General features: G+C 65.0%; 60 protein-coding genes, 1 other RNA gene and 1 riboswitch (2 of these 62 cut by a window edge). Of the genes, 38 read left to right on the forward strand and 23 right to left on the reverse strand.

Going from position 1 to position 53,219, the window contains the following annotated elements; translation table 11 throughout:
• An RNA gene (gene rnpB, locus YU9_RS44565) (RNase P RNA component class A) lies at positions 1 to 254 on the forward strand; it begins 228 nt to the left of the window's first position.
• Positions 255 to 582: 328 nt separating this feature from the next.
• Here rnpB and YU9_RS0109440 read toward each other — a convergent pair.
• Positions 583 to 1,041 (reverse strand): DUF983 domain-containing protein, encoded by a 459-nt coding sequence (locus tag YU9_RS0109440; protein WP_198028220.1) that lies wholly within the window; start codon positions 1,039 to 1,041, stop codon positions 583 to 585.
• A 49-nt stretch (positions 1,042 to 1,090) separates the two neighbouring features.
• On the opposite strand from YU9_RS0109440, the gene YU9_RS0109445 reads away from it, so the two are divergent.
• A complete protein-coding gene (locus tag YU9_RS0109445) occupies positions 1,091 to 1,726 on the forward strand; it encodes a GntR family transcriptional regulator (RefSeq protein WP_027572589.1) in 636 nt (211 codons plus the stop codon).
• Positions 1,727 to 2,062: 336 nt separating this feature from the next.
• Here YU9_RS0109445 and YU9_RS0109455 read toward each other — a convergent pair whose 3' ends face one another.
• On the reverse strand, positions 2,063 to 2,323 hold the full coding sequence (locus YU9_RS0109455) for a hypothetical protein (RefSeq protein WP_027572590.1): 261 nt from the start codon (positions 2,321 to 2,323) through the stop codon (positions 2,063 to 2,065).
• Positions 2,324 to 2,539: 216 nt separating this feature from the next.
• Here YU9_RS0109455 and YU9_RS0109460 point away from each other — a divergent pair, with 216 nt between their 5' ends.
• On the forward strand, positions 2,540 to 3,283 hold the full coding sequence (locus YU9_RS0109460; RefSeq protein WP_027572591.1) for a sulfite exporter TauE/SafE family protein: 744 nt from the start codon (positions 2,540 to 2,542) through the stop codon (positions 3,281 to 3,283).
• Positions 3,284 to 3,332: 49 nt separating this feature from the next.
• Here YU9_RS0109460 and YU9_RS0109465 read toward each other — a convergent pair whose 3' ends face one another.
• The 4 genes from YU9_RS0109465 to YU9_RS0109480 all read right to left on the reverse strand — a co-directional run bounded on the left by YU9_RS0109465 (position 3,333) and on the right by YU9_RS0109480 (position 10,196).
• On the reverse strand, positions 3,333 to 4,739 hold the full coding sequence (locus YU9_RS0109465; RefSeq protein WP_027572592.1) for an MATE family efflux transporter: 1,407 nt from the start codon (positions 4,737 to 4,739) through the stop codon (positions 3,333 to 3,335).
• A gap of 56 nt (positions 4,740 to 4,795) precedes the next feature.
• The gene (locus YU9_RS0109470) at positions 4,796 to 6,595 is read right to left on the reverse strand and encodes an ABC transporter ATP-binding protein (protein WP_027572593.1); all 1,800 of its coding nucleotides are present in this window, start codon (positions 6,593 to 6,595) and stop codon (positions 4,796 to 4,798) included.
• Positions 6,596 to 7,094: 499 nt separating this feature from the next.
• Positions 7,095 to 8,681, reverse strand: a complete 1,587-nt coding sequence (locus YU9_RS0109475) for a DHA2 family efflux MFS transporter permease subunit (RefSeq protein ID WP_027572594.1) — start codon at positions 8,679 to 8,681, stop codon at positions 7,095 to 7,097.
• A 204-nt stretch (positions 8,682 to 8,885) separates the two neighbouring features.
• Positions 8,886 to 10,196, reverse strand: a complete 1,311-nt coding sequence (locus tag YU9_RS0109480; protein WP_027572595.1) for an HlyD family secretion protein — start codon at positions 10,194 to 10,196, stop codon at positions 8,886 to 8,888.
• Positions 10,197 to 10,391: 195 nt separating this feature from the next.
• Between YU9_RS0109480 and YU9_RS0109485 the strand changes: the two genes are divergently transcribed.
• Together YU9_RS0109485 and YU9_RS0109490 are read left to right on the forward strand one after the other, a co-directional pair.
• Entirely contained in the window at positions 10,392 to 11,027 is a 636-nt protein-coding gene (locus YU9_RS0109485) for a TetR/AcrR family transcriptional regulator (RefSeq protein WP_027572596.1), read from the forward strand.
• Positions 11,028 to 11,070: 43 nt separating this feature from the next.
• Positions 11,071 to 11,400, forward strand: a complete 330-nt coding sequence (locus tag YU9_RS0109490) for a DUF6665 family protein (protein WP_027572597.1) — start codon at positions 11,071 to 11,073, stop codon at positions 11,398 to 11,400.
• A gap of 87 nt (positions 11,401 to 11,487) precedes the next feature.
• On the opposite strand, the gene YU9_RS0109495 is transcribed toward YU9_RS0109490, so the two are convergent.
• Complete coding sequence (locus YU9_RS0109495) at positions 11,488 to 12,687, reverse strand: extensin family protein (protein WP_027572598.1); 1,200 nt, start codon at positions 12,685 to 12,687, stop codon at positions 11,488 to 11,490.
• 147 nt (positions 12,688 to 12,834) lie between these two features.
• Between YU9_RS0109495 and YU9_RS50750 the strand changes: the two genes are divergently transcribed.
• The 3 genes from YU9_RS50750 to YU9_RS0109515 all read left to right on the forward strand — a co-directional run bounded on the left by YU9_RS50750 (position 12,835) and on the right by YU9_RS0109515 (position 15,862).
• Entirely contained in the window at positions 12,835 to 12,960 is a 126-nt protein-coding gene (locus YU9_RS50750; RefSeq protein WP_256375870.1) for a hypothetical protein, read from the forward strand.
• 364 nt (positions 12,961 to 13,324) lie between these two features.
• Positions 13,325 to 14,107, forward strand: a complete 783-nt coding sequence (locus YU9_RS0109505) for a DUF2147 domain-containing protein (RefSeq protein WP_027572599.1) — start codon at positions 13,325 to 13,327, stop codon at positions 14,105 to 14,107.
• 363 nt (positions 14,108 to 14,470) lie between these two features.
• Positions 14,471 to 15,862, forward strand: coding sequence for a FecR domain-containing protein (locus YU9_RS0109515; RefSeq protein ID WP_027572601.1), 1,392 nt, complete (start codon positions 14,471 to 14,473; stop codon positions 15,860 to 15,862).
• A gap of 223 nt (positions 15,863 to 16,085) precedes the next feature.
• Here YU9_RS0109515 and YU9_RS0109520 read toward each other — a convergent pair whose 3' ends face one another.
• Together YU9_RS0109520 and asd are read right to left on the reverse strand one after the other, a co-directional pair.
• A complete protein-coding gene (locus YU9_RS0109520; RefSeq protein WP_027572602.1) occupies positions 16,086 to 16,649 on the reverse strand; it encodes an NUDIX hydrolase in 564 nt (187 codons plus the stop codon).
• Between the two features lie 67 nt (positions 16,650 to 16,716).
• Positions 16,717 to 17,580, reverse strand: a complete 864-nt coding sequence (gene asd / locus YU9_RS0109525; RefSeq protein ID WP_027572603.1) for an archaetidylserine decarboxylase — start codon at positions 17,578 to 17,580, stop codon at positions 16,717 to 16,719.
• A gap of 35 nt (positions 17,581 to 17,615) precedes the next feature.
• Between asd and YU9_RS0109530 the strand changes: the two genes are divergently transcribed.
• Positions 17,616 to 19,280 carry an aminotransferase class III-fold pyridoxal phosphate-dependent enzyme gene (locus YU9_RS0109530; RefSeq protein ID WP_027572604.1) on the forward strand — a complete coding sequence of 555 codons (1,665 nt, stop codon included), beginning with the start codon at positions 17,616 to 17,618 and terminating at the stop codon, positions 19,278 to 19,280.
• A gap of 221 nt (positions 19,281 to 19,501) precedes the next feature.
• On the opposite strand, the gene YU9_RS0109535 is transcribed toward YU9_RS0109530, so the two are convergent.
• The 3 genes from YU9_RS0109535 to YU9_RS0109545 form a co-directional block, all read right to left on the reverse strand.
• Positions 19,502 to 20,161, reverse strand: coding sequence for a hypothetical protein (locus YU9_RS0109535; protein ID WP_027572605.1), 660 nt, complete (start codon positions 20,159 to 20,161; stop codon positions 19,502 to 19,504).
• A gap of 125 nt (positions 20,162 to 20,286) precedes the next feature.
• Positions 20,287 to 20,976, reverse strand: a complete 690-nt coding sequence (locus YU9_RS0109540; RefSeq protein WP_027572606.1) for a methyltransferase domain-containing protein — start codon at positions 20,974 to 20,976, stop codon at positions 20,287 to 20,289.
• A 33-nt stretch (positions 20,977 to 21,009) separates the two neighbouring features.
• Positions 21,010 to 22,062 carry a glycosyltransferase family 1 protein gene (locus YU9_RS0109545; protein ID WP_027572607.1) on the reverse strand — a complete coding sequence of 351 codons (1,053 nt, stop codon included), beginning with the start codon at positions 22,060 to 22,062 and terminating at the stop codon, positions 21,010 to 21,012.
• 273 nt (positions 22,063 to 22,335) lie between these two features.
• Between YU9_RS0109545 and YU9_RS0109550 the strand changes: the two genes are divergently transcribed.
• Complete coding sequence (locus tag YU9_RS0109550) at positions 22,336 to 23,061, forward strand: L,D-transpeptidase (RefSeq protein ID WP_027572608.1); 726 nt, start codon at positions 22,336 to 22,338, stop codon at positions 23,059 to 23,061.
• Between the two features lie 112 nt (positions 23,062 to 23,173).
• The gene (locus tag YU9_RS0109555) at positions 23,174 to 23,587 is read left to right on the forward strand and encodes a cytochrome c family protein (RefSeq protein WP_036017209.1); all 414 of its coding nucleotides are present in this window, start codon (positions 23,174 to 23,176) and stop codon (positions 23,585 to 23,587) included.
• 221 nt (positions 23,588 to 23,808) lie between these two features.
• Here the strand turns inward: YU9_RS0109555 and YU9_RS0109560 are convergent, their stop codons facing one another.
• The gene (locus YU9_RS0109560) at positions 23,809 to 24,087 is read right to left on the reverse strand and encodes a hypothetical protein (protein ID WP_027572610.1); all 279 of its coding nucleotides are present in this window, start codon (positions 24,085 to 24,087) and stop codon (positions 23,809 to 23,811) included.
• A complete protein-coding gene (locus tag YU9_RS0109565) occupies positions 24,084 to 24,878 on the reverse strand; it encodes a thioredoxin family protein (protein ID WP_027572611.1) in 795 nt (264 codons plus the stop codon). Before YU9_RS0109565 ends, YU9_RS0109560 begins: the two co-directional genes overlap by 4 nt.
• 150 nt (positions 24,879 to 25,028) lie before the next feature.
• Here YU9_RS0109565 and YU9_RS0109570 point away from each other — a divergent pair, with 150 nt between their 5' ends.
• The 7 genes from YU9_RS0109570 to YU9_RS0109600 all read left to right on the forward strand — a co-directional run bounded on the left by YU9_RS0109570 (position 25,029) and on the right by YU9_RS0109600 (position 33,548).
• Positions 25,029 to 26,249, forward strand: coding sequence for a hypothetical protein (locus YU9_RS0109570; protein WP_027572612.1), 1,221 nt, complete (start codon positions 25,029 to 25,031; stop codon positions 26,247 to 26,249).
• Between the two features lie 29 nt (positions 26,250 to 26,278).
• Positions 26,279 to 26,917, forward strand: coding sequence for a DUF5074 domain-containing protein (locus YU9_RS0109575; protein ID WP_027572613.1), 639 nt, complete (start codon positions 26,279 to 26,281; stop codon positions 26,915 to 26,917).
• Between the two features lie 140 nt (positions 26,918 to 27,057).
• The gene (locus YU9_RS0109580) at positions 27,058 to 28,629 is read left to right on the forward strand and encodes a DUF4403 family protein (RefSeq protein WP_027572614.1); all 1,572 of its coding nucleotides are present in this window, start codon (positions 27,058 to 27,060) and stop codon (positions 28,627 to 28,629) included.
• A 356-nt stretch (positions 28,630 to 28,985) separates the two neighbouring features.
• Entirely contained in the window at positions 28,986 to 30,095 is a 1,110-nt protein-coding gene (locus YU9_RS0109585) for an ABC transporter ATP-binding protein (protein ID WP_027572615.1), read from the forward strand.
• A gap of 66 nt (positions 30,096 to 30,161) precedes the next feature.
• Positions 30,162 to 31,211 (forward strand): ABC transporter substrate-binding protein, encoded by a 1,050-nt coding sequence (locus tag YU9_RS0109590; RefSeq protein ID WP_027572616.1) that lies wholly within the window; start codon positions 30,162 to 30,164, stop codon positions 31,209 to 31,211.
• 247 nt (positions 31,212 to 31,458) lie between these two features.
• Positions 31,459 to 32,721: an ABC transporter permease gene (locus YU9_RS0109595; protein ID WP_027572617.1), complete on the forward strand. Its 1,263-nt coding sequence runs from the start codon at positions 31,459 to 31,461 to the stop codon at positions 32,719 to 32,721.
• Positions 32,718 to 33,548, forward strand: coding sequence for an ABC transporter permease (locus YU9_RS0109600; protein WP_027572618.1), 831 nt, complete (start codon positions 32,718 to 32,720; stop codon positions 33,546 to 33,548). Before YU9_RS0109595 ends, YU9_RS0109600 begins: the two co-directional genes overlap by 4 nt.
• A gap of 94 nt (positions 33,549 to 33,642) precedes the next feature.
• Here YU9_RS0109600 and YU9_RS0109605 read toward each other — a convergent pair whose 3' ends face one another.
• A complete protein-coding gene (locus YU9_RS0109605) occupies positions 33,643 to 34,161 on the reverse strand; it encodes a PRC-barrel domain-containing protein (protein WP_036017201.1) in 519 nt (172 codons plus the stop codon).
• Between the two features lie 317 nt (positions 34,162 to 34,478).
• Complete coding sequence (locus YU9_RS51025; protein WP_027572620.1) at positions 34,479 to 34,871, reverse strand: hypothetical protein; 393 nt, start codon at positions 34,869 to 34,871, stop codon at positions 34,479 to 34,481.
• A 5-nt stretch (positions 34,872 to 34,876) separates the two neighbouring features.
• On the opposite strand from YU9_RS51025, the gene YU9_RS41210 reads away from it, so the two are divergent.
• Entirely contained in the window at positions 34,877 to 35,272 is a 396-nt protein-coding gene (locus YU9_RS41210; RefSeq protein ID WP_371259132.1) for an ATP-binding protein, read from the forward strand.
• Between the two features lie 8 nt (positions 35,273 to 35,280).
• Here the strand turns inward: YU9_RS41210 and YU9_RS0109620 are convergent, their stop codons facing one another.
• Positions 35,281 to 35,496 (reverse strand): hypothetical protein, encoded by a 216-nt coding sequence (locus tag YU9_RS0109620; RefSeq protein ID WP_027572622.1) that lies wholly within the window; start codon positions 35,494 to 35,496, stop codon positions 35,281 to 35,283.
• Between the two features lie 233 nt (positions 35,497 to 35,729).
• Between YU9_RS0109620 and YU9_RS0109625 the strand changes: the two genes are divergently transcribed.
• The 6 genes from YU9_RS0109625 (at position 35,730) to thiC (ending at position 41,416) form a co-directional block, all read left to right on the forward strand.
• A complete protein-coding gene (locus tag YU9_RS0109625; protein WP_027572623.1) occupies positions 35,730 to 36,278 on the forward strand; it encodes a lytic transglycosylase domain-containing protein in 549 nt (182 codons plus the stop codon).
• Positions 36,279 to 36,469: 191 nt separating this feature from the next.
• Positions 36,470 to 36,598, forward strand: a riboswitch (TPP riboswitch).
• On the forward strand, positions 36,586 to 37,596 hold the full coding sequence (locus YU9_RS0109630) for an FAD-dependent oxidoreductase (protein ID WP_027572624.1): 1,011 nt from the start codon (positions 36,586 to 36,588) through the stop codon (positions 37,594 to 37,596). Its footprint overlaps the riboswitch before it by 13 nt.
• Positions 37,587 to 37,784: a sulfur carrier protein ThiS gene (gene thiS, locus YU9_RS0109635; protein WP_027572625.1), complete on the forward strand. Its 198-nt coding sequence runs from the start codon at positions 37,587 to 37,589 to the stop codon at positions 37,782 to 37,784. The genes YU9_RS0109630 and thiS overlap by 10 nt, the downstream gene beginning before the upstream one ends.
• Positions 37,785 to 37,959: 175 nt before the next feature.
• Positions 37,960 to 38,742 carry a thiazole synthase gene (locus tag YU9_RS0109640; protein ID WP_027572626.1) on the forward strand — a complete coding sequence of 261 codons (783 nt, stop codon included), beginning with the start codon at positions 37,960 to 37,962 and terminating at the stop codon, positions 38,740 to 38,742.
• Positions 38,729 to 39,337, forward strand: coding sequence for a thiamine phosphate synthase (locus YU9_RS0109645; protein WP_027572627.1), 609 nt, complete (start codon positions 38,729 to 38,731; stop codon positions 39,335 to 39,337). The genes YU9_RS0109640 and YU9_RS0109645 overlap by 14 nt, the downstream gene beginning before the upstream one ends.
• A gap of 180 nt (positions 39,338 to 39,517) precedes the next feature.
• A complete protein-coding gene (gene thiC, locus YU9_RS0109650; RefSeq protein ID WP_027572628.1) occupies positions 39,518 to 41,416 on the forward strand; it encodes a phosphomethylpyrimidine synthase ThiC in 1,899 nt (632 codons plus the stop codon).
• A 92-nt stretch (positions 41,417 to 41,508) separates the two neighbouring features.
• Here thiC and YU9_RS0109655 read toward each other — a convergent pair whose 3' ends face one another.
• Positions 41,509 to 41,994 (reverse strand): DUF4262 domain-containing protein, encoded by a 486-nt coding sequence (locus tag YU9_RS0109655; RefSeq protein WP_198028221.1) that lies wholly within the window; start codon positions 41,992 to 41,994, stop codon positions 41,509 to 41,511.
• Positions 41,995 to 42,091: 97 nt separating this feature from the next.
• Between YU9_RS0109655 and YU9_RS0109660 the strand changes: the two genes are divergently transcribed.
• From YU9_RS0109660 to YU9_RS0109675, 4 genes are all read left to right on the forward strand, one after another.
• Positions 42,092 to 42,610, forward strand: a complete 519-nt coding sequence (locus YU9_RS0109660; protein ID WP_027572630.1) for a uracil-DNA glycosylase family protein — start codon at positions 42,092 to 42,094, stop codon at positions 42,608 to 42,610.
• Between the two features lie 234 nt (positions 42,611 to 42,844).
• Positions 42,845 to 43,495 carry a glutathione S-transferase family protein gene (locus tag YU9_RS0109665; protein ID WP_027572631.1) on the forward strand — a complete coding sequence of 217 codons (651 nt, stop codon included), beginning with the start codon at positions 42,845 to 42,847 and terminating at the stop codon, positions 43,493 to 43,495.
• Between the two features lie 87 nt (positions 43,496 to 43,582).
• Complete coding sequence (locus tag YU9_RS0109670) at positions 43,583 to 43,975, forward strand: hypothetical protein (protein ID WP_027572632.1); 393 nt, start codon at positions 43,583 to 43,585, stop codon at positions 43,973 to 43,975.
• A gap of 11 nt (positions 43,976 to 43,986) precedes the next feature.
• Positions 43,987 to 44,679 (forward strand): glutathione S-transferase family protein, encoded by a 693-nt coding sequence (locus YU9_RS0109675; protein ID WP_027572633.1) that lies wholly within the window; start codon positions 43,987 to 43,989, stop codon positions 44,677 to 44,679.
• Positions 44,680 to 44,769: 90 nt separating this feature from the next.
• Here the strand turns inward: YU9_RS0109675 and YU9_RS0109680 are convergent, their stop codons facing one another.
• Entirely contained in the window at positions 44,770 to 45,204 is a 435-nt protein-coding gene (locus YU9_RS0109680) for a hypothetical protein (RefSeq protein ID WP_027572634.1), read from the reverse strand.
• A gap of 581 nt (positions 45,205 to 45,785) precedes the next feature.
• On the opposite strand from YU9_RS0109680, the gene YU9_RS0109685 reads away from it, so the two are divergent.
• The 3 genes from YU9_RS0109685 to YU9_RS0109695 all read left to right on the forward strand — a co-directional run bounded on the left by YU9_RS0109685 (position 45,786) and on the right by YU9_RS0109695 (position 47,067).
• A complete protein-coding gene (locus YU9_RS0109685; protein ID WP_027572635.1) occupies positions 45,786 to 46,169 on the forward strand; it encodes a RidA family protein in 384 nt (127 codons plus the stop codon).
• A gap of 144 nt (positions 46,170 to 46,313) precedes the next feature.
• Positions 46,314 to 46,574, forward strand: coding sequence for a hypothetical protein (locus tag YU9_RS48920; protein ID WP_027572636.1), 261 nt, complete (start codon positions 46,314 to 46,316; stop codon positions 46,572 to 46,574).
• 241 nt (positions 46,575 to 46,815) lie between these two features.
• Positions 46,816 to 47,067 carry a hypothetical protein gene (locus tag YU9_RS0109695; RefSeq protein ID WP_027572637.1) on the forward strand — a complete coding sequence of 84 codons (252 nt, stop codon included), beginning with the start codon at positions 46,816 to 46,818 and terminating at the stop codon, positions 47,065 to 47,067.
• 90 nt (positions 47,068 to 47,157) lie between these two features.
• Here YU9_RS0109695 and YU9_RS0109700 read toward each other — a convergent pair whose 3' ends face one another.
• Entirely contained in the window at positions 47,158 to 47,643 is a 486-nt protein-coding gene (locus YU9_RS0109700) for a molecular chaperone DnaJ (RefSeq protein ID WP_027572638.1), read from the reverse strand.
• Between the two features lie 111 nt (positions 47,644 to 47,754).
• On the opposite strand from YU9_RS0109700, the gene YU9_RS0109705 reads away from it, so the two are divergent.
• From YU9_RS0109705 to YU9_RS41215, 3 genes are all read left to right on the forward strand, one after another.
• The gene (locus YU9_RS0109705; RefSeq protein WP_027572639.1) at positions 47,755 to 48,522 is read left to right on the forward strand and encodes an SDR family NAD(P)-dependent oxidoreductase; all 768 of its coding nucleotides are present in this window, start codon (positions 47,755 to 47,757) and stop codon (positions 48,520 to 48,522) included.
• 402 nt (positions 48,523 to 48,924) lie between these two features.
• Positions 48,925 to 49,173 carry a helix-turn-helix domain-containing protein gene (locus tag YU9_RS0109710; protein WP_027572640.1) on the forward strand — a complete coding sequence of 83 codons (249 nt, stop codon included), beginning with the start codon at positions 48,925 to 48,927 and terminating at the stop codon, positions 49,171 to 49,173.
• 121 nt (positions 49,174 to 49,294) lie between these two features.
• Positions 49,295 to 49,804, forward strand: coding sequence for a collagen-like protein (locus YU9_RS41215; RefSeq protein ID WP_036017203.1), 510 nt, complete (start codon positions 49,295 to 49,297; stop codon positions 49,802 to 49,804).
• Positions 49,805 to 49,813: 9 nt separating this feature from the next.
• Here the strand turns inward: YU9_RS41215 and YU9_RS0109720 are convergent, their stop codons facing one another.
• Positions 49,814 to 50,029: a hypothetical protein gene (locus tag YU9_RS0109720; RefSeq protein WP_027572641.1), complete on the reverse strand. Its 216-nt coding sequence runs from the start codon at positions 50,027 to 50,029 to the stop codon at positions 49,814 to 49,816.
• Between the two features lie 94 nt (positions 50,030 to 50,123).
• On the reverse strand, positions 50,124 to 50,393 hold the full coding sequence (locus YU9_RS0109725; RefSeq protein ID WP_027572642.1) for a DUF2277 domain-containing protein: 270 nt from the start codon (positions 50,391 to 50,393) through the stop codon (positions 50,124 to 50,126).
• 126 nt (positions 50,394 to 50,519) lie between these two features.
• Between YU9_RS0109725 and YU9_RS0109730 the strand changes: the two genes are divergently transcribed.
• The 3 genes from YU9_RS0109730 to YU9_RS0109740 all read left to right on the forward strand — a co-directional run bounded on the left by YU9_RS0109730 (position 50,520) and on the right by YU9_RS0109740 (position 52,844).
• Positions 50,520 to 51,596 carry an alpha/beta fold hydrolase gene (locus YU9_RS0109730; RefSeq protein WP_027572643.1) on the forward strand — a complete coding sequence of 359 codons (1,077 nt, stop codon included), beginning with the start codon at positions 50,520 to 50,522 and terminating at the stop codon, positions 51,594 to 51,596.
• A gap of 162 nt (positions 51,597 to 51,758) precedes the next feature.
• Positions 51,759 to 52,112: a hypothetical protein gene (locus YU9_RS0109735; protein ID WP_027572644.1), complete on the forward strand. Its 354-nt coding sequence runs from the start codon at positions 51,759 to 51,761 to the stop codon at positions 52,110 to 52,112.
• A 129-nt stretch (positions 52,113 to 52,241) separates the two neighbouring features.
• Positions 52,242 to 52,844 (forward strand): MSMEG_1061 family FMN-dependent PPOX-type flavoprotein, encoded by a 603-nt coding sequence (locus tag YU9_RS0109740; RefSeq protein WP_027572645.1) that lies wholly within the window; start codon positions 52,242 to 52,244, stop codon positions 52,842 to 52,844.
• Positions 52,845 to 52,975: 131 nt separating this feature from the next.
• On the opposite strand, the gene bfr is transcribed toward YU9_RS0109740, so the two are convergent.
• Positions 52,976 to 53,219, reverse strand: the 3' portion of a protein-coding gene (gene bfr / locus YU9_RS0109745) for a bacterioferritin (RefSeq protein ID WP_027572646.1). It continues 245 nt past the right edge of the window; 244 of the gene's 489 nt are visible here — the last part of the coding sequence; its start codon lies beyond the right edge, outside the window; the stop codon is at positions 52,976 to 52,978.

The following is a 53,219-nucleotide window of genomic DNA, read 5'->3' on the forward strand; positions in this document are numbered from 1 at the left end:
GGTGCGGTAAGAGCGCACCGCGGTTCCGGCAACGGAGCCGGCATGGCAAACCCCACCGGGAGCAAAACCGAATAGGGACGGCTTAAGCGGGCTGTTCGCGTAAGCGATAACACCGCGGGGCGATGTCAGGCCCGCCGTCCGGGTAGGTTGCTCGAGGCCATGTGCAAACATGGTTCCAGAGGAATGGCCGTCACGTATCGTTCGCGCAAGCGGACGGTGCCCTACAGAACCCGGCTTACAGGCCGGCTGATATTCTAAAGCGTTTTCGAGCGAATTGGGTTTCCGGTTCGCGTGAAGAAAACGCGTCTTGCTAAGGAAGCAACGAGGGGTTCGATGCTAGCGCATCGGACCCCTCACCATTTTTGCCGAGCCGCAACCATTCAAATGGTGTCATTCCGGGGCTCGCGAAGCGAGAACCTGGAATCTATCGGGCGGCAGAGACTGAGGAGAAATGGATTCCGGGTTCGTGCTGCGCACGCCCCGGAATGACGAGCGTGGGTGTGGCCGTCGGCGTTTCCATCGTTCTTGTTTGACGCGATGGAGTGTAGCGGCCGGATGCGCGATGTAAGCGCCGCGCTCGGTTCAGGCCGCGCGCGTGTCCGGCTTCACCAGTACCGCCGCAAGCTCGCCGGCCTCGCGCCGCAGCTTGCTCGCCTCGAAGCCGTGCATGCCGAGCTGCCATTGCAGCCCGACGATGGCGCCCTTGGTTGGTTGCAACAGCGCGAGCGCGGCGAACAGCGTCACCGGCAGCCACAGCGCGAGCTGCAGCCACACCGGCGGTGCGTAGGCGGTCTCGATCGCGAGGATCGCCGGCACCACGAGATGGCCGACCACGACCATCACGAGGTAGGCGGGAAAGTCGTCGGCGCGCTGGTGAAACAGCTCCTCGCCGCAATGATCGCAAGCGTCAGAGACTTTCAGGAAGCGGCCGAACATGTGCCCTTCCCCGCAATTGGGACATTTGCCGCTGAAGCCGCGCCACATCGCCTTTGCCAAAGAGACCATCGCCATGACCACACCTCTTCCATTCCAATGATCCATACAATAATATCTTGCATCCATACATTCAAAGGATATGGGCCTAAATTGCATGGACTGGACGCCTACAATCTCGGAGCTCTCCGGCCCCCGCTATCAGCGCATCGTCGAGGCCATGGAGGCCAATATTGCCGCAGGGAGGTTGGTGCGCGGTCAGCAGTTGCCGACGCAGCGGGCGCTCGCAAAAGCGCTCGGCATCGACCTCACCACAGTGACGCGCGCCTACACCGAAGCACAGCGCCGCGGTATCATGGAAGCCCGGGTCGGACAGGGCTCGTTCGTGTCGGAGACCAGCGCGCGCCGCGCCGTCGACCTGCCGCATCCGGTTGCGATCGACCTCTCGATGAACGTGCCGCCGCATCCGCTGGAAGCGCAGCTCGATGAGCGCATCATCGCCGGAATGGAAGCCATTCGCGCCCAATCGGGCCTGACGGCGTATCTCAACTATCAGCCGCCCGGCGGCAGCGCGCACGAGCGCGAGGTCGCGGCGCGCTGGATGCGCGCACCCTGGCCAAGCCGGCCGCCCATCATCTCTGGCTACGGTTGCCCGAGAGTCGCCCCGATGTCCCAGCGCATCTGCTGCGGAATGGACTCGCGATCGTGGCAGGCGATGCCTTCACCGTGGATGGAACATCGCCACATGCGGCACGCGTCTCGCTGGGCGCGGCGCGCAACAGATCGGAATTGACGGAAGCGCTGCGTATCCTGATGGGCGCGCTGCAGAAGCCCGCCGACACCAGGCAGATCGTCTAAAGCATGATGAGATTAGGTTTGATGCAGCAATGAAGGAGGTGCGCTCCCTCGCCCGCTTGCGGGAGAGGATTGAGGAGAGGGTATCTCCGCAATGGGACAGTCCCCAAGAGGAGAAAGCCCTCACCCGGCGCTTCGCATAGCCGAGGCTTTGCCTCGGCGTCTCTTGAAATGACGGCCGCCGAAGGCGGCCTATGCCTCTCCCGCAAGCGGGAGAGGTGAACGAGCCGCCGCGGGAATCGATTCAACCGAAAGCCATTCCGCTTTAGACTCTCTATTGATGATGACGACGGTGGCGTGGGCGAACGACTGGCGCAACGGCTGTCGGATAAGCCGCATAGGCCTCACTGGGCGCCACTGTCTCGCCACGGGCCGCGCGCCCTGCGGGAGTGAGCTGGCCGCCGTTCAGCACATCGCGGTCGGGATGCGCGGCCTGATAGGCTGCAGGCTCGGAAAACTGCGCTTGCGCCAATGTCGGGGTCAGGGCGGCGGCCGATAACAGCGCGGCCGCAACGGCAATGTTCATGCGGGTCATGATCATGCTCCATCATCTCATCAGGGACGGTGCGGCGTGACGCCCGGCAGGCCCCAAGGTCAAAGTACGAGCGTCATGTAGGCGCGTCTTCCGCGAATGCCCGCCCTCCGGGATCACGCTTGCGTGCGGTTTTGAAATTGACCTCGACGGCCGCGGCTGTGCTATGCGGGCAGTGGCGATCAACAGTTCGGGATCGCACATTGCAAGGACAGTCTGTTGGAAACGACCACCTACGCGCTGCTGCTGCTCGGTGCATTGGCCGGGGGCTTTGTCTCGGGCCTTGCCGGATTCGGCACCGCGCTGATGGCGCTCGGGATCTGGCTCTATGTCCTGCCGCCCTCGCTCGCGGTGCCGCTGGTGCTGATCTGTTCGGTGATCGCGCAGACCTCGACACTGCCGTCGATGTGGAAGAGTTTTGATCTCTCGCTGGTCTGGCCGTTCCTGATCGGAGGACTCATCGGCGTGCCGCTCGGGACCATGATGGTCGCATCGGCCGATCCAAACGTGTTCAAGCTGAGTGTCGGTGTGCTGATCCTGATCTTTTCGAGCGCACTGTACCTCAACAAGAGGCCGCTCGCCGTCAAGTTCGGCGGCCGGATCGCCGACGGCGCGATCGGCTTTGCCGGCGGCATTCTCGGCGGCCTCGCCGGACTGTCCGGGCCGCTGCCGATCCTGTGGGCGAACATCCGCGGCTGGAACAAGCACGAGCGGCGCGGCATCTTCCAGCTCTTCAATTTCACGGTGCTCGCCACCGCGCTGGTGCTGCAGACGGCATCGGGCCTCGTCGGGTTCAAGGTGGTCTGGCTCGCAGCTGTCGCCTTTCCCGGCACACTGATCGGTGCCTGGGCCGGGGCGCGCGTCTATCACGCGCTGAACGACAAGCACTTTGGCGATGTCGTGCTCGGCCTCTTGTTCCTGTCGGGCCTCACACTCGTCTGGAACAGCATTGGCGCGCATTAGCCCACGGCGCCGCCGATTGGCGGGAGCCGTGGGAAGGAAGTCACTGTCGCTACGCCGGCGCACGCGCGGGAGGCGTGACCGGCTCGGAGGCAACCTGCTCCGCGACCTTTTCCTTCGATGGCAACGCGAAGCGTTTCCTGAACTCGCGGCGCAGCAGCCACAGGCTCAAGCCCGCCTGCAACGTGGTCGCCGCGACCGAGAGGTACCAGACGTACTCCATGCGAAAGTCCGGCCGCGTCGAGAGCCAGATCGCCGGCAGGGAGTAGGTGAACACGCGCGTCGCCGAGCTCAGCAGCACCGGCTTGGTGTTGCCCAGGGCCTGGAACATGCTCGAGCAGGTGAAGATCAGCCCCTGCGCCACCATGTTGAGCGAGATGATCCGCAGGAACAGATAGGCGATCTCCATGGTCTCGCGGTCGTTCGAGAATCCGGCAAGCAGCAGCTCGGGCTTCACCTGCGCAAGGATCATGAAGCCGGCCATCACGATCGTGACGATCAAAGCGGCTTTGACGAAAGTTTCCCGCACGCGCCCAGCGTTGGCAGCGCCGACGTTCTGGCCGGCGATCGGCCCAGCCGCCAGCCCGACCGCAAGCGCAGGCATGTTGATCAGGCCGAGCACGCGCTGCCCGATGCCGAAGCCTGCCTGCGCCGCCGCACCGAAATCGCGCAGCACGTAATAGACCACTGCCATGAAGATGAACATCATTGCGAACTCGCCGCCGGCCGGCAGGCCGACATTGAGGATCCGCTTCAGATGGCGCGGCTGTGGACGCCACTGCGCCGGATTGAAGGCGACGTAGCGCTCGACCTTTCGGAAATAGACAAGCAGCATCAGGGCGCCGATCGCAACCGCGATCGAACTCGCCAGCCCGGCGCCGGCCACCCCGAGCGCATGGCCAGTGCCCCAGCCCGTGATCAGGACCGGCGCCAGCGCGATATTGATGGCCACGGCAAGCGCCTGCACCAGCATGGAGGGACGTACGATACCAGTGGCGCGCAGCGCAGATCCCATCACCTGGGTCGCGAACTGCAGCGCGAGCGCCGGCATGAACCACAGCAGATAAGTGGTCCCAGCCTCGATCGTGGCTTGATCCGCGGCGATCGAACGCATGTAGGCGCGCGACAGCGCGGCACCTGCGACCAGGGTCAACAGGCCAAACAGCGCCGACAGCGCGATCGCCTGGTTGAAGATCAGGTTGGCATCCGGCCGGTCCTTGCGTCCGACGGCATGCGCGATCAGCGCCACCGTTCCGACGCCGAGCACCTGCATCAGCCCGTTGACGAGAAAGCCGGCATTGCCGGCCGCGGCGACCCCCGCGACGGCGGCATCGCCCAGGCCCGACACGAAGTACAGATCGACCAGCTGGCAGACCATGATCGAGATCATGCCCGCCATGATGGGAGGAGCCATGGCCAGGATGTGGCTCACGATGGAGCCGTTCGTCAGATCCTTCATCTCATTCCATCCTCGGGCAGCGTGACAACGGGACGTTCGCCCCGCTGCCGCGTGCCTCACTCCGCTGCTGCGATATGGCCGAGCTCCACCACCTGGCGCTCGAACAGGCCGCGATAGATGCCGTCTGGCTTGCGCGCGAGCAGAGCATGCGTGCCTTGCTCGACGATCTCGCCGCGGTCGAACACCAGGATGCGATCGAGGCTCTTCACCGTCGACAGCCGATGTGCGATCACGATCGACGTGCGGCCCTTCATCAGCCGCTCCATCGCCTCCTGGATCAGCGCCTCCGATTCCGAATCGAGGCTCGAGGTCGCCTCGTCCAGGATCAGCACCGGCGCATCAGCCAGGAACGCACGCCCCAGCGCCACGCGCTGCCGCTCGCCGCCCGAGAGCTTGACCCCGCGCTCGCCGACCAGCGTGCCGTAGCCCTTCGGCAGGCGCAGGATGAAATCGTGCGCATTGGCGAGCCGCGCCGCCTGCTCGATCGCATCAAGGCTGGCGCCGGGCCGGCCATAGGCGATGTTCTCGGCAAGCGAGCGGTGAAACAGGATCGGCTCCTGCTGCACGATCGCGATCTGGCTGCGCAGCGATTGCTGCGTGGCGAGCGCGATGTCCTGCCCGTCGATCAGCACGCGGCCGCCGGTGACGTCGTAGAGCCGCTGCACCAGCTTGACGAAGGTGGTCTTGCCGGAGCCGGAGCGGCCGACGAGGCCGACCCGCTCGCCGGCACGGATCTTGACCGACAAGCCGTCATACAGCGGCGCGCGATGGCCGCCATAATGGAAGGTGACGTCGTCGAACACGATCTCGCCGCCTTCGATCGCGATCGGCCGCGCATTGGCCGCATCGGCAATGCCGATCGGCTCGTCATGGATCGCCACCAGCTCCTCCATATCGTTGACCGAGCGCTGGAGGTTGTTGATGTGCATGCCGACGTCACGCAGATAGGCATGGATGACGTAGTAGCTCGTCAGCACATAGGTGACGTCGCCGGGCGAGGCGTGCCCGTACATCCACAGCAGCACCGAGCCGCCGATCACGGAGCCCCGCAGGCACAGCAGCAGCGACAGCTGCGCCATGGCGGTGTAGTTGTAGCGAAACCAGGTCCGCCGCACGCGCACCCGCCAACGGCTGATGACGCGGGCAAGCCGCGCGTCTTCGCGCAGCTCCGCGCCGAAGGATTTCACCACCGCATTGCAGGTCAGCGCGTCCGCCAGCGTGCCGCCGACCTTGGTATCCCAGGCATTGGAGACGCGCGCGGCCGGCGCGATGTAGCGGGTCGAGAACAGCACCGTCATCGTGACATAGGCCAGCGCGCCGAGCGCGATCACTACGCCGAGCGAGGCCCAGTGCACGCCGAGCAGGATCATCGAGCCGATCAGAACGACAAACGAGGGCAAAAGCGCCAAAAGCAGCGTGTCGTTGAGCAGGTCGAGCGCCCACATGCCGCGGGTGATCTTGCGCACCGTGGAGCCGGCAAAAGAGTTCGCATGCCAATCGGTCGAGAAACGCTGCACGCGCGTGAACGCGTCCTGCGCGACGTCCGACATGATCTTCAGTGTGAACGGCACGATCGCCTGCAGCCCTGCGAGCCGCAGCACCATCGAGGCCGCGCCCAGCGCCACGATGGCGCCGAACGCGACCAGCGCCGCGTGGCGCGCATCGGGATCTGACGGCCCGCGGGTCAGCGCATCGATCAGATGTCCGGAGAAGACCGGCATGAACAGGTCGGCGACCGTTGCGCCCAACAGGCCGCCGGCCACCATGAGCCCGCGTCCCGGCTGCTTCAGCCAGTGCTTGAACACGAAGGGCAGAACCACGCGAATCGCGGCGGGCTTTTTTGACAAAGCGGTCATGGCATCATCCGGCCGCTTCGCGCGGGCCGGCTCCATCGATCGACGCAAGCCGGCCGCGAGGGGCCGAATCGGCGTCACGTAAAACTGAATTTGACTTGGGAAGCGAAGCGATCGGGACGCCTGGCCAAAACCTAGGCCCAATCGAAGCTGGCGGAAGAGGCCTCTAACAGGCCGAGTACGTGCCGAGCCAGAGCATCATCGAGCGCGGGCGTACGATCTGCGAATGCGACGAAATCATGCAAATCCCTCCCGGTTCGATTGAATGAGGTGCGCTTTATAGATGTGTCGCCAGCCAATTGCAACGGGGCTCGCGCGAGATCACGCACGAGTGTTGCAATTTGGTGCGCGATGCCGCCACCCACTCCGCCGTCATTCCCCGCGAAAGCGGGGAATCCAGTACGCCGCGGCAGGTGTGGTGAGAGCGAGCTCTCCAATATCAGCCTCTGGGATACTGGATCGCCCGGTCAAGCCGGGCGATGACACCGAATGTGTGGCTGGCCTAATGCGCGTCGCCGCCAGCGCCGAACGGCGAAGCCGGCTTGTTCAGCAGCGCGACCAGCAGGCTGAGGCCGAGATAGAACAGCGTCAGCATGAGGAAGGCGTCGCCAAAACTCATCACCACGGCCTGGCGATGCACGAGCTGGGAGAGCTGCTTCATCGCCATCAGCGTGGAATCGCCGAGACCCTGGAACTTCTGCATGAACATGTTCAGGGTTTCGGTCGCGGTCGCATTGCCCCAGGTCACGCGCTCCTGCAGGCGGGTGATGTGCAGGTCGGTGCGGTCGTTGAGCACGGTGTTGATGACGGCAAGGCCGACCGCGCCGCCGAGATTGCGCATCAGGTTGAACAGGCCGCTCGCGTTCTTCACCCGGTCTGGCGCCAGCGTGCCGAGCGCGATGTTGTTGGTCGGCACCATCGCGAACATCATGCCGATCCCGCGCAGGATCTGCGGCACCAGCAGCTCGTAGAAATCATAGTCGCGGGTGATCCAGGTCATCTGGTAGGAGCCGATCGCGAACACGATGAGACCGAACGCGATCATGTAGCGCATGTCGAGCTTGGCCATGAGCCGGCCGACCAGCGGCGCGACCAGGAACATGGTGATGCCGGAGACGAACATGGTCTCTCCGATCATCAGCGCGCTATAGCCGCGCACTTCGGCGAGATAGCGCGGATAGATGTAGGTCAGGCCATAGAGGCCGATGCCAATGCAGAATTGCAGGGTGCATCCGACGGCGAAATTGCGATCGGAGAAGGTGCGCAAATTGACGATCGGCTCGGCCGCCGTGAACACGCGCCAGAAGAAGGCGATCGCCGAGATCGCGCAGATCCAGGCGCAGATCGCCACCGAGGTGTCCTGCATCCATTCATATTGCGGACCTTCCTCCAGCACATATTCCAGCGTGCCGAGGAAGCCGGCCATGAACAACAGGCCCCACCAGTCGAAGCGGTCGAGCAGCTCGAAATGCGGCTCGTCGAAATCGACCAGCGCCAGCACGCCCAGGGTGATGCCGATGCCGGGCACGACGTTGATGAAGAACAGCCAGTTCCACGACATCAGGTCGGTGATGTAGCCGCCGACCGTCGGCCCGATGGTCGGAGCCAGCGTCGCGACGAGACCGATGATGGGGCCGACGATGTGGAATTTCGTGCGCGGGAACACGGTGTAAGCCGAGGCGAACACCGTCGGGATCATGCCGGCGCCGAGAAAGCCCTGCAGCGCGCGCCAGAGGATCATCTCCTCGATCGTCGTGGCGAAGCCGCAGAGCAGGCTCGAGAAGGTGAAGCCGGCCGCGGAGATCGCGAACAACAGACGCGTGCCGAAGGCGCGCGACAGGAATCCAGAGAGCGGGATCGCGATCACCTCGGCAATCAGATAGGCGGTCTGGACCCAGGAGACCTCGCTGGAGCTCGCCGACAGCCCGGCCTGGATTTCGCTTAAAGAGGCCGAGACGATCTGGATGTCCAGGATCGACATGAACATCCCGAACACCATGATGATGAAGGCAAACAGCCGCTTCGGCGCGATGCGCTCCGAAGCGGGATTCGCCATCATGGCAGGCGAAGCGGTGGTGGCGTTGGCCATGGTGTCAGCTCGGATTGGAGCGGGCTCTTCTTACCTCTCCCGCTTGCGGGAGAGGTCGACGCGCTCGAAGAGCGCGGCGGGTGAGGGCTTTCTCCTCTTGGAGAGTCTCCCTAGAGGAAACACCCTCTCCCCAGCCCTCTCCCGCAAGCGGGAGAGGGAGCGCACCTGCGTTGGAAGCTGCGGTGCGGCTCATATCACCACACCCTACTGCGGATGAATCGCGGTGGGATCGTCGAGATCGACCTCGCTGTCGGCGTCGGTGGCGCCCTTGTTGGTGTCGACGGTCGCGTAGACCGACATGCCGGCGCGGAGCAGGTTCTGCCTGGCCACCGATTTGGGCACGCGGATGCGGACCGGCACGCGCTGCACGATCTTGGTGAAATTGCCTGTGGCGTTGTCCGGCGGCAGCAGCGTGAACACCGAGCCCGCGCCCGCCGCGATGCTGTCGACCACGCCGGAGAACTTGCGCATGCCGTAGGCATCGACCTTGATCGTCACCGGCTGGCCGGGGCGGATGCGCTTGAGCTGCGTCTCCTTGAAGTTGGCGTCGATATAGACGTCGTCCAGCGGCACGATATTGCCGAGGCGCTGGCCGACCGCGACGAAGTCGCCGGTGTTGACCAGCCGATTGGAGAACGTGCCGTTCACCGGCGCGCGCACCGCGGTGAAGCCGAGGTCGCGCTCGGCCTTGGCGAGCGTGGTCTTGAGCTCGGCGAGCTGAGCCTGCGCTTCGGCCTGCTGCGCCCTGGCGACATCGACATTGCTCACTGCAACGTCGTAGGCGGCTTGCGCGGCCTTGACCGCGGCGGCGCCTTGATCGCGTCCGGCTTCCGAGCTCTCGAAGGTGGCGCGCGAGGCAAAGCCCTTGCTGCTCAGCGCCTGCTGGCGCTCATAATCGAGGTCGGCGCGCTTGAGGCCGGCTTCCGCGGAGACGAGCTGCGCCTTGGCCTGCGCGACCTGGCTGTCGAGGGCTGCGACCTGGCGGCCGATGCGATCGATGGTGGCCTGCTGGGTCGCGATCTTGGTCGCGGCGGCTTCGACCGCGATTCTGTAGTCGCCGTCGTCGATGCGGAAGACGATGTCGCCGGCACGCACCGGCGTGTTGTCGCCGGCAAGGATCGAGGAGATGTGGCCGGCAACGCGCGCGCCGAGCATGGTGTTGTTGGCGCGGACATAGGCATCGTCCGTGGAGATGTAGAAGCGGCCGACCAAGGTGTAATAGCCGGCATAACCCGCAACAGCGAGTGCGAGGAGGAGGCCGACGCCCATCAGGACGACTTTGCGCTTGCCGGACTTCGGAGAGCCGGCGGCGGGCGCGTCCGGCGCGGGTGCCGGCTTGTCGATCACGGGCTTCTCTGGCGCCTCGCGGGTCGGACGCTTCGTTTCCTCGGCGACATGAGCGCGCAACTGCTCGGCAGGGGGTGCCGATGTCTCGGAGGCAGCATCACCGCCCGCCTTGTCCTCCACCGCTTCCTGGCGAAGGACGCGAGCCGTCTGGTCTCTCGTTACGGCCATAAAGGCCTCCCCAATAAGCGCGATCGAGGGCGGCCGCTGCGCAGCCGGCTTCCTCTCGCTGATCCCAGATATCATTGACCGAACGGTTCGGTCAATATACAATAATGCTCCGGGCCAAGACTGTACTGCCTCGAATCCTTTATCCGGGTTTCACGGCCCTGATCCGGTCAAAAAACCTTCCGAGACACTAAACCAATGGTTGTAGCTGCCAGCGAACATCTGCACGTCATCCAGGAGGAGGACAGCTCCAAGCGCCGCCAGATCCTCGACGGCGCCCGCAAGGTGTTCATGGACCTTGGTTTCGACGGCGCCAGCATGGGCGAGATCGCGCGCGCCGCGCAGGTCTCCAAGGGCACGCTCTACGTCTACTTCGCCGACAAGAGCGCGCTGTTCGAAGCCATCCTCGAACAGGAAGCGCTCCAGCACGGCCAGGTCGTGTTCAATTTCGATCCCGACCGCGATGCCGAAACCACGCTGACGGAATTCGGCCTCGCCTACCTTCACTTGATCTGCCGCCCCGGGGGCGGATCGGCGATCCGCACCGTGATGGCGATCGCCGAGCGCATGCCGGATGTCGGCCGCCGTTACTATGCGCGCGTGCTGGACAAGAGCATCAATCGCCTCTCCGACTATCTCAAGGCCCGTGTCGCCTCGGGCGATCTCGCGATCGACGATTGCGATCTTGCCGCCTCGCAATTCATGGAGCTGTGCAAAGCCTCGCTGTTCCTGCCCTTCGTGTTCCAGGCCGCACCCGCGCCGTCGGAACAGCGCATGACCACGGTGGTCGACAGCGCAACACGGATGTTCCTGGCGGCGTATAAGGCGAAGTAGCTGCGCGTTGCGCCTACGGGGCGGGCAGCACTATATTGCGGCCATGTCTCGTGATCTTCGCCCGCCGGTCGATATCCTCCACTACGAGATCGTCCAGGAGCAGGCCTCGGCGCTTGGACGGATGGGCCGCGCGCTCGAACAGAGCCTCACGCGTTTGCGCGAATTCGACGCTGCCCACGCAGCCACGGGGACGCCGGACTCGATGCAACCGGCGAGGCGCAAGCTGGTAATGGAAGCCGGCCACGCGCTTTGGATGTTCGTGGTCCAACGTGAGGCGACCGGCCTGCGCGACAGCCGCCACATCATGCGCACCTACAACGTCCCGGGTGAGGTGCAGCGCTGCATGGGGCTGGGACCGTCGAAGCCGGCGTAGATCGTAACCCGCATGTAGCGAAGCGGAATGCGGGGACACTTTCCCGGATTGCGCTTCGCTCCATCGAGGCTACAGGCAAAAGCGCGCCTAATCGTCGGCGTATTCGTCTTCCTCGCGCTTGCGCCCCGCGCTCTTGCGCGCGCCGAGCGAGCCGGTCACGGAGGGTTCGCGCGCATTCGCATACGGGCTGCGCGATTGCGCGCGTGCCGCCACCTCTTCGCCGGAGACAGCCGCGGGCTGGCAGATCAGGCGGCGGCTGGCGCGGCGCATCAGATCGACGTGGATGTGATCGTAGTGATAGACGTTCGAGCCTGGCGCGAGAACAGTCGTGAAATGCGCACAGGCGCCCGACTGCACATCGCGCAGGAATCCCTGCTCTTCCGGCACGCCCCGCCAGCCGTCCTTGATCGTGACGCGGCGGCCGTCGGCAAGCACGAAGGCGGAAATGTCGAGCGCATTGCCGAAGGCGTGCTCGGAGATATGGGCGTGCGGATTGCCGTTCATGCCGCGGCAGGAATAGGCGGAGATCTGCTTGATCTCGGCGACGCGGACGCCGAACCAACGCATCGCCGAAGGCTGCACCGTGTCGGCCAGCCAGCGGTCGAGCTCTGACACGATCGGACAGGCGAGCGTCGCAGTCGGCTTGATCGCGACGGGACCGACGGTCGTGACGGGATTGCCCTGCACCGGGCCAAGACGCGGCAGCGGCTGCTGCGCAGGTGCCTGCGAGTAAGGCGCCGGCCGTGCCGGATAGCTCGGTGCATTCATGTAGCGCGCCGCGCCCGCGGCATCGGTGCCCTCGGGCGGAAGGTCGATCTCGTCCTCCTGCGGAGCGACGCCGGGCGCATTCAGCGACATCGGGCCGGTTGAGGTGCCGTAGCCGGCGGGCTGACGCACCGTGCTCTCGGGATAGTTCGAGCGTGGCGACGATGCCGGATAATTCTGGCTCTGCGGATAATTCGATCGCGGCTGCGTCACCGGCCAGCGCGGCTGGCCGCCGATGCTGCCCGGCGGGCGCAGCTCCTCGTCGGCAAAGCCATAGCTGCTGGAGGCTTCGCCGATGGCGGCGACCTTGAGCGGAAACTCGGCGCCGCAGCTGCCAGGCCCGGAGATCGGGTCGATGCGGACGATGTCCGCACTTTCCTTCACCGCGCCCGATTTCAGGCACGCCGCTTCCGCCTCGGCTCGCCACGGTTCGCGTTCGGCCTGGAAGAAGCCGCGTCCGCAACCCGCTAGCGAAACAAGGACGATGGAGCCGACGAGATACAAACGAACTCCGCGCGTCATGCACGCACGTTCGGTGAATTTACTTAAAGACTCTTCAACGTGTTGGCTTCAGCCTTCCTTAACCATGACGGCCCGCGCTTGCTCGGACGCTGCCGCCCTTGAGCGACAGCAAGGCTGACTTTTCCGCGAGGAGACTCTCTGTTAACCATGATGGTCGCGGCAAAGCGCGCGACCAGCGGGAGCGACTTCATGACGTTCGCCGGCAGACTGAGCGTTATCACCGCCTACCTCGCCATGGCCTTCGTCGGCGCCATCGTGCTCGGGATGATTTAGCAGCTCATCAAGAGAAGCAAACTTCCTTCTCTCCTTGTGGGAGAAGGTGGCGCGCGAAGCGCGACGGATGAGGGGTTCTATCCTCGCGCGCTGGTCCTCGTGGAGACAAACCCCTCACCCCGATGAGCCCGTGTCGACCAGCGGCGCTGCCCTCTCCCACAAGGGGCGAGGGCACAACAATGCACATCTCGCGAAGAGCGACGACCGCGCGCTCGAGCGCGCAGGCCGCGACCCAGAGTCTCAGCCAGGCGTCGTTGTGACGCCCATCACAGAACGCCTGACCACCCCGGCGTAGGGTCGAACCACGCTTCATCCACCAGCGACTTCAGTCCATATCGGGACCACGCAATTCTCGGAGGTTGTCATGAACAAGCTCTCCATCGCCGCCACCGCCCTCTTCCTCGCGTCGACTGCCGCCGCGCATGCCGGCAATTCGATCTCGTTCCAGATCGAGGGGCAGCACATCCGCATCGAGACGCCGCGCAACTGCGCCTCGCTCAATTGCGTGACCATCGTCGCGCCCGGCCTGTCGGACAAGCCAATCAAGCTGAACAACATCAACCTCAACGGCCTTGGCGGCTCCAAGGACGATGACGTCGACACCACGCCGGCTCCCGCGACCACAACGGCGCAGCCTGCGCCGGCTCCGGTGCAGCAGCAGCCCGCTCAGCAGCCGCCGGTTCAGGCGACCGCACCGGCAGCTCCCGTTGTTGCTCCCGCCGCGCCCACGCCGACCGTTGGCGCCGCGCCGTCCGTGGACACGAGAGCGCAGCCCGCGCCCGTTGCGGCTCCGGTCGCGACCGCGCCCGCTCCTGCTTATGTGCCCGCTACGGCTCCCGTTGCCGCCACGCCTGTGGCCGCCCCGAACTCGCCGATCGGCGTGTGGGCGACCGAAGAGAACAAGGGCAATGTCCGCGTCGAACAGTGTGGCGCCAATCTCTGCGGTTACGCCGAGAAGACCAACGAGCGCATCCTGATCAACATGAAGCCCGAGGGCTCGAAGTGGAGCGGCCGCATTCGCGATCCCAACTCCGGCCGCAACTACGATTCCACGATCGCGATGAAAGGCCCGAACGCGATGCGCGTGCAGGGCTGCGCCTTCGGCGGCATGTTCTGCGGCGGCCAGACCTGGAAGCGCGTGAGCTGACACGCGGAGCGCGTCATCCCGGGGCGATGCGCAGCATCGAACTACGGTGCGCAATTGCGCACCTGAGGATCTCGCGCCGTACGCACAAATCTTCGTCATGCCCGGGCTTATCCCGCCTGCGCGGCCGAAGCCGCTTCGGCGAGGCGAAGGCCCGGGCATCCACGTTCTCAGGATCGTGCGTCAAGACGTGGATGGCCGGGTCAAGCCCGGCCATGACGATGTGGAGATAGCTAGTCCCTGTTAGCATTGCGCGCGGTTCGAACGTCCTCCCCTGCGGTACCTATTCATCCGCCATTCAGCTGCGCCCGGCTGAAATCCGCATCTCTCGCGTCGCGTTCTCACCGGGACATCCTCGTGACTTCAATGGTGGCTTGGCGCCGCTCCGTGTTCGCGCTCGTGCTGCTGGCCATGCCGGCGGCCGGCAGCAGCGTGGCTTTCGCATCGGATGCGATCGAGCTTGCGCAGGCACAGCCACAGGCACAGCCGACGCCCGCGCCTTCACCGACGCCGTCAGCTTCGCCAACGCCGGCGCCAGACTCGCAGCCTGCCGCCGTCGAGCCGATCGGCAATGTCGCAACGGTGACAGGGATCGCGACTGTGATCCGCGACAAGAACTCCTACCCACTGCGCGTGCGCGACGACATCTATCTCAACGACGTGGTGCAGACCTCGTCGAACTCCTCGCTCGGCATCACCTTCAACGACGCCACGACGTTCAACCTCTCCGCCAGCGCCAGGATCACCATCGACAATTATGTCTATGAGGACGGCGGCAAGCAGAATTCGGCGATCTTCGACGTCGGCAAGGGCACGGTTGCCTTCGTGGCGGCGGCGGTGGCGAAGACCGGCGACATGAAGATCACGACGCCGACGGCAACGCTCGGCATCCGCGGCACAACGGGGGTCGTCGATGTTCCCGAAGGCGCGGCGGCGAACAGAGCGAGCAACGTCAACATCAAGCTCTACCCTGACGCCGATGGCCGGGTCGGCCACATCGATATCGACGACCGCACCAGCGGCACGCGGCTCGGCGCGCTGACGCAAGCGTCCAGCGGCTTTGCGATCCGGCCTGGCGCAAGCGGCGCCGGCGGCGTCATGCGCTTTGCCGCGGTGCCGATCACGATTCCCCCGCAGCAGATCGCGCGCGACCGCGGCTTCGTCAGCCAGGTGCATCTGGCGCAGACCGCGGGCCGGCAGATCGTCATCGAGCAGCGCGATTTCCGCCGCGCCAATCCGGCCGCGATCAGCCGCATTCCGCGGCCGGCGCAACCGCCGCAGCAGCAACAATTGCGACCGGCGACGGCGCCGGGCCAGCTGCCGCAACGGCCGAACGGCCAGCCCCGTCCGGGCCAGCAGCAGCCGGGCGCGCCGGGCCGGCAAGGCGCGCAGCCGCAACGCCAAGGCCAAGGACAAGGCGGTGCGGTGCAGCCGGGCACGCCACGCGCGGGCCAAGGTCAGCAACGACAAGGCCAGCAGCCAGGTGCGGGACAGCCGGCGGGCGCACCGCGCACCCAACCGAGCACACTGCCGGGCGGCGCGCCGCAAACCCAGCCGCAACGCGGGGGACAGATGCAGCCCGGAGGCGTCGTGCCGCAACCGCCGCGCAGCGGCATGCAGCCGGAGCAACCGCCTGCGGCTCAGCAGCCGGGCAGCATCCAGCGCCAAGGCGGATTCCAGCCGCGCCTCCCCGCCACGCAGCGCCCCGCAGCGCCGCGCAGACCCGCGCCGGCTCCCAAGGAGAAGGAGCGGCGGTGACTTCTTTTCCTTCTCCCCTTGTGGGAGAGGGTGCACCGTCAGCGTGGCGCTGCTGCATCCTCCGTCATTGCGAGCGCAGCGAGGCAATCCAGAGTCCCTCCGCGGAAAGATTCTGGATTGCTTCGCTGCGCTCGCAATGACGACTTGGAGGGAGCTGAGGCTCCTGCAAACATACTAGCTCGCGGAGGCTGGCGCATCGCGAACTCCGTGGCGTGAAAAGACCTCACGCCTCGCCGCGCAGCCAGGCTTTCACCTTCTGCAACAAGCCGTGCTGCAACTCTTCGACTGAAGCCGCCTCAGCCGGCGTCAACGTCTGCAAGGCGGCATCGATATCGTCGCTCGACGGCGCCGGTTCGGGCGCAGACGCAGGCGCCAATCCCGCCGCCGCAAGCGCGATCGGGCCGATCTGGGCCAGGAACGCGCGCTCATATTCGCGCGAGAGGCGGGCGATCGCCTCGTCCAGCGTCAGCCAGTCGACCGCCTTGATGTCGTTCATCAGCTTGCGGACCGGTCCGCCGTCAGCCTGCATCCGCCAGAAATGCACGACCTTGGAGCGCCCGCCCGACTGATAGGCGAGCGTGCCCAGAAATTCGTGCACGGCGACGTCGTGGCCGGTCTCCTCCAGCACCTCGCGATGTGCCGCCTCCTTCGGCGTCTCGCCGTCGTCGAGCTTGCCTTTGGGCAGGACCCATTCGTTGCGCTTGCGCTGACGCACGACCGCAATCAGTGGCGCAGGGCCACGCCGCAGCACAATTCCACCCGCTGCCATCACCGGCGCCCGCGCCATCACCAAATCCGTGGTCGTTAAATCATCCCCGCGAACGATATAGACAGCGGGGACGGCGGATTGAAGGCTAGTTTCTCCTGAGCAGCGCTTGACCGGCGCGAATGCGTGTGCCCTCGGCGATACCGTCGCAAAAGGTGAAATCGCCGGGCGCAAGGATGATGATGGTCGAGCCGTGCTCGAACCAGCCGAGCTCCTCGCCCTTGGCCACACTGACGTTGCACGGGAAATTGACCGGGCCGCGGGTCTGCGCGTTCAGCACCATGTCGAGGAAGTGCAGGCGGATGCTCGCGACCAGGATCGCGGCGACCGGCACCAGCGTCAGCGCTTCGCCGGTCGACAAATGCGTCCGGATCACCGCGCGCTCGTTCTTGCAGAACAGACGCTCGACACGCTTCAGCGCGATCGGGTTGACGTTCCAGACGTCGCCATGGATCAGCGTCACGCGCTCGATATGGGCGTCATAGGGCGCGTGGAAGCGATGATACATGCTCGAGGTCAGCCGCAACGTGACGAAGGAGCCGTTGCGGTGCTGATCGACCAGCGCGGAGTCGCCGACGAGATCCAGAAGCGAATAGGGCGCGCCCTTGACCTGAAACAGTTCGGTGTCCGCGATCTTGCCGTGAGCGCCGACGATGCCGTCCGAGGGGCTCGCCACCACCGCAGGATCCGGATCGAACGGCCGCAGGCCCGGCTTCAGCTCCCGGGTGAAGCAGTCGTGCAAGCTCTTGAAATGCGTCTTGCGCGCCTCCGACAGGTCGAGGTCGGAGAACAGCTTCCACAGCGCGATCGAGAAGTCCCGCACCAAGGGATTCTCGATCTTGGAGAACCAGCCCATGAAGCGGGTCAGGGCGGCGCGGGGGATGCGGTTGGTCAACAGGAAGTTGAGGTCTTCCTGCTGGGTGAAAGAGGCGATGAGGGCTTTGACTGTCATGAATCTGTCAGCTCACAGTATTAGCGCTTGTTGTCATGGAAACGACACTCCCGATTCTCTCGATGTCCGTGGCCGCCGCAGCGTCCGCTGCCGCCGTCTTCCCGAAGATCAAGGCGCGGGTCGAGTTGTCCCGCGCCAAGCACCGCTCGCTCGCCGGGCACTCCAAGATGTCGCGCCGGGTGGCGCGGCTGCTCCCGTTCTACGAGTTCGAGGGTGATCAGTACTTCGGTTGCGACGGCGCGCCAGCGAACATCATCGCGCAACGCAAGGACGCCTTCTTCCGCCTCGCCAAGCTCTACGCCGAGCGCTACCCCAAGGGACGCGCGATGACGAAGGAAGCGGCGGAGACGATCTCCGACCTGAACTTCACCGAGAGCTACCGCGTGCCGTTCCAGTTCTCGCGCCTTGTCCGCGAGCACCTGGGCACCTCGACCTTCATGGAGTCCTCGCGCGGCGTCACTGTCACCGATGTCGACGGCAACACCTCCTACGACCTCACGGGGTCCTACGGCGTCAACATCTTCGGCAACGACTTCTACAAGGAGTGCATCGAGGGCGCCGAGAAGCGCGCACACGCACTCGGCCCCGTGCTCGGCCCCTACCACCCCGTCATCCTCGAGAACGTGCAGCGGCTCTGCCAGATCTCCGGCCTCGACGAGGTCTCGTTCCACATGTCCGGCACCGAGGCCGTGATGCAGGCGGTGCGGCTCGCGCGCTATCACACCAAGCGCACGCATTTGGTTCGTTTCGCCGGCGCCTATCACGGCTGGTGGGGCGACGTGCAACCCGGCGTCGGCAACCCCATCCCTGCGCACGAGACCTACACCCTCGCCGAGATGTCGGAGAAGACACTGCATGTCCTGCGCACGCGCAAGGACATCGCCTGCGTGCTGGTCAATCCGCTCCAGGGCCTGCATCCCAATGCCAACGCGCCCGGCGATTCCTCGCTGGTCGATTCCTCGCGCGGCGGCAATTTCGATCGCGCGGCCTACACCGAGTGGCTGAAGAAGCTGCGAGAGGTCTGCGACCAGCGCGGCATCGTCTTGATCTTCGACGAGGTCTTCGTCGGCTTCCGCCTCGCCGCCGGCGGCGCCCAGGAATACTTTGGCGTGCGCGCCGACATGGTGACCTACGGCAAGAGCCTCGCCGGCGGCCTGCCGGTCGGCGTGGTCTGCGGCAAACGCGACCTGATGCGCCGTTTCCGCGATGACCGCCCCGCCGACATCTGCTTCGCCCGCGGCACCTTCAACTCGCACCCCTACGTCATGACGGCGATGGACGAGTTCTTGAGCCGGCTCGCCAGCCCGAATTTTCGCGCTGTCTATGACGGGCTGGAGGAAACCTGGAACGGCCGCGTGAACAAGCTCAACGAGATGATGGAGAGCGCCGACCTGCCGGTGCGCTTCGCCAACTTCTCGTCGATCTGGACGGTGAAATACACCACACCGTCCCGCTACAACTGGATGCTGCAATATTATTTGCGCGCCGAAGGCCTGGCGCTGAGCTGGGTCGGCACCGGCCGGCTGATCTTCAGCCTCAACTACACCGACGCCGACTTCACCGAAGTCGCCGAGCGCTTCGTCCGCGCCGCGGAGAAGATGAAGGCCGACGGCTTCTGGTGGCACGATGGCGTGCTGACCAACAAGCAGATCAAGCGGCAGATTTTGAAAGAGATGCTGGCCAAGCGATTTGGACGCTGAGGCTAGTTCTCCCCACATAACCACAGTCATTCCGGGGCGATGCGAAGCATCGAACTCCGGTGCGCAATTGCGCACCTGAGAATCTCGAGATTCCGGGTTCGGTCCTACGGACCGCCCCGGAATGACGGCGCTTAATGCAGCCCCCAAGACGTGGATGCCCGGCGCGAGGCCGGGCATGACGTAACCATCAGACATCGGTGTATGTCGTGTGCGCCGCGCGCTCAGGCGTGCTGTTCTTCGAGCACGGGCTCATCGATGAAGCCCAGCGTGTGCTCGGGGTTGAGATGCAGGCCAGGGTCCATCAGCTCGCCGCGCATCAAGGCGAGCGGCGCCTTATGATAGAGCATCAAATCGTGGAAGGGATCGGTCAGGATCTTGGTCATCCAGACGAGGCCGGTCTCGACGTCGCGGATGAAGAACAGGTGCACGGTGCGGAACAACAGGCCGCCGCCGCCGACCACCAGCCAGATCTTCGCCACCTGACGCATGAAGTCGGTCGCGCTTTGCCAGGGCGTGAACAGGCCGAACAGCGTCGGATCGACGAACAGCACCAGCGGTGAGAGCGCCCAGATCGCCATCAGCACCACCTTGCGCTGAAGATTGTAGCCGACCTTGATCTCTTCCTTGTACTCGTGCGTCGCCTGGTTGATGTGGTCGTAATCGTGCGGCTCGAAGAAGAAGTGGCCGGCCTGACGCGAGGTCATCGAGACCAGCCAGCCGACCAGCGCGGAGACCACGGGATCGATGAACAGCCAGACATAGGCGAAGAGGAAGCTCAGCGCGCTGACGAAGTGCAGGCTCTGATTGATGCGACTGTGGTGATAGTAGCGATGGTCGTCCCAGCGCTGGATCCGCAGCTGCTCGAGATAATTCTTGATCATGCTCTCCCCCAAAATGCTTTCGGGTCTGGAATTACAGGGATTCGATGTACGCCGTGTGACATCATCATTTTGTCATGTGACGATGTGCAGCGGCGCGATGACGCATGGAACGCGCCAGCAGGCCCTCAAGCCGCCTTGGCGACGTCGACCTTGCGGAAGCGCACCAGCGAGAAATGGCCGAGCGGCGGAATCAAACGGCGCTCGGCGAGCTCAATGCCGTGCGCGCCGGCCAGCCACTTGGCATAGCGCGACCAGGCGAACTCGGCGGTACGGAAGCCGAGCGGACGCACCACCGGCTGCAGCTTCTGCTCGATGAAGCGGCGCATGCCGGTGTCGGCGCTGACGCGGGTGAGGATGATCAGCTCCCCGCCCGGACGCAGCACGCGGGCGAATTCGTCGAGCGCCTTCTCCGGGTTCGGCACGGCGGTGACGACATATTGCGCCATCACGACGTCAAAGGAATTGTCCGGAAATTCGAGCTTCTCGGCGTCCATCACCGCGAGGCCCTCGACGTTCTTCAGCTTCTGCTCTTTCACACGGCGGCGCGCCTTGTCCAGCATCGCTTCCGAGATGTCGGTGCCGAAGATGCGCAGGTTCGGCGCGTAGAGCGGCAGCGAGATGCCGGTGCCGACGCCGACCTCGAGCACGCGGCCGCCGATCTTGTTGGTGGCCGCGATCGCGGCCTGCCGGCCCTTGGCGAACACGCCGCCGAACACGAGATCGTAGACCGGCGCCCATCGGTCATAGGCCTGCTCGACCGTGCCGCGGGTGAGGTCGAGCTGCTGGGTGCCGTCAAGGTTCATGGTCTTAGCCATCGATGCGGTTCTCACTGTGGTTCGAATTGACGATCAACCGCGCACCGGCCGCCGCGCCATGCGAGGCGAGGCGCGCAAGGCGCGGCTGGGTTGAAGTGAGGTGAGGTTGCCGACGAACTGGCGCGCGCTGTTCTCCCAGGAGCGCTCCAGCGCGAAATTGCGACAGGTCTCGCGCGACATGGTGAGCGCGCGCAGGCACGCGGTGCGCAGATCTTGGTCGATCGCGCCGATCGGGTGATCGGCGATGACGTCCTTCGGCCCCGTAACCGGAAACGCCGCAACCGGCGTGCCGCAGGCAAGCGCCTCCAGCTGCACCACGCCAAATGTGTCGGTCAGGCTCGGAAACACGAACACGTCGGCGGCGGCGAGATGCGCGGTGAGATCCGCGCCCTTCTTCTCGCCGAGGAAGACCGCGTCCGGATACTTCTTTTCGAGCGCCGCCTTCTGCGGGCCGTCGCCGACGACGACCTTGGTGCCGGGCAGGTCGAGCGAGAGGAACGCTTCGAGATTCTTCTCCACCGCCACGCGCCCCATGGTCATGAAGATCGGGCGCGGCAGGTCGAGCTGAACCGGAGCGTCGGGGTGGAACAGCTCGGTGTCGACGCCGCGCGTCCAGAAGCCGAGCCGCTTGAAACCGCGCTCGGACAGCTCCTGCCGCAGCGAGGGCGTCGCCACCATCGTCATCGCGGCGGCATCGTGGAAATGGCGCAGCACGGCATAGCCGACCGCGGCCGGTATGCCGGTCCGCACCGAGACATATTCCGGAAAGCGCGTCGTATAGGAGGTGGTGAAGGCGAGCCGGTTGCGGCGGCAATAGGCCCGCGCGGCCCAGCCGATCGGGCCCTCGGTCGCAATGTGCAGCGCGTCCGGCGCCGCCCTCTCGATCCGCCGCGCGATCTCCTTCCCGCTCGGCAGCGCAATGCGCAGGCCCGGATAGGTCGGCAGCGGCCAGGACGCAAAGCCGTCGGGGGTGAGGAAGTCGATCTCGACATCGAGGGCCTTGGCCGCATTCGCCAGCGAGGTCAGCGTCCGGACCACACCGTTGACCTGCGGATGCCAGGCGTCTGTCGCGATTAATACCCGCATGGGGAAATCCCGAGAGTTTGATGATTCTCAGGCATCGACCATCAACGAAGGATATTTCAGGCGTGTGACGTCACAGAAGTGTCGGCGTGCTGTTTTGTTCGTTAACGGGCCCGTGGAGCCACGAAACTGTCATGAAACAATCCTTGCCGCCATGAAACCGTTTTCGGTTTTCCGCGCAAATGTCCCGAAACGTTTTGCCGTTAGGACTTTAGGCAACGGAGCACCGCAACGGTGCCGCGGTGAGCAAAACACCGAGCAAACAGGGGCGATCACATGTTCAATCTGGACACGTTCAAGACGTTTTCGCGCGCCGTTGCATTCGGCGCAATCGCGGTCTCCGCGATCGCGTTCGCTGGTGCAGCCAAGGCCGCGCCGGTGCAGATCTTCCCGTTCTTCCAGCCGCTGCCGCCGATGACCGCGCCGCAGCCGTTCCAGCCCTATCAACCGTATCAGCCCTATCAGGCGCCGACCTATCAGACCGACCCATCCGATGATCAGGACGCGGTCGAGCTGCCGGCCCGCTTCCGCCGCCAGACCGTTACTTACGCGACACGCGAAGCGCCGGGCACCATCATCATCGATACACCCAACACCTATCTCTATTACGTGCTCGGAGGCGGCCAGGCGCTGCGTTACGGCATCGGTGTCGGCCGCGACGGCTTCACCTGGTCCGGCATCCAGTCGGTGAGCCGCAAGGCCGAGTGGCCGGCCTGGACTCCGCCGCCGGAGATGATCGCCCGCCAGCCCTATCTGCCGCGCCACATGGCCGGCGGCCCCGGCAACCCGTTAGGGGCGCGCGCCATGTATCTCGGCGGCACCATCTATCGCATCCACGGCACCAACGCGCCCGACACCATCGGCAAGCGCGTCTCCTCCGGCTGCATCCGCATGACCAACGAAGACGTCACCGACCTCTATTCCCGCGTCAACGTCGGCACCAAGGTGATCGTGCTGCCGATGACCGAGCGCCGTGCAGACCTCGGCGCCGCGACACGCTAAAGCGACAGGACATTGTGACGCGAACGGCCCCGGAACTCACCGGGGCCGTTTTCGTTTGCCCTCGACATGCCGACGCGCGCTCGCTGCGGCGCGGTACCCAATGGAGGCGCAAATGCAATCACGCCTGCAATTCTCGCCAAGCTCTTGGCTGCACGCGATCGCGGGCGGAGCACTGACGCTGCTCTCGTCAGCGTTCTCCTCGCTCGCGCAGCAACCTGCGAGCGGCGATGCTGCCCAGCAGGCCTTCAACAATTCCTGCCGCACCTGCCATTCCATGAAGGAGAGCGACAATCGCCTCGGTCCCAACCTCAACAAGATCGTCGGACGCAAGGCCGGCTCGCTGCCGGACTACAATTACTCCTCGTCAATGAAGGAAGCCGGCTTCGTCTGGGACCAGGACAAGCTCACCCGCTTCATGGTCAAGCCGGACGAAGTCGTGTCCGGCCACAAGATGCAGCCTTATGGCGGCGTCTCGGCGGAGGAGGCGGGCAAGGTGTTTGCATATTTGCAGGCAGCCTCGCAGTGACGACCGCAGTGTGCCGGGTCGTTTTCGTTTGGCCCCGGTGATTGCGGCGCATCCTTCGAGACGCCCGCCTATGGCGGGCTCCTCAGGATGAGGTCTGAGTGTGTCGCGGCCATTTCATACGAAGCGCGCTTGCAGCAAGCCATAGATGCCGGTTAGCCTCATCCTGAGGAGACCGCGAAGCGGTCGTCTCGAAGGACGAGGCGTTCACACCGACGGCGCGCTTACCGGCTGACCGCGCCCCGCCACTCCGCGATCAGTCTCAGCCACGCCGATGCATGAAACGCGCTCATCAAGAGATACATCGGCACCATCCCGCCGAACGCAGACCCCTGCCCGGCGGTGCACAGCATGTCCGCCGGGCCGCCGCCCAGCAGAGCCGTCAGGACGGCCATGATGGCGAAGGTCGGCGTGGCGGCCAGCCCCAGCCATCTGGCAACGTGGCGCGCGGCCGCGACGCCGTCCTGGCTGGCGCCGGCGGCCGCGCTGACCGGGCCGGTCATTTCCGCTCCCCCGCGGCCTCCTGGCGAAACGCCCTCTCGCCGGCATCCGAGATCTCGATCCATTTCTTGTCGGGCGCGGCGCCTTCCGTGTAGCTGTCGTGCCAATTCCACCATTTGTAGGTCGGCGTCTGCGGATAGCCCTTCGGCGAGTCCTCCCACACCTCCTGCCGGCCCAGCGGGGTGATGTCGAGATAGTTCCAGGTGCCGCCCATCTGCTCGTCGCCGCGGCTCTTGACGAAATAGGTGCGGAAGATGCGCGTCCCGTCGCGGTAGAACACGTTGGTGCCGTGCCACTCGTCCACGCCGAAATCGGCGTCGAAGCTGTCGGTGATGGTGACCCACGGCATGATCCAACCCATCCGCTGCTTCAGCCTGATGATGTCAGGCTGCGGCGCGCGCGAGGCGAACACGAGCGTGGTGTCGCGGGCGTTCAAATGCGCGACATGGGCGACCTGGTCGGCCACCATCGAGCAGCCGCGGCAGGCGTGGTCGGGCCAGCCGAACACGCCGGGTTCGAAGAAGGCCCGATAGACGATCAGCTGCCGCCGGCCCTGGAACAGGTCGAGCAGGCTGAGCTTGCCGCCGGGCCCCTCGAACGCATAGGTTTTGTCCACCGCCATCCACGGCATGCGGCGCCGCTCGGCGGCCAGGGCATCGCGGGCACGGGTATGCGCCTTTTCCTTCACGAGCAGTTGCAGACGGGCCGCCTCCCAGTCCTGCGGCGACACCACCGGTGGGGTCTGCATGGCGTTCTGTCCGTTCGTCGCTGCGTTGTCTGCTGAACTCATCATGGCTCTCCAAATTCCTTATCCGAGCGACCATTCCGCGCCGCGTTATGACAGTCGCGGAACCGGTCGCTCCTCGCCGCACATCGTCGACTGGCAACGATTTCTGCCACCAAGCGGTTGCACGGTGGGAGTAACAAGTGTGGCGGGATTGACATGGAGTCGCTGATCACCGCCGCCGCGCGCGCGTTAGAGGCCGGCGATCCGCTCGGTGCCTTGAACCGCGTTGCGCTGCGCAATGATGCGCCGTCGCTGGCGCTGCGCGGCATCGCGATGGCACAGCTCGGCGATCTCGCCAAAGCCAAGGCGCTGCTGCGCACCGCCGCGCGCGCCTTCGGTCCGCGCGAGGCGGTGGCACGCGCAAGGTGCATCGTGGCCGAAGCCGAGATCGCGCTGGTCTCGCGCGATCTGAACTGGCCGGTGAAGACGCTCGCGGCGGCACGCGCGACGCTCGAGAAGCGCGGCGATCTCGCGAATGCCGCCCATGCAGGCCATATCGAGGCGCGCCGCCTCCTTCTGGTCGGGCGCCTTGACGAGGCCGAGCGTACGCTGGCCGAAGTCCATCCTGCGCCGCTCCCGCCCGCCTCCCAAGTCGTCCGCGAGCTCGTGGTCGCCGGCATCGCAATCAGGCGGCTCAGAACGAAAGACGCGCGCACGGCACTCAGCCGCGCGGCTCACGCGGCGCGCCTCGCGAAAATCCCGGCGCTCGTGGCCGAGGTCGATAGCGCCAACCTCATACTCGACACGCCGGCAGCGCGCCTGATCGCGCGCGGCAGCGAGCATCCGTTGTTGCTCGGCGAGGTCGAGCGACTGGCGACCTCGACGGCGCTCGTCGTGGACACCTTCCATCATGTGGTGCGCAGGCAAGGCGTCGTGGTGTCGCTCGGAACGCGTCCCGTGCTGTTCGCGCTCGCCCGTCTGCTGGCGCAGGCATGGCCCGCGGATGTCTTGCGAGAGACGCTGATATCAGGCGCGTTTCAAGCCAAGCACTCCGACGAGTCGCACCGCGCGCGATTGCGCGTCGAGATCGGACGGCTCCGCACCAAGCTCAAGCCTCTCGCCGACATCAGCGCGACGAAGCAGGGCTTCGTGCTGGCGCCGCGGAAGACGCGCGACGTCCTTGTGCTGGCGCGGCCCAATGAGGAGAAGCACGCCGCTGTTCTCGCCTTTCTCGCCGACGGCGAGCCATGGTCGAGCTCGGCGCTCGCACTTGCGCTTGGGATCAGCCCGCGCACCGTGCAGCGCGCCCTCGAAGAGCTGGCGCGATCGAGCAAGGTGCAGTCCTTCGGACACGGACGGGCGCGCCGCTGGATGACGCCGCCCGTTCCGGGTTTCCCGACAGGCTTGTTACTCCCCACGCCGCTCCTGAAGACGTAGGATGCGCGCAAGCATTAGGGATCGAGCACATGAAACGTTCAGCCGCCGAGATCGTGACGGAGTATGGACCCTTTCCAGGCGTCGAGGCCGTGCATGGCGTCACCTATGACGGCAAGCATGTCTGGTTCGCATCCGGCGACAAGTTGAACGCCGTCGATCCGGCCGACGGCAAGATCGCGCGCTCCATCGACGTTGCCGCGCATGCGGGAACGGCGTTCGACGGCCGGCACCTGTTCCAGATCGCCGAGGATCGCATCCAGAAGATCGATGCGGCCTCGGGCAAGGTGCTCAGCACCATTCCGGCGCCCGGCGGCGGCGGCGATTCCGGCCTGGCCTGGGCCGAGGGCTCGCTCTGGGTCGGACAATATCGCGAGCGCAAGATACATCAGGTCGATCCCGAAACGGGAAAGGTCCTGCGCACCATCGAGAGCAAGCGGTTCGTGACCGGGGTGACCTGGGTCGACGGCGAGCTCTGGCATGGCACTTGGGAAGGCGACGACAGTGACATCAGGCGGATCGATCCTGATACGGGCACGGTGCTCGAGCAGCTCGATATGCCTGAAGGAACGATGGTCTCGGGACTGGAGTCGGACGGTTGTGATCGCCTGTTCTGCGGCGGCGGCAGTGCCGGCAAAGTGAGAGCGGTCCGCCGCCCCCGGCGCAGCTAGCCGCGTCGTGAGACTTGAATGTGCGGCGACGCCGGATTCGCAGCCGTTAACCTGTTCGCCGCAATTCCACCCCACCGGTGCGCTCTAGCGGCCTCCTCGCCCGCCCTGTAAAATCCCCGCCGGGGCGGCTTGGGGGATTGATGCGACTTACGTTGAATCTGAAGATCATCCTGATCGGCGTCGCAGTGCTCGCGGCGTCGTTCTTCATCAGCCTGAAGGCGATGGACTTCCTGTCACCGCGCGCGACGAATTCGGCGCCGCCGGTCGTCGCGCAACTGCCGCCGCTGCCGCCCGCCTCGAAGAGCTCCATCGTGGTCGCGCCGGTCGCCATCGCGATATCAGCGATCCGTGAGCAGGCCGAGAAGGCCGCGCCGCGCAATTTCGCCGGCAAGGCCGACAACCCAATCTCGCAGATCCTGGAGAACGCCGATATCGGCTGGTCCGCCGTACGCGGACCGATGGCAGCGACCGGCGACAAGGACGTGCTGACGATCTCGACTCCGCTCAGCGGCAAGCTGAACGTGACGGGCTCGCTGTCGTCGAAAGCCACAGGCGCGCTTGGCGACGCGCTCGGCAGCGTGCTCGGTGGCGATGCGGCAAAACGGATCGGCGCCGTCAATATCAAGAATTTGAACGCCAGCGCCGAGATCAAGGGCAACGTGGTCGTCACCTCGCGCCCGAAGCTCGCCGCCGCCTGGCATCTGGAGCCCAATCTCGGCGCCCAGGTCAATCTCGGCGACACCAACCTCAACGTCGCCGGCGCCAAGGTCAACGTGCCGGCGCAGGTGAAGCCGCTGATCGACAAGAATGTCGGCGAGCAGATCAATGCCGTCTCCGAACGCATCCGCAACGATCCATCGCTGCGCGAGAATGCGAAAGCGCAATGGGTCAAGGCCTGCCGCTCGATCCCGCTGCAAGGATCTAGCTCCTCGGCCGCGCTGCCGCCGCTCTGGCTCGAGATGAAGCCGGTGCGCGCGATCGCGGCGCAGCCGCGCGTCGACGCGCAGAACGTGACGCTGCTGCTCGGCCTCGAAGCCGAGACGCGCGTCACCTCGGCGCCGACCAAGCCGGACTGTCCGTTCCCCGACAAGATCTCGATCGTGCCGCCGACCGGCACCGGCGTGAACATCGCCGTGCCGATCGACGTGCCCTTTACCGAGATCAACAAGCTGATCGCGGCGCAGATGGTCGGCCGCACCTATCCCGAGGACGGCTCCGGCCCGGTCGACGTCACCGTCAAGAGCGCCAACGTGATCCCCTCAGGTGACCGGCTGCTGATCTCGCTTTTGGTGCGCGCCAAGGAGAAGAAGAGCTGGTTCGGCCTCGGCGCCGAGGCAACTGTGCATATCTGGGGCCGGCCGATGCTCGACCAGGCGCGGCAGACGCTGCGTCTCGCCGACATCCAGCTCGCGGTGGAATCCGAGGCCGCCTTCGGCCTCCTGGGCGCCGCCGCGCGCGCGGTCGTACCGCAGATGCAGCAGGCGCTGCTGCAGAAGGCGACGCTCGATCTGAAGCCGATCGCCGCGAACGCCCGCGAGAAGATCGCGGCCGCAATCGCCGACTACCAGAAGAGCGAGGACGGCCTCAAGGTCGAGGCCAAGATCGACAGCCTGACTCTCGCCGACATCGCCTTCGATTCCAAGACCCTGCGCGTGATCGCGGAAGCCGGCGGCTCGCTGAACGTGTTCGTGACGAAGCTGTCGGGGATGTAGCGCGCCCCTACTCACTGCAGGGCTATCGCATTTGACTTGTTGCGGCGGCCTGCGCGCACGCCTCGTCCTTCGAGACGGCGCTTACGCGCCTCCTCAGGATGAGGCTAATCAGCGTCAGTGCCCTTTGAAGCTGCAGCTACGCACTCCGTCCTCATCCTGAGGAGCCCGCCTAAAGCGGGCGTCTCGAAGGATGGCCGCAGGGAAAAGCTCTCATATGCGATAGCCCTGCCACTCACCGAGGCCCCGCACGCCGCCGTCGCTTGCGCCGCTGGCATTCTCGCCGGAGGATGCTAAGCTGTTTCTCGCACCTTCGGACGAGGTGATGTCGACACGGTAGGGGACAACGCGAGGACAACATGGAAGCCGGCATGGTCACACCCGCGCCGGCGCTGGTGCGCTTTTCCAGCATTCAGAAGACCTATGATGGCGAGCATCTCGTGGTGAAGAACCTCGATCTCGACATCAGGAAGGGCGAGTTCATCACCTTGCTCGGCCCGTCGGGCTCGGGCAAGACGACCACGCTGATGATGCTGGCCGGCTTCGAGGTTCCGACGCATGGCGAGATCTATCTCGCGGACCGGCCGATCAAGAACGTGCCGCCGCACAAGCGCGACATCGGCATGGTGTTCCAGAACTACGCGCTGTTTCCGCACCTGACGATCGCGGAAAACATCGCCTTCCCACTATCGGTTCGCAAGTCGAACAAGGCGGAAACGCAGGAGCGCGTCAGCGCAGCGTTGCGCATGATCAAGATGGAAACCCTGGCGCACCGGCGGCCCGGGCAGCTGTCAGGCGGGCAGCAGCAGCGCGTGGCGCTGGCCCGCGCGCTGGTTTTCAATCCGCAACTCGTGCTGATGGACGAGCCCCTGGGCGCCCTCGACAAGCGCCTGCGGGAGCAGATGCAGCTGGAGATCAAGCAGCTGCACGAGACGATGGGCATCACGATCGTCTACGTCACCCACGATCAGAGCGAAGCGCTCACCATGTCGGATCGCATCGCCGTGTTCAACGACGGCATCGTGCAGCAGATCGACCGGCCCGACGCACTGTATGAGCATCCGGTGAACAGCTTCGTCGCCCACTTCATCGGCGAGAACAATGTGCTCGCCGGCACCGTCGAGACGATGGAGAAGAACTATTGCCGCGTCGCGCTGGCCGGTGGCGGCACGGTGACCGCACGGGCGGTTAACGTGTCAGACGCTGGCGCGTCGACCTCGCTGTCGGTGCGGCCGGAGCGCGTCTCCATTGTCCCGGATGGCACCTCCGGCGAAGGACCGAACCGGCTGCCGGCGAGGGTGCAGAACTCCATCTATCTCGGAGACCACGCGCTGGCCGTGCTCGATGTCGCCGGCAACGCCGAGTTCATGGTCAAGCTTCAGCCGGGAGCGCATCACAGCCTGAGACCTGGCGAAACCGTGTCCATCACCTTCCGCCCCGAGGACTGCCTCGCCCTCGACCCCGTCTGATCCAACGCAAAGCGGACCTGAAACAATTAATCTCAACGCAACTCACACGAAGAAGGAACGAAGACCATGCTGAAGCGCAAGATTGCTCTGGGTTTTGCCGCGGCACTGAGCGCCAGCGCCGCGCTGGCCACGGCCGCAGAGGCCCGTGACCTCACCGTCGTGTCATGGGGTGGCGCGTACCAGGATGCCCAGAAGAAGGTGTATTTCGAGCCGTTCAAGAAAGCATCCGGCGTTGCGATGAACGACGAATCCTGGGACGGCGGCGTCGGCGTGTTGCGCGCCAAGGTGCAGGGAGGTGCCGCCACCTGGGACGTCGTCCAGGTCGAAAGCGACGAGCTCGCGGTCGGCTGCGAGGAAGGCCTGTTCGAGAAGCTGGACTATTCCAAGATCGGCGGCGAGGCCGCCTATATCCCGCCGTCGGTCAATCCTTGCGGCGTCGGCGCCATCCTCTACGATTTCGTTCTCGGCTACGACAAGGACAAGCTGAAGGAGGCCCCGAAAGGCTGGGCCGACTTCTTCGACACCAAGACGATTCCGGGCAAGCGCGCCCTGCGTCAGGGCCCGAAGACCACGCTGGAGATCGCGCTCATGGCCGACGGCGTCGCACCGAAGGACGTCTACAAGGTGCTGGCGACCGACGAGGGTGTCGACCGCGCGTTCAGGAAGCTCGACACCATCAAGGGCGACATCGTGTGGTGGAAGGCCGGCGCCCAGCCGCCGCAATTGCTCGCCTCCGGCGAGGTGGCGATGACCTCGGTCTACAATGGCCGCATCGACACCGCGAACAAGAACGAGAAGAAGAACTTCGGCATGGTGTGGGACGGCGCGCTGTTCACCCTCGATAGCTGGGTGATCCTGAAGGGCAGCCCGAACAAGGACGCGGCCTACAAGTTCCTGGACTTCGTCGGCAAGGCGGAGAACCAGTCCAAGCTGTCGGAGAACATTGCCTACGGCACTTCCAACAAGGACGCAGCCGCTCTGCTCGCGCCAGCCGTTCTGAAAGACCTGCCGACCGCGCCTGACAACATCAAGAACGCGGTCGAGATCAACGTTGGCTTCTGGCTCGAGAACATCGACCGCCTCACGGAGCGCTTCAACAAATGGGCGGCGAAATAGCGCGCGGCAGCACCGGCGTGCGGCGCGCATTGGAAGCACCTTCGTTGCGGCCATCCTTCGAGACGCCCGCTTTAGGCGGGCTCCTCAGGATGAGGACGGAGTGCGCGGCGGCCATGTCACACGCGCCGATGTCGATGAGCCTCATCCTGAGGAGACCGCGAAGCGGTCGTCTCGAACGACGAGGCGCGCGCTCAGGCTGTTCCCAACCTGAAATGGTGAGGAATGTCTGGTCGACGGGGTTTATGCCATGACGGTAACGTCCCCAACCGGCGCCGATGTGTCGACCGAGGTGCCGCTCAAGCGCCGGTTGCGGCGTGCGGAGCGGACACGCCAGGTCAAGGCATTGGCGCTGGTCGCACCGCTTCTCGTCTTCCTGCTCTTCACCTTCGCCGGGCCCATCACCGGCATGCTGTGGCGCGCGGTCGATGACCGGGAGGTGCGTCAGGTTCTGCCGCACACGATCGCGGCTCTCGCCGACTGGAACGGCAAGGACCTGCCGGACGAGAAGGCTTATGCGGCGCTGGCAAGCGACATCCAGGCGGCGCGCGCCGCCGGCACAATTGCGATTGCGGCCAAGCGGCTCAACTACGCCCTGAACGGCTTTCGCACCATCCTCACCAGCACGTCGCGCAATCTGAAGGCGATGCCGCAGGCAGGCACGGCAAAGGAGACATTGGGCAAGATCAACCCGGCCTGGCGCGAGCGCAGCACCTGGACGACGATCAAGGACGCCGGCGGCCCGGTGACCGGCTTCTACCTGCTGGCGGCGCTCGACCTGACACGGAACGCGGACGGCGCGGTCGTCGCGGCGCCGCCGGACCAGGCCATTTACCGCGAGGTCTTCACTCGCACCTTCGTCATCAGCCTCAGCGTCACCATCCTCTGCCTGATTCTCGGTTTCCCGGTCGCCTACTTGCTGGCAACGCTGCCGCCGGTGCGGTCGAACCTGCTGATGATCTTCGTCCTGCTGCCGTTCTGGACGTCGCTTCTGGTCCGCACTTGCGCCTGGATCGTGCTGTTGCAGAGCAAGGGCGTCGTGAACGACAGCCTGCTCTGGCTTGGCATCATCGACGCGCCTTTGCGCCTGATCTACAACCGCTTCGGTGTCTGCGTGGCGATGACCCACGTGCTCCTGCCTTTCATGATCCTGCCGCTCTACAGCAGCATGAAGGCGATCTCGCCCGCTTACATGCGTGCCGCCACCTCGCTCGGTGCGCCACCTCTCACCGCTTTCCTGCGGATCTACCTGCCGCAGACCCTGCCCGGCATCGGCGCCGGAAGCCTGCTCGTCTTCATCCTGGCGCTCGGCTACTACATCACGCCGGCCCTCGTCGGCGGCGCCGCCGACCAGATGATCAGCTACTTCATCGCGCTCTACACGACCGAGACGGCCAATTGGGGCCTTGCTTCGGCACTGGGCGCGGTGCTGCTGCTGGCCACGCTCCTGCTCGCCCTCGTCTACGGCAGGCTGGTGCAGGGCCAGCAGGTCACGGGAGGCATGAAGAATTGAGCGATCATTCCTCCCTCCGCACGCCCAGCCAGCGCATCGCGTGGACCGCGACGCTCATCGTCTCGACGCTGGTTTTCATCTTCCTGATCGCGCCGATCCTTGCGATCATGCCGCTGTCCTTCAGCTCGGGCTCGTACCTGACCTATCCGCTGCCGGGCCTCTCCTTGCGCTGGTACGACGACTTCATCAATTCGCCACGCTGGATGAATTCCCTGAAGAACAGCATGATCATCGGCATCGCCTCGACGCTGCTGTCGATGGTCCTTGGCACGCTGGCCGCGCTGGGGCTGGCGCAGTGGAAGAGCCGGTTCAAGCCGCTCGTGCTGGCTTTCGTGCTGTCGCCGGTCGTCGTGCCTGGTGTCATCACCGCGGTCGGCCTGTATTTCTTCTTCGCGCCGATCGGACTGACCGGCAGTTATGTCGGCCTGATCCTGGCCCACACCGCGCTGGCGACACCCTTCGTGGTGATCACGGTCGGGGCGACGTTGCAAAGCTTCGACACCAATCTGGCACGCGCCGCCGCCTCGCTCGGCGCCTCGCCAATCTACGCATTCCGCCGCGTGATCCTGCCGCTGATCCTGCCTGGCCTCGCGTCAGGCGCGCTGTTCGCCTTCGCAACCAGCTTCGACGAGGTGGTCATCGTGCTGTTCATGGCAGGTCCCGAGCAGCGCACCCTGCCGCGCGAGATGTTCAGCGGCATCCGCGAGAACATCAGCCCGACCATCACGGCCGCGGCGGTGATCTTGACGACGGTATCGATCATCCTCCTCGCCACCCTGGAGGCCTTGCGCCGGCGCAACGAACGGCTCAAGGGTGGCGGCGCGTGACTGGCAGCGCCGCATCAGGCGAGGTGAAACAGGACACGACAGCGCGCCCAGTGAAAACCGGGCGCGCTTCGTTTGGGCAGTTACGCGAGCCGCATTACTCCGAGTACTTGAACTCGGGCATGTTCTTCAGCTCGTCCTTGCTCGCGTTGAACACGGCGTGGTCGGGATACCATTTCGACGCGGGCGACGTTGTGGCCGTCGCCGTCTTGTCGGTACCGGTCGCTGCGCCGGTCGTCGTGGCCGGCCGACCGGGCGGGCTGGTGGCCGCTGTGCCGCTGTAGACGACGGGCTCGTTGACGAACTTCAGCTTCTCGTAGGGCACCGCAACCAGATGCTCGCCCATGCCGAGGAAGCCGCCGACGCCGATCACGGCGATCTTGATGTTACCGTTCTTGTCCATCAAGAGGTCGTTGATCGAGCCGATATTCTCGTTGGCCTCGTTATAGACCTTCACGCCCGACATCTTCGATATTCGCCACTGGTCGGACGCGCTCGTCGTCGTGGCGGTGGCCGCGGTCGGCGCCTTGTCGGTGGTGGCGGTCGGCGCTTGCGCGAACGCAGCGGTCGCGAGCAGTGCTGTGCCAGCAAGGCCGGCAACGATCGATTTCATCATGGTGTCCTCTCCTTCCACGAAAACCTTGTGAAGAGAAAACAGCGCTGATCACGCGCGGTTCCGTGCGTGCCGCAATTTCGTCGCGCAATGCGCGAGCGGAGAATTCACAGGGCTTGTTCCTGCGTCACTTAGGAACATATTGCGATGCACGCTCCGGCGGCTATCTGTTCACGCCGAGAACTGAAGCGGTCGCGACGCCTCCGAGCAGCTGAGCGAGCGCCGACGATGAAGCCGTTCGGGGGCCATCAGTGGGCAGATTGCCGCGCCGGTGCTGGCGTCGACCGTCGCGCTCCATCTCGTCACCACCCCTTTCCTGATCAGCTGGCCGGGACCGCCCGGATGCGGCGCCGGACGGCGCCCATCAATTGACCGATGCCGCATTGCTGCCCGGCGGGGCCGAGCCCGGCGTGCGTCCGCGCCTCGTCACCGATCTTGCGCGCGCCTTCCCCAGCCTCGGCATCGAGATGCTGGCGCCCGGCACTGCGATCGTCGAGACGGGCGACGGTCCGCACCTGCACGGAATGCGCCCTGCGTGCCGAGTTCATCGAGGACGAGGGCAACCGCAAGCGCATGCTGATCGATCTCGACCAGATGCGCGCGATGCTGGAATCGGTGCTGTCGCTCCTGCGCGACGACCGCAAGATCGAGGCGGTGACGCTGGTCGACATCGCCAGCACGCTCCAGCTCGTCGCCGACCAGTTCGGCGACATGGGCTATGCCGTGCATTATGACGGGCCCGGCGTCCGCGACCACTGCCGCGCGGCCCGACGATCTGCATCGCGGCGTCACCAACCTGGTCGAGAACGCGGTGCGCTTCGGCGCCGAGGTGACGATCCGCCTCGACGTATCCGGCACGACGCTCGTCATCGATGTCGAGGACGACGGCCCCGGCATTTCGGATGCGCGCAAGCAGGAGATGCTGGAGCCGTTCGTGCGCGGCGACGACGCGCGCACCATGGACGAGTCCACCCGCTTCGGGCTCGGCCTGTCGATCGCGCGCGCGATCGCGCTCGCCCATGGCGGCGAGCTGTCGCTGCACGATCGCAAGCCGCATGGCTTGATCGCGCGGATGCAATTGCCGGTCTCGCAGGCGCCGCGGCTCGCGGCGTGAGCGCCTCCCTACGCCGCGAGCGGCGGGCGCTCGATGGCCCGATGCGGAAAGATCGCCACCGCCTCGAAGCGATAATTGCAGGCGTGGCAGGTCCAGAGATAGGAGACGCGTCCCTCACCCGGCTCGATCCAATCGGGCTGCGCGATCGGCGTGCCGCACTGGGCGCAAGGATTATCTCTGGGGATGTCGTCGGTGTGTGCAGTGACCAGGTTAGCTTTTGTCATGGCACCTCTCCCGATTTGCAGCGCTTGCATACTCGCTTTCGCGGACCACCGCGAATAGACAGGCGCGCTGTCGCGAGCGGGGGTCATCCGCCCCGAAAAGCCCGATTACGCCAGCTTTGAGTCGTAACGGCGGCACGGCAACGCAAAAACGTTAACGGCGGCGTTTGGTCACATCATCGCCGCGTTCGGGTTGCGTAACGGCAGGTGGGCGCAGGCCACTTAAGGGATATCTGATGAAAATTTTACGCATTGTCGCGCTGCTCGCGGCCGGATTGACGTTGCCGCAGGCGGCATTCGCCGGTGAAGCCGAATACGCCGAGATGGTTGCAGCCCATGCCCGCGCCAATGGCGTGCCGGAGGCGCTGGTGCATCGTGTCATCATGCGCGAAAGCCGCTATCAGCCGCACCTCGTCGGCCGTGGCGGCACCATCGGGCTGATGCAGATCAAGCTCGCGACCGCGCGCGGGGTCGGCTACACCGGCGATGCCGCCGGCCTGCGCGAGCCCAACACCAACCTCACTTATGCGGTCAAGTACCTCGCCGGCGCCTATCGCGCCGCCAATGGCGACCACGCCCGAGCTGTGCGTTATTTCGCGGGCGGCTATTACTACGCTGCAAAGCGGCAGCGGCAGGAGGCCGTGCAGGTCGCCAATATGGGCGCGACCAATATGGGCGAGACCTGGCTCGAGCCGAACGGCAATCCGCAGCCGATGTTTGGCACGCCGCCGCGCCGGAAGCTGGCGCAGAGCGTCCGCAACGCGCGGGCGCAGGCCTTGAAGTAGTTCGTGTCCCGGGCAAGCTGCGGCGCAAAAGCGCCGCGGCGCTGAACCGGGACCCAGCGCCCCACGCAAAAATGGGCCCCGGCTCTGCGACGCATCACGCCGCCAAGAAGCGGCGCGCTGCATCGCGTCCGGGGCACGTGCAGTTCCGTGCCAACACGCGTTGACCACCCCGCCCCGCTGGCATACATTAAACCCGTTCCGAGGGGTGCTCCGAGGAGGAGCTGAGATACCGCTAAATGGGCAATTCGGCCCAGGACCGCGGTGACCCTTTGAACCTGATCCGGGTCATGCCGGCGAAGGGACAGGGATGTACCAGACCACCAAGCGACCGGATTCACCGGTATCCATCATCGGCGCAGGAATCGCAGGGGCTTGGCAGGCCCTGCTGTTCGCACAGGCCGGCCACCCCGTGACCTTGCACGAGCGCGGTGACGCGGCGATGACGGACTCGACCAGCCATTGGGCCGGCGGCATGCTCGCGCCCTATTGCGAGGCCGAGGTCGCAGAACCCATCATCAGCCGATTGGGGCTTCGCTCCCTGGACATCTGGCGCCGCGAGCTGCCCGACACGCCTTTCAACGGCTCGCTCGTCGTCGCCCATCCGCGCGAGCGCAACGATTTCGAGCGCTTTGCCCGCATGACCGAGGGTCACCGCCGGCTCGATGCCGCGGGGCTCGCCGAGCTGGAGCCGTCGCTGGAGGGCCGCTTCCGCGACGCGCTGTTCTTCCCGGCCGAGGGCCATGTCGAGCCGCGCCGCGTGTTGCCGCAGCTGCACGAGCGCATCCGCGCCGCCGGCGGCACCATCAAGTTCTCCAGTGACGTCACCGCCACCGATCTCGACGGCATCGTGATCGACTGCCGCGGCCTTGGCGCCCGCGACGAGCAGCCTGACTTGCGCGGCGTCAAGGGCGAGATGATCCTGATCGAGAGCCATGAGGTGCAGCTTGCGCGCCCGGTGCGGCTGATCCATCCGCGCTGGCCGCTCTACGTGATCCCGCGCGAGGATGGCCTGTTCATGCTGGGCGCGACCTCGATCGAGGCGGAGGACACCTGCGTCAGCGTGCGCTCGGCGCTGGAGCTCTTGGGTGCAGCCTATACGGTGCATCCGGCCTTCGGCGAAGCCCGCATCGTCGAATTCGGCTCGGGCCTTCGTCCCGCCTATCCCGACAATCTGCCGCGCATCGGCATCCGCGACAGCAAGATCAGCGTCAACGGGCTCTACCGCCACGGCTTCTTGCTTGCACCTGTTCTCGCCGAGCTGACGCTTGCCTATGTCCAGCGCGGCCAGATCGACAACGAGGTGATGCAGTGCTTGTGATCGTCAACGGCGAACAGCGCGAGGTGAGCGCGGCCAGCGTCGGCGCGTTGCTCACCGAGCTCGACTACGCAGGCACCCATTTCGCCATCGCGCTGAACTACGACGTCGTGCCGAAGAGCCGCTGGGCCGAGACCGCGCTGAAGGCCGGTGACGAGATCGAGATCATCACGCCGCGGCAGGGAGGCTGAGGATGAGGACTCTTCGTTCGTTGTCCCGACGCCCGCCACACACTCCGCTGTCATCGCCCGGCTTGACCGGGCGATCCAGTACGCCGCGGCTTCTCCGCAATACGGCAAGGCCTCTGGAATACTGGATCCCCGCTTTCGCGGGGATGACAGCTGCATTTGAGGAGACACCTCCCACATGGTGACCTTCTACGGCAAAACCTTCGCCTCCCGCCTGCTGATCGGCAGCGCGCTCTATCCCTCGCCCGCGATCATGCAGGCGGCGATCCGTGCCTCCGGCGCCAACATCGTCACGGTGTCGCTGCGCCGCGAATCCGCTGGCGGCAAGACTGGCGATGCGTTCTGGAACCTGATCCGCGAGCTCGACGTCACCGTGCTGCCGAACACCGCCGGCTGCCGCACCGTGCGCGAGGCGGTGACGACGGCAAAGCTCGCACGCGAATTGTTCGGCACCAGCTGGATCAAGCTCGAAGTCATCGCGGACAACGACACGCTGCAGCCCGATGTCGTCGGCCTGGTCGAAGCCGCCACTATCCTGATCAAGGACGGCTTTGAGGTCTTCCCCTATTGCACCGAGGATCTCTCGGTTGCCAACCGTCTCGTCGACGCCGGCTGCAAGGTGGTGATGCCATGGGCCGCGCCGATCGGCAGCGCAAAAGGTATCACCAACCGCGATGCGCTGAAGCTTTTGCGCGAGCGGCTGCCCGACATCACGCTGGTGGTCGACGCCGGCCTGGGGGCGCCCAGTCACGCGGCGCAGGCCCTCGAGCTCGGCTATGACGCCGTGCTGCTCAACACCGCCATCGCCAAGGCCGCCGATCCCGTCGCGATGGCGAATGCATTCCGCTTGGGCTGTGATGCCGGCCGCACCGCTTACGAGGCCGGGCTGATGAATGCCCGCGACTTCGCCTCCCCCTCCACCCCTGTCGTTGGGACCCCGTTCTGGCATGCCGTATCCTGATCGCTTCTACCCCGTCGTCGACAGCCTCAAATGGGTCGAGCGCCTGACCAAGCTTGGCGTCGGCACCATCCAGCTGCGCGCGAAAGAGCTGAACGACGCCGACGCGCTGCAGATCGTCACCGACGCGCTGGCGATCACCAAGGGCACGCAAGCCAAGCTGGTGGTGAACGACTACTGGCGTGCAGCGGTCGTCGCCGGCGCAAAGTACTTGCATCTCGGCCAGGAGGATCTGGCGGACGCCGACCTCAAGGCGATCCGCGAGGCTGGGCTCTCGCTCGGCATCTCCACCCATGACGACGAAGAGCTTGCCACCGCGCTCAAAGCAAAACCCGACTATGTCGCGCTCGGCCCGATCTTCTTCACCACCTTGAAGTCGATGCGCTTCGAACCGCAGGGCATTCCGAAGATCACGGAATGGAAGCAGCGCATCGGCAACATCCCGCTGGTCGCGATCGGCGGCATCAAGTTCGAGCACGCCGCGGAGATCTTTGCGGCGGGTGCGGATTCCATCGCCGTCGTCAGCGACGTCACCCAAAATGCCGACCCGGACGCCCGCGTGCGGCAATGGCTCGGCCAATCAGCGGAGGTTGCATGATGCATGTCCCGCTCTCACCCCACACTCCACTGTCAACGCCCGGCTTGACCGGGCGATCCAGTACGCCGCGGCTTCTCCGTACCCCACTACGGTCTCTGGAATACTGGATCCCCGCTTTCGCGGGGATGACAGCTGTAATCGACGCTCGTGCAGCGAAACTAGCGAATTAAGGAGAATCCCATGAACATCCGCTCCAACCCCGATAAGACCGTGCCCGCCGTCACCACCGGTCCCCTTCCCTCCTCGCGCAAGATCTTCGCGACGCCGGACGCCGCGCCCGACCTGCGCGTGCCCTTGCGCGAGATCATCCTCTCCGAAGGCGCCGGCGAGCCCAACCTGCCGGTCTACGACACCTCGGGCCCCTACACCGATCCGAGCGTCACCATCGACGTCAATGCCGGCCTGCCCCGCAACCGCAAGCAATGGGTGCTGGAGCGCGGCGGCGTCGAGGAATATGAGGGCCGGCAGATCAAGCCGGAGGACAATGGCAGCGTCTCCACCGACAAAGCCGCGCGCGCCTTCTCGGCCTATCACAAGCCCTTACGCGGCCTCGACGGCCACAAGGTGACCCAGCTCGAATTCGCCCGCGCCGGCATCATCACCAAGGAGATGATCTACGTCGCCGCGCGCGAAAACCTCGGCCGCAAGGCACAGCTCGAGCGCGCCGAAGTCGCCCTCGCCGACGGCGAAAGCTTCGGCGCCTCCGTGCCCGCCTTCATCACCCCGGAGTTCGTGCGCGACGAGATCGCGCGCGGTCGCGCCATCATCCCCTCCAACATCAACCACTCCGAGCTCGAGCCGATGATCATCGGCCGCAACTTCCTCACCAAGATCAACGCCAATATCGGCAACTCGGCGGTGACCTCGTCGGTCGAGGAAGAGGTCGAGAAGATGGTGTGGGCGATCCGCTGGGGCGCCGACACCGTGATGGACCTCTCAACGGGCCGCAACATCCACACCACCCGCGAATGGATCTTGCGCAACTCGCCGGTGCCGATCGGCACCGTGCCGATCTACCAGGCGCTGGAGAAGTGCAACGGCGATCCCGTGAAGCTGACTTGGGAGCTCTACAAGGACACCTTGATCGAGCAGTGCGAGCAGGGCGTCGACTATTTCACCATCCACGCCGGCGTGCGCCTGCAATACATCCACCTCACCGCCAACCGCGTCACCGGCATCGTCTCACGCGGCGGCTCGATCATGGCGAAGTGGTGCCTCGCGCATCACAAGGAGAGCTTCCTCTACACGCATTTCGACGAGATCTGCGACCTCATGCGCAAGTATGACGTCTCGTTCTCGCTCGGCGACGGCCTGCGTCCGGGCTCGATCGCGGACGCCAACGACCGCGCGCAGTTCGCCGAGCTCGAGACGCTCGGCGAGCTCACGAAGATCGCGTGGGACAAGGGCTGCCAGGTCATGATCGAGGGCCCCGGCCACGTGCCGATGCACAAGATCAAGATCAACATGGACAAGCAGCTCAAGGAGTGCGGCGAAGCGCCGTTCTACACGCTCGGGCCTCTGACCACCGACATCGCGCCGGGCTATGACCACATCACCTCAGGCATCGGCGCTGCCATGATCGGCTGGTTCGGCTGCGCCATGCTCTGCTACGTCACGCCGAAGGAGCATCTCGGCCTGCCTGATCGTAACGACGTCAAGACCGGCGTCATCACCTACAAGATCGCCGCCCACGCCGCCGACCTCGCCAAGGGCCACCCCGCAGCCCAACTGCGCGACGACGCCCTCTCCCGCGCCCGGTTCGAATTCCGCTGGACCGACCAGTTCAACCTGGGCCTCGATCCGGACACCGCCAAGAGCTTCCACGACGAGACCCTGCCGAAGGAAGCCCACAAGGTCGCCCATTTCTGCTCGATGTGCGGCCCAAAATTCTGCTCGATGAAGATTACGCAGGACGTGCGGGATTATGCAGCGACGCTGAACGATCCGAACAGCGTGGGCATGTCGATGCAAGGCACGGCCGAGGACGGCATGGCCAGGATGAGCGCGAAGTTCAAGGAGATGGGGAGCAGCGTTTATCTGGATGCGGAGAAGGTGAAGGAGAGTAATCGGGTGCTGTGAGACGCCCCTCTCGTCATGCCCGGGCTTGACCCGGGCATCCATCCGAAAATGAAAGGCCGGGTAGATAGCCCGGCTTTTTTCGAAACGTCGCTTCAAGAGACTGTCTTCTTCAACAACGGCTGATCCTGTTTGACAGCAAGCGAGCATCCCGCTTCCCACGGGAAACGCCGATTGACGTCCTGCCAGATGACCTGGAGGCAGGGGAATGCAAGGCGGGACTTGGAGTAAAACCAGATCGCCGTGCCGAGATATTCGGGGTAATCCTTGAACGGCACTTGCCAGAAGCCGAGCTTATAATCGTTCTCCAGAAACTCGCCGGAGATATCGCCGTCGACAAACTTGTGACCATCCGCCACGCGATCGCGAACTAGGTTGATGATGGCCTGCGCGTTCTCCGGGCGCTGGCCGAAGATGATAAGCTCGGGGTGGCCATAATTCACGAACAACCCAATTGAAAATGCGAACGGCGGGTCGGCATCGGGAATGCCGACGATATGGCAGCCGTGATTGCGGACGTTACGCAAGATGATCTTGTCGACTTCATGCTCGGGCTCGGGCCACTCGAACTTCTCTTGCATCTTCACCTCGACGAACCTGGTGGCGTGGCATTCAGTTCGACCCATCGTACAGCAACAGCATGTAGGATGAATGGCAATCGTAGCCCGGATGATCGACGTGTCGAACACTGCCTTCCACCGCCTCCCCGACCTCCTCCGTCCCAACCTCCGCCTCGTCTTCGTCGGCACCGCCGCCTCGACGCGCTCGGCCGAGCTCGGGCACTACTACGCCCATCCCGGCAACCGCTTCTGGCGCGCGATCCATGAGGCCGGGATCACGCCGCGGTGCTATCAGCCGGGCGAGTTCGCATCGCTGATCGCGCTCGGGATCGGCTTCACCGATCTCTCCAAGACGGGCGCCGGGATGGACCACCAGATCGCGGCGGAGACGATCGACGTGCCCGGCTTCAGGGCGAAGATCGAGAAGTACCGGCCACGGACGATCGCGTTCACGAGCAAGAAGGCGGCGAGCTTGTTTTACGGCAGGCCGTCAGTTGTGATTGCGCTGGGGCGGCAGCCGTCGGATGAAAGCTGGCCGGAGACATTCGTACTGCCCTCGCCGTCGGGTGCTGCGTCCGGGCATTGGACGCTGGAGCCGTGGCGCGAGCTGGCAACGTGGATTGGTCGCGTACGCTGAACGGCTACTGCCGGATTGCATCTGCTCTCGTGTCCCGGGCAAGCGCAGCGCAGACCCGGGACTCAGAAGCTCCAGCGCGTTCGTCATGGGCCCCGGCTCTGCAGCGCATCGCGCCGCAAATGGCGGCGCGCTGCACTGCGTCCGGGGCACGCCATCACCGATATTTCGCACACAGTCTGTCGGAAAACCGCATCCGTCATTCGTCCTCTGGAAACGATCACCCCGGAGCCCCACATGCCTCCCACCATCACCGCCTTCGAATCCTCCCCCGACCGCGGCAAAGGGCATGCGCGCGACATGCGCGTCCGCTGGGCGTTCGAGGAGGTCGGGCAGCCCTACGACGTTCGCCTCCTCTCGTTCGCCGCAATGAAGCAGCCGCCGCATCTTGCGCTGAATCCGTTCGGGCAGATTCCGACCTATGAGGACGGCGATCTCGCCCTGTTCGAGTCCGGCGCGATCGTGCTCCACATCGCCGAGCGCCATGATGGCTTGCTGCCGAAGGATGCGAATGCGCGAGCCCGCGCGATCGCCTGGATGTTCGCTGCGCTGAGCACGGTGGAGCCGCCGATCGTCGAGCTCGCAATGGCGATGCTGTTCGAGCGCGACAAGAGCTGGTACGCGGAGCGCCTGCCCATGCTGCAGGATCGCGTCCGTGCCAGGCTCGGCGAATTGTCCCGCCGCCTCGGCAAAGCCGACTGGCTCGACGGCGCGTTCAACGCCGGCGATCTCATGATGGTGACGGTGCTGCGCCGGCTCAACACATCGGGCCTGCTGGACGAATATCCCGAGATCGCCGCCTATGTCGTCCGCGGCGAATCGCGGCCAGCCTTCAAGCGCGCGTTCGATGCGCAGCTGGCGGTGTTTAAGGCTGCATCGCGTCCGTAGCCCGCGACGGTTGCAAGCCCGTGAGTGCGGCGATACGACTGAGGTGGACGCCCCCAAGGGGCCTCCTCAGCCCAGGAAACCACCGCAATGAGCGACAGTCTGACCGGCGTCTGGGACGGCAGCTACATCCAGCCGGGCGTCGGAATGATCACGTTCACGGCGACCTTGGTCGAGACCGGGGGCGCGCTCGGCGGGAGCGTGACCGAGCCATGCATGATGCCGGGCTGCCCGTTGAGCACGCACAATTCCTGGATTGCGGGTCATCGCTCCGGTAGCGCGGTCTCGTTCGTCAAGCGCTACGACCCGCCCGGCTTCGGCTACGACCGTGTCACCTATGAGGGCACGGTGAACGCCGACTCGACCGAAATCGACGGGCGCTGGCGCGTGACGGGCGATTCCGGATCGTTCCTGATGATCCGCGCCAGTAAGCCTGCGCAGGCGGTTACGACCGAAACGCGCGCCAAGGAGCCAACCCGCTAAGGGGCACAACGATGCTGACCCTCTACTCCTACCCAGAACTCTTCGGCGTCGCCGACAACAACGGCTACGGTCTCAAGGTTTATGCCTTTCTCAAGCTCGCGGGCGTGCCGTTCGTGCATGAGCATGTCTTCGATGCCTCCGCTGCGCCGCGCGGGCAGCTGCCTTACATCGTCGACGACGGCGAGACGATCGGCGACAGCGAGACCATCATCGCGCATGCAATCGCGAGCTGTCGCCTCACGATCGGCGCCGGCTTGTCACCGGAGCAGCGCCGCACCGACCATCTCGTCACGCGCATGCTAGACGACCTCTACTGGGTGATGTCGTATTCACGCTGGAAGGACGAGCGCTTTTATCCGGCGTTCCGCGACGCCTTCATCGCGCAGCATCCGCAGATCGATGCGGAGGGGTTCGAGAAGGCGAAGGCATATAACGCGCAGCGCTATCATTTCCAGGGCATCGGCCGCTACACGCCCGAGCAGGCCTATGCGCGGGGGCTCGCCGACTTACAGGTGCTGACGGAGATCGTGCCGGCCGCGAGCTTCGTGCATGGCTCCGCGCCCACGAGCATCGATGCCGGCATCTACGGCTTCATCGCCAACATTTATTTCTTTCCGATCCCGACGCCGCTGAAGGCCTTCGTCGATACGCGCGCAAACCTCGTCGCGCATTGCGAGCGGATGCATGCGGCGGTCGGATCGTAGCCCGGATGAGCGAACGCGACATCCGGGACTAGAGTTGACCCGCATGTCGCTGTCGCTCATGCGGGCTACGCGTTGAGGGGAAGCGTCCTCCTACCGCATCGTGATCGCAAGCCCACTGAGATCGGCATTCGCCATCAACCCGACCTGCGTGCCCGACAGCTCCAGCACCGCGCCCTTCTGGTTGGTGAGCACGATGGCGCGGGCGCCGGCGCCGACCGCAAGGCCGGCACCGGCGGCACCGTAGACCCCGGCAACGTCGGAGGGGCGGTTGATGTTGGAGACGCGGCCGCGCAGCACGGTCTTGGAGCCGCCGAACACGAGGCCGTAGTCGAGGCCGCCGGTGGAGAGGCCATAGGTGCGGCCACGGAAGTTGAGCACGCCGCTTCCGCCCGAGCCGCCGATGATCCAGCCGGCCTTGTAGATCGTCAGCGTCACGAAGCCGCTGTCGGCCTGCGCCGCAGTCGAGAGGCCGGCCAGCGCGGCGATGGCGACGCACGCGGCGCGGAAGGTTGATGCGATCTTCATGGGTGTCTCCGAGCGGCTGTTTTTTAAGGGAATCGAATCAGACGCAGCGAATCTACCCGATCGATCGCGGCGGCAACATGATGGGTGGACGTGAGGCGCGAGATGCAGCAAGACATTCAACTGTCATCGCCCGGTTTAACCGGGCGATCCAGTACGCCGAGACGGTTATGATTAAGCCGAGAAGCCGCGGCGTACTGGATGCCCCGGTCCCGGCTCCGCTAGGCTACGCCGGGCCTACAAGCGCGCTCGGCCGGCGAAGCTTCAGCGAAGACGGCGAGCCGGGGCATGACAGCGGAATTTGAGTCGGCAGCCCGCCCTTTAGTCGCAGGGTGGGCGAAGGCGGCAAGCCGGGGCATGACGGCGGAGTTGGGGCCACAGCACGGACCACCTTCAGGATGCCATTCTGCCCCTGTTTTACCCGACGGAGCAAGCGGATATTTCTTTCTTCCCGAATTCTAAAAAGCCTCATGATCTCTGCATGATCGCTACTGTGCATGGGGTTGTTTTCGCATTTTTTGTTTTGAGCGCGCCGGTCCTGCCGCTACGCTCATGGGCCTCAGCCTTTCACTTGAGGTGACCCCATGCCGATCCAGCATTTCGCGCCCCCGCCGCACGTCAAGGCGCCGCCGCTGTCCTTTGCGACGCGCGTCGGTGACCTCCTGTTCGTCTCCGGCATTCCCGGCTTCGATGCCAATGGCGCGCTGCCTGACGGCTTCGAGGCGCAGTTCGCCAACGTCGTCGTCAACATCAAGCGGGTGCTGGGCGAGGCCGGCGCCGGCATGCATGATCTCGTCAAGGTCAACGTGCTCCTGACCCGCGCCTCGGATGTCGCCGCCATGAACGCGCTCTATGCCGGCGCCTTCGGCCCGCCGCCCTACCCGGCGCGGACGACTTGCGTGGTGCACGCGCTGCCCGATCCGAAGATGCTGATCGAGATCGAGGCGGTCGCGTCACTGGCGAGGTGAGCGTGTGGCTTGTCGGGCACGCGGCCAAACCAAATGCTCAGGGAGCAGCTGACATGTCCGTGAACGGCGGCTCCCCGGCTTGCAAAGGACCTGCTTTTACCGCACGAATTTTCAGATCCCACTTCCCCGATAAGGAGATACTTCATGCGTCGCGCTCTCGCGCTCTGTGCCGTTGCCGGAATCGCTAGTTCCGTATTCGCCGTGCCCGCATCCGCGAAGGTCGGCTATTACGTGATCCGCTGGGACAACACCGGCATCTGCCAGGTCTGGAACGAGGACCTGCAGTACAAGCCGTTCCAGATTGGGGTGTCGACCTACAAGGTCGTCAGCAAGCCGCTCCCGTCCTTCCAGCAGGCCTCCGACCTGCAGGTCAAGATGCGCGCCGAGCGCCGCTGCACGCTCTGAGCTCTGGGCGAGAGATCGCGTTTGAAGGGCGGGTCGCGCGAGCGATCCGCCCTCGTCATTTCGTGGAAGGACCGCTCGTTCTCCGGCCGAAATCAGCCAATTCCCGCGCACGCCGTTTGAACCTGATCAGCGCAAGCAGCTACTCACATCTTGTCCGGGGCGCATCCCCCAAAGCGTCCCGCACCACCCCTCCCGTCATTGTCGGGAGGCGCATCACATCATTCATTTTGAGGAGCTGATCATGCGTCGTCTTTCCATGCTGTGCGCTGCCGCCGGTCTTGCCGTCACTGCGTTCGTCGCAGCTAGCCCTGCCGAAGCCAGCTATCATCTGATCCGCTGGCAGGACACCGGCTTCTGCCAGATCTGGGACGAGAGCATCCCGACCACGCCGTGGCCGGCTGGTTACCACCGCGCCAGCGCGACCGTGCCGACCTTCCTCGACGCACTCGCCGTGAAGGATTCCGCGCTGAAGAACGGCCACTGCAGCTGGTAACAATTCGATCGGCGGACGAAAAGCCGGGCAAGGACGTGAGCGTCCTTGCCCGGTTGTTTTTGTGTTGCGTGAACGAGGGCTGGGGCGCCCTCACGCGTCCTTGTGCGCGCCGGGATGGATCAGGATGTCGCGCGCGGTGGCGAGGTCGATGAAGGCCTGCGCGCTGCCGCCCTGGTCGGGATGCATGCCCTTGGCGGCACGGCGATAGGCCTGGTTGATGTCCTCGCAGGTGAGCTGCACGGCGAGCGGCAGGCCGAGCACCTTGCGGGCGCGATCCTCGCTGGACAGCTGCTTCGGCATGGCGTTGCGGCGGCCGAAGCGCGGGGCGGAGAGATCGTGGACGACCTCGAGCACCACGCCCACACGGCGCTGGGCCGCCAGCGTCACGCCGTCATCGGCATTGCCCACGGCCTGGCGCAGCACCGGAAGCGCCTGCTCGGCGGCCTGGCGCAGCGTGACGTCGCTGCTCATCCGCGCGATCTCCGCCACCAGCCGGCCGGCCTCGGCCCAATCGGGCGCGTGCACCGACCGCAGGCGTTCGAGAGCAAGTTTCCAGGAGTCGAGCCGTTCCATCATGCGCGCAACGTTTAGCAATGAAGCTCACTATGCCAAGGCCGCCGTTTCCGACCCCTTAATTTCGAGTTAGCTTTTCGTGAAACTTCGAAAAGAAATCGGGAGGAATATGTCATGGCATTGCTCGCAAACCACATCGCCGTCGTCACGGGTGCCGGCTCCGGCATCGGCCGGGCGATCGCCGCCGGTTATGCGCGCGAGGGCGCGCAGGTCGTGCTGCTCGACGTCAACGCCGACACGGTGGCGGAGGCCGCGCAGGAGATCCGGCAAGCAGGCGGCAAGGCCGAGAGCTTTCCGCTCGACGTGACCCGGCGCGAGGATTGCTTTGCCCTGGCCAAGCAGGTCGCGGGCAAGATCGGACAGGTCTCGATCCTCGTCAATAATGCCGGCATCACCCGCCGCAACGCCTTCACCGCAGAGACCGAGACGGTGGCGAAGGACTGGAACGACATCATCTCGCTCAATCTCAACGGCGTCTTCAACATGACGCAGGCGTTCCTTAGCCCCTTACGCGCGAGCAAGGGCCGCATCGTCAATATCGGCTCGATCCAGTCCTTCGTGCATCTGCGCACGCCGAGTTCGGCGGCCTACACCACCTCGAAACACGGCGTGCTCGGCTTCACCAAGGCGCTCGCGGTCGAGCTCGGCAAGGACGGCGTGCGCGTCAACGCGATCGGCCCCGGCTTCATCGAAACCAACATCAACGCCCATGTGCGCGCGACCAATCCTGCGCTGGTGCAGGCCTTCGTCGATCACACCCCGCTGGCGCGCACCGGCAAGCCCGAGGATATCGTCGGACCTGCGATCTTCCTCGCATCGGACCTGTCGGCCTATGTCACCGGAACGATCGTGATGGTGGATGGCGGGTATCGCACGGTGTGAGGGGGCGAGGCTCTCAGCACGAGCTCAATGTCATCGTCCGCGCAGGCGGACGATCCAGTACGCCGCGGCAGCTCGATTCTAGCCGCGCAGTCTCGGCGTACTGATGCCCGCCTGCCGCCTTCGCTAAAGCTTCGGCGCCCCTAGACCCTAGCCCCGGCGAAGCCTTGGCGTAGCCGGGTCGCGGGCATGACAGCGAGCTTGAGGAGCGAGATAGGTCCGCATCACGATGCATCCCCCACCAATCGCGGCGGCTTCGCGGCATTCCTGAGGTCAATTGGTGCGATCGCCCCCGGTTAACCCTTCATTAACCAAACCCGACCACCGTAGATGTACGGCTTGGGGGTCGTTGGTTCTCGATCCGCTTCCAACGATGGGAGCGGGCGTTGGTCGGGAGGTGTGTTGATGACCACTGTTCATGTCGCTGCGTCCGAACCGGACGCACAATTCCTTGCTCCAAACCAGATCGTTCCGCTTCTGATCGGCGCCACCGTCGACGAGGTCGAGCGTGAGCTCGTGCTCCAGACGCTGGCGCGCTGCGACGGCAACCGCACGCGCGCCTCGCGTGTTCTCGGCCTGTCGGTGCGCACGCTGCGCAACAAGATCAGGCTCTATGCCGCCTCCGGCATCGACGTGCCTGCCTATCAAGACTAGCGCGTAACATCAGTCCGCCCGCGACGGCGTGCCGATTGAGGTTGACCGATCTCACGCGGGCAGAATTGCTGCTGTCGTCAAACGCCGCTAAGTAGCTTGCTTCGGTGAAGGGAGCAGTGGCGTGGCAGACGATCAGGGACGACGGCAGGGACCTCAGGGCCCGCGCGGGCGGCAAGGCGAGCCGGGACGGCCGGGGCCGCAGGGTCATCCGGGCCGGCGCGGCCCCGACGGGGCGCGCGGCAAGCCGGGGCCGCAGGGCAAGCCGGGACCGATCGGCAAGGCCGGCCCTCCTGGCAAGCCCGGTCCGCAAGGCAAGCAGGGCGAGGCCGGCCCACGCGGTGCAGCCGGCGCGCCGGGGGCTGCCGGACCACAGGGGCCGGCGGGGCCGCAAGGCCCGCGCGGCGAGCCGGGTCCGCCCGGCCAATTGCCGTCGATCGAGCAAGTGCTGCCGTGGCTCGACCAGCTCTTCGACGCCTGGGACGAACGCCGCCGCCAGCGCGAACGCGAAGTCGCCGAGCGCGAAGCACTCGAGGCCGCCGTCCAGGAGACCGGCGAGGCAATCGTCGATGACGGGAGCGATGACGGCGACGATCGCAAGAAGAAAAAGAAAAAGAAGAAGCCCAAGGGCTAGCAGACGAGCCTATTTCGGCCGATCCTCGCGCCGCGGCAACATGCCCATGCGCTCGAACTGCCAGCGCATGGCGCGATACCAGAGATAGCCGACCGCCGCGCCGCACAGGGCGAGGATGATCACGTTTGCAGTCGAGAACGAGCCGCTCCACCACATCATCCACGCGGTCCATAGCAGCGTGAAGACGATGGCACCTGCTTTCAAAGGAAGAAGGGGGCGGCTCATGGTCGTGCTCCGGGCGATCAAAACCCCGGCCGCCACCATCGCAAGCTGAGGCAGCAGATACCGTGAGCCAGATCACGCTTCGCGTTGTTCGAGCTCACGAACCGAAGCGGAGCCGCGAGCGCTCCTTCGCCTTTTCCGCCTCAACTTCACGGTCGCGCGCCGGCGCATGCGTATGCAGCGACTTCAGGAGTTTTCGTGCGGCCTCAGAGACCTCGGCCACCGCACGCTCGAACGCCGCCTCGTTGACCTGCGACGGCTTGTTGAAACCCGACAGCTTTCGCACGAACTGCAGCGCGCTGGCGTGAATCTCATCCTCCGTCGCCGGCGGCTCGAAGTTGAACAGCGTCTTGATGTTGCGGCACATGCAGGGTCTCCGGATGTTTCCCTCAAGGACGTTCGACGACGACGAAATCCTACATCTTCCCCTGCACTTCTGTTAAGTTCCGCCGCAACGCGGCCGCCGACCATGAGCCGCACGGGGGAAATGAACATGAGAGCTTCTGGCGCGGCGCTGTCTGCCATCCTGCTGTCCCTCTCGACGCTGGCTATCTCCACACCGGTATTGTCCGCCGATTACCCGCCCCCAAAGCAGGATGACTGGATCGCCAGAGATTTCAAGTTCCACACCGGCGAGACCATGCCGGAACTGAAGCTGCACTACACCACTGTTGGCGAGCCCTCAGGCCAACCGGTGCTGGTGCTGCACGGAACAGGTGGCTCGGGCGCGAGCATGCTGACTCCCTCCTTTGCCGGCGAGCTGTTCGGCGCAGGGCAGCCGCTCGACGCCTCCAAATATTATATCATCATTCCCGACAATATCGGCCACGGCCGATCGTCGAAGCCGTCCGACGGCCTGAAGACGAGCTTCCCGAATTACAATTACGACGACATGGTCGAGGCGCAATATCGCCTGGTGACGGAAGGCCTCGGCATCAAGCATTTGAGGCTCGTCATCGGCAACTCGATGGGCGGCATGCACACCTGGCTGTGGGGCGAGAAATATCCGAAGGCGATGGACGCACTGATCCCGATGGCCTCGCAGCCGACCGAGATGGCATCGCGCAACTGGATGATGCGGCGGATCATGCTCGACACCATCCGCAACGATCCCGACTACAATGGCGGCAATTACACCAGCCAGCCGCGCATGATGAAATATGCCATCACCGCCTACGGCATCGCGAGCATCGGCGGGACGCTCGCCTATCAATCGCAGACGCCGACCGCGGCCAAGGCCGACAAGATGGTCGACGACCGGCTAGCGGCGCCGATCGCGGCGGATGCCAACGACTTCGTCTATCAGTGGGAGTCCTCGCACGACTACAATGCCTCAGAGAAGCTGGAGGCAATCGAAGCGTCGCTGCTGCTGATCAATTCCGCCGACGACGAGCGCAACCCGCCCGAGACCGGGATCACAGATGCCGCCATGAAGCGAGTCAAGAACGGGCGCCTGTACCTGATCCCGGCAAGCACCGAGACGCGCGGCCACGGCACCACGAGCAACGCCAAATTCTACAGCGAGCCTATCAGGCAATTGCTGCAATCCGCGCCGCAGCGAGCGATGTAGGATCACCAAGAGGCGCTCATATCGCAATGCATCATGTGCGGCGCTCTGCCGCCGCATATTATTTGAGCATGCAATGCGCTGACAGCTCAGGCTTAATCGTCTCAATAGTCGAATCGACGCGGTCGAATCATGCGCGAATGGCAAGACGCGACGAGGAGGATCGTGCACAGGCTGGCACTGTGCGCTTGGCTGTCTGCGACGACGGCGCTGACGAGTGCCGCGTTTGCGTTCGACAATGGGCAATATGATCACGTCCCGCCCGATATCCGCGCCTGGTTCAAGAGCGTGATCGCGCCGAATGGCGTGCCCTGCTGCGACATCTCCGACGGCCATCGCACCGACTACGACGTGCGCGGCGGCACCTATTGGGTGCCGATCGAGGGACAATGGATGGAGGTGCCTGAGCGCGCCATCATCCGCGATCGCGGCAATCCGGTTGGCCAGGCCGTGGTGTGGTACGTTCACCACCGCGGTGCCGTCATCATCAGCTGCTTCGTGCCGGCGGATGCAGTCTAGAGCATGATCCGGAAAAGTGTGCAGCGGTTTTCCGAACCATCATGCTCAAACAACAAAACACGATGGATTCCGTTGGCTGGACACGCCTGATCGGATAGCTTTGGCCTAAACTGAAGCGGAGGCATGCCGTTGACCGATCTTAGCGCCGAAGACCTCGCGACCATCTATGCCAAGCCGAGCCCGCGCGTGATCGCGAAGGCACGACCCACGATCGATGCGCACGCGAAGAAGTTCATCGAGATGTCGCCGTTCTGCGTGCTCGCAACGTCGGGCATCGACGGGAGCGTCGACGCCTCGCCGCGCGGTGGTGGCATCGGCTTCGTCCGCGTCGCCGGTCCCAACCAGTTGCTGATGCCGGACCGCTCCGGCAACAACCGAATCGACAGTTTTCGGAACGTCGTCGAAGGCTCGGGCTTCGTGCATCTGCTGTTCTTCGTGCCGGGGATCGACGAGACGCTCCGCGTCGGCGGACGCGGCACGCTGTCGGCCGATCCGGATCTGCTCGCCTCGATGGTCGAATTCGGCAAGCCGCCGCGCGCGGTGCTGAACGTCGCGGTCAGCGAAGTCTATTTCCATTGCGGCAAGGCGCTGATGCGCTCGAAGCTGTGGACGTCGGAGAAGGTGCAGCGCTCGGTGATGCCGAGCATCGGCGAGGTCATTCACGAGCAGACAGGCTTGGGCGAAGCGGAGAGCCAGCAAATCGGGGAAGAGCGCTATAAGACGCAATTGTAGGTGATGCGTTCGCGCTTAGGCACGCCGTCATGCCCGGGCTTGTCCCGGGCATCCACGTCTTCGTCGTGGCAGCAACACGTGGATGGCCGGGTCAAGCCCGGCCATGACGAATGGAAAGAGGCGGGCGGAGCTCAGTGCCCGTCGCCCTCGAGCCCGCCGACATGCTTCTGGGTGTAGAGCTCGAGGCCGATGCGGCCGATCAAATCGAGCTGGGTTTCGAGGAAGTCGATGTGATGCTCCTCGTCGCTCATCAGCTTCTCGAACAGGTCACGCGTAACGTAGTCCTTGGCGCCGTGGCAGAAGGTCGCCGCTTCCTGATAGAGCGCCCGCGCGCTCATCTCGGCGGCGAGGTCGCATTCGATGATCTCCTTGACG

The organism is Bradyrhizobium sp. WSM1743 (assembly GCF_000473065.1).
Lineage (GTDB): Bacteria > Pseudomonadota > Alphaproteobacteria > Rhizobiales > Xanthobacteraceae > Bradyrhizobium.

Excerpts from the sequence above, each read along its gene's own strand:
- YU9_RS0109505 (WP_027572599.1), top strand. The coding sequence starts at position 13,325 with ATGAACAAGCTCTCCATCGCCGCCACCGCCCTCTTCCTCGCGTCGACT.
- YU9_RS0109645 (WP_027572627.1), top strand. The coding sequence starts at position 38,729 with ATGCCGTATCCTGATCGCTTCTACCCCGTCGTCGACAGCCTCAAATGG.
- YU9_RS0109580 (WP_027572614.1), top strand. The coding sequence starts at position 27,058 with ATGCGACTTACGTTGAATCTGAAGATCATCCTGATCGGCGTCGCAGTG.
- YU9_RS0109470 (WP_027572593.1), bottom strand. The coding sequence starts at position 6,595 with ATGACCGCTTTGTCAAAAAAGCCCGCCGCGATTCGCGTGGTTCTGCCC.
- YU9_RS0109730 (WP_027572643.1), top strand. The coding sequence starts at position 50,520 with ATGAGAGCTTCTGGCGCGGCGCTGTCTGCCATCCTGCTGTCCCTCTCG.
- YU9_RS0109550 (WP_027572608.1), top strand. The coding sequence starts at position 22,336 with ATGTTCAATCTGGACACGTTCAAGACGTTTTCGCGCGCCGTTGCATTC.
- YU9_RS0109675 (WP_027572633.1), top strand. The coding sequence starts at position 43,987 with ATGCTGACCCTCTACTCCTACCCAGAACTCTTCGGCGTCGCCGACAAC.
- YU9_RS0109685 (WP_027572635.1), top strand. The coding sequence starts at position 45,786 with ATGCCGATCCAGCATTTCGCGCCCCCGCCGCACGTCAAGGCGCCGCCG.
- YU9_RS0109720 (WP_027572641.1), bottom strand. The coding sequence starts at position 50,029 with ATGAGCCGCCCCCTTCTTCCTTTGAAAGCAGGTGCCATCGTCTTCACG.
- YU9_RS0109620 (WP_027572622.1), bottom strand. The coding sequence starts at position 35,496 with ATGACAAAAGCTAACCTGGTCACTGCACACACCGACGACATCCCCAGA.
- YU9_RS0109445 (WP_027572589.1), top strand. The coding sequence starts at position 1,091 with ATGGACTGGACGCCTACAATCTCGGAGCTCTCCGGCCCCCGCTATCAG.
- YU9_RS0109515 (WP_027572601.1), top strand. The coding sequence starts at position 14,471 with ATGGTGGCTTGGCGCCGCTCCGTGTTCGCGCTCGTGCTGCTGGCCATG.
- YU9_RS0109595 (WP_027572617.1), top strand. The coding sequence starts at position 31,459 with ATGACGGTAACGTCCCCAACCGGCGCCGATGTGTCGACCGAGGTGCCG.
- YU9_RS0109530 (WP_027572604.1), top strand. The coding sequence starts at position 17,616 with ATGGAAACGACACTCCCGATTCTCTCGATGTCCGTGGCCGCCGCAGCG.
- YU9_RS0109480 (WP_027572595.1), bottom strand. The coding sequence starts at position 10,196 with ATGGCCGTAACGAGAGACCAGACGGCTCGCGTCCTTCGCCAGGAAGCG.
- YU9_RS41210 (WP_371259132.1), top strand. The coding sequence starts at position 34,877 with ATGCCGTGCATTATGACGGGCCCGGCGTCCGCGACCACTGCCGCGCGG.
- YU9_RS51025 (WP_027572620.1), bottom strand. The coding sequence starts at position 34,871 with ATGTCGCCGAACTGGTCGGCGACGAGCTGGAGCGTGCTGGCGATGTCG.
- YU9_RS0109475 (WP_027572594.1), bottom strand. The coding sequence starts at position 8,681 with ATGGCCAACGCCACCACCGCTTCGCCTGCCATGATGGCGAATCCCGCT.
- thiC (WP_027572628.1), top strand. The coding sequence starts at position 39,518 with ATGAACATCCGCTCCAACCCCGATAAGACCGTGCCCGCCGTCACCACC.
- YU9_RS0109590 (WP_027572616.1), top strand. The coding sequence starts at position 30,162 with ATGCTGAAGCGCAAGATTGCTCTGGGTTTTGCCGCGGCACTGAGCGCC.
- YU9_RS0109490 (WP_027572597.1), top strand. The coding sequence starts at position 11,071 with ATGTCTCGTGATCTTCGCCCGCCGGTCGATATCCTCCACTACGAGATC.
- YU9_RS0109520 (WP_027572602.1), bottom strand. The coding sequence starts at position 16,649 with ATGGCGCGGGCGCCGGTGATGGCAGCGGGTGGAATTGTGCTGCGGCGT.
- YU9_RS0109605 (WP_036017201.1), bottom strand. The coding sequence starts at position 34,161 with ATGATGAAATCGATCGTTGCCGGCCTTGCTGGCACAGCACTGCTCGCG.
- YU9_RS0109695 (WP_027572637.1), top strand. The coding sequence starts at position 46,816 with ATGCGTCGTCTTTCCATGCTGTGCGCTGCCGCCGGTCTTGCCGTCACT.
- YU9_RS0109670 (WP_027572632.1), top strand. The coding sequence starts at position 43,583 with ATGAGCGACAGTCTGACCGGCGTCTGGGACGGCAGCTACATCCAGCCG.
- YU9_RS0109710 (WP_027572640.1), top strand. The coding sequence starts at position 48,925 with ATGACCACTGTTCATGTCGCTGCGTCCGAACCGGACGCACAATTCCTT.
- YU9_RS0109560 (WP_027572610.1), bottom strand. The coding sequence starts at position 24,087 with ATGACCGGCCCGGTCAGCGCGGCCGCCGGCGCCAGCCAGGACGGCGTC.
- YU9_RS0109665 (WP_027572631.1), top strand. The coding sequence starts at position 42,845 with ATGCCTCCCACCATCACCGCCTTCGAATCCTCCCCCGACCGCGGCAAA.
- YU9_RS0109585 (WP_027572615.1), top strand. The coding sequence starts at position 28,986 with ATGGAAGCCGGCATGGTCACACCCGCGCCGGCGCTGGTGCGCTTTTCC.
- YU9_RS0109705 (WP_027572639.1), top strand. The coding sequence starts at position 47,755 with ATGGCATTGCTCGCAAACCACATCGCCGTCGTCACGGGTGCCGGCTCC.
- YU9_RS0109465 (WP_027572592.1), bottom strand. The coding sequence starts at position 4,739 with ATGAAGGATCTGACGAACGGCTCCATCGTGAGCCACATCCTGGCCATG.
- YU9_RS0109565 (WP_027572611.1), bottom strand. The coding sequence starts at position 24,878 with ATGATGAGTTCAGCAGACAACGCAGCGACGAACGGACAGAACGCCATG.
- YU9_RS0109575 (WP_027572613.1), top strand. The coding sequence starts at position 26,279 with ATGAAACGTTCAGCCGCCGAGATCGTGACGGAGTATGGACCCTTTCCA.
- YU9_RS0109545 (WP_027572607.1), bottom strand. The coding sequence starts at position 22,062 with ATGCGGGTATTAATCGCGACAGACGCCTGGCATCCGCAGGTCAACGGT.
- YU9_RS0109700 (WP_027572638.1), bottom strand. The coding sequence starts at position 47,643 with ATGATGGAACGGCTCGACTCCTGGAAACTTGCTCTCGAACGCCTGCGG.
- YU9_RS0109640 (WP_027572626.1), top strand. The coding sequence starts at position 37,960 with ATGGTGACCTTCTACGGCAAAACCTTCGCCTCCCGCCTGCTGATCGGC.
- YU9_RS0109655 (WP_198028221.1), bottom strand. The coding sequence starts at position 41,994 with ATGCAAGAGAAGTTCGAGTGGCCCGAGCCCGAGCATGAAGTCGACAAG.
- YU9_RS0109630 (WP_027572624.1), top strand. The coding sequence starts at position 36,586 with ATGTACCAGACCACCAAGCGACCGGATTCACCGGTATCCATCATCGGC.
- YU9_RS0109680 (WP_027572634.1), bottom strand. The coding sequence starts at position 45,204 with ATGAAGATCGCATCAACCTTCCGCGCCGCGTGCGTCGCCATCGCCGCG.
- YU9_RS0109455 (WP_027572590.1), bottom strand. The coding sequence starts at position 2,323 with ATGACCCGCATGAACATTGCCGTTGCGGCCGCGCTGTTATCGGCCGCC.
- YU9_RS0109570 (WP_027572612.1), top strand. The coding sequence starts at position 25,029 with ATGGAGTCGCTGATCACCGCCGCCGCGCGCGCGTTAGAGGCCGGCGAT.
- YU9_RS0109495 (WP_027572598.1), bottom strand. The coding sequence starts at position 12,687 with ATGACGCGCGGAGTTCGTTTGTATCTCGTCGGCTCCATCGTCCTTGTT.
- YU9_RS0109555 (WP_036017209.1), top strand. The coding sequence starts at position 23,174 with ATGCAATCACGCCTGCAATTCTCGCCAAGCTCTTGGCTGCACGCGATC.
- YU9_RS48920 (WP_027572636.1), top strand. The coding sequence starts at position 46,314 with ATGCGTCGCGCTCTCGCGCTCTGTGCCGTTGCCGGAATCGCTAGTTCC.
- YU9_RS0109485 (WP_027572596.1), top strand. The coding sequence starts at position 10,392 with ATGGTTGTAGCTGCCAGCGAACATCTGCACGTCATCCAGGAGGAGGAC.
- YU9_RS0109625 (WP_027572623.1), top strand. The coding sequence starts at position 35,730 with ATGAAAATTTTACGCATTGTCGCGCTGCTCGCGGCCGGATTGACGTTG.
- YU9_RS0109540 (WP_027572606.1), bottom strand. The coding sequence starts at position 20,976 with ATGGCTAAGACCATGAACCTTGACGGCACCCAGCAGCTCGACCTCACC.
- YU9_RS0109440 (WP_198028220.1), bottom strand. The coding sequence starts at position 1,041 with ATGGATCATTGGAATGGAAGAGGTGTGGTCATGGCGATGGTCTCTTTG.
- YU9_RS0109725 (WP_027572642.1), bottom strand. The coding sequence starts at position 50,393 with ATGTGCCGCAACATCAAGACGCTGTTCAACTTCGAGCCGCCGGCGACG.
- asd (WP_027572603.1), bottom strand. The coding sequence starts at position 17,580 with ATGACAGTCAAAGCCCTCATCGCCTCTTTCACCCAGCAGGAAGACCTC.
- YU9_RS50750 (WP_256375870.1), top strand. The coding sequence starts at position 12,835 with ATGATGGTCGCGGCAAAGCGCGCGACCAGCGGGAGCGACTTCATGACG.
- YU9_RS0109535 (WP_027572605.1), bottom strand. The coding sequence starts at position 20,161 with ATGATCAAGAATTATCTCGAGCAGCTGCGGATCCAGCGCTGGGACGAC.